This is a genomic window from Bartonella sp. AP4SXKL (genome assembly GCF_042195845.1).
Classification (GTDB): Bacteria; Pseudomonadota; Alphaproteobacteria; order Rhizobiales; family Rhizobiaceae; genus Bartonella.
In genome coordinates, this window is record NZ_JBHIPA010000003.1 from 57,672 (window position 1) to 115,342 (window position 57,671).

38 protein-coding genes, 1 tRNA gene and 1 pseudogene (1 of these 40 only partly in view) are annotated in these 57,671 nt (G+C 37.2%); 21 read left to right on the forward strand and 19 right to left on the reverse strand.

The genetic code is table 11. From position 1 onward, the window contains the following. The 9 genes from purB to ACFIMI_RS02685 all read left to right on the forward strand — a co-directional run. On the forward strand, window positions 1-363 hold the 3' end of the coding sequence (gene purB / locus ACFIMI_RS02645; protein WP_375613148.1) for an adenylosuccinate lyase. It extends 945 nt beyond the left edge of the window; 363 of the gene's 1,308 nt are visible here — the last part of the coding sequence; its start codon lies beyond the left edge, outside the window; it ends in the stop codon at window positions 361-363. 68 nt (window positions 364-431) lie between these two features. Next, window positions 432-980: an RBBP9/YdeN family alpha/beta hydrolase gene (locus tag ACFIMI_RS02650; protein ID WP_375611547.1), complete on the forward strand. Its 549-nt coding sequence runs from the start codon at window positions 432-434 to the stop codon at window positions 978-980. A gap of 173 nt (window positions 981-1,153) precedes the next feature. Then, on the forward strand, window positions 1,154-1,918 hold the full coding sequence (gene purC / locus ACFIMI_RS02655; protein ID WP_375613149.1) for a phosphoribosylaminoimidazolesuccinocarboxamide synthase: 765 nt from the start codon (window positions 1,154-1,156) through the stop codon (window positions 1,916-1,918). 78 nt (window positions 1,919-1,996) lie between these two features. Then, window positions 1,997-2,236 carry a phosphoribosylformylglycinamidine synthase subunit PurS gene (gene purS, locus ACFIMI_RS02660; RefSeq protein WP_375613085.1) on the forward strand — a complete coding sequence of 80 codons (240 nt, stop codon included), beginning with the start codon at window positions 1,997-1,999 and terminating at the stop codon, window positions 2,234-2,236. Window positions 2,237-2,247: 11 nt separating this feature from the next. Further along, on the forward strand, window positions 2,248-2,919 hold the full coding sequence (gene purQ, locus ACFIMI_RS02665; protein WP_375613086.1) for a phosphoribosylformylglycinamidine synthase subunit PurQ: 672 nt from the start codon (window positions 2,248-2,250) through the stop codon (window positions 2,917-2,919). 293 nt (window positions 2,920-3,212) lie between these two features. Further along, window positions 3,213-5,423 (forward strand): phosphoribosylformylglycinamidine synthase subunit PurL, encoded by a 2,211-nt coding sequence (gene purL / locus ACFIMI_RS02670; RefSeq protein WP_375677953.1) that lies wholly within the window; start codon window positions 3,213-3,215, stop codon window positions 5,421-5,423. A gap of 58 nt (window positions 5,424-5,481) precedes the next feature. Beyond that, complete coding sequence (locus ACFIMI_RS02675) at window positions 5,482-5,715, forward strand: BolA/IbaG family iron-sulfur metabolism protein (protein WP_375611543.1); 234 nt, start codon at window positions 5,482-5,484, stop codon at window positions 5,713-5,715. Window positions 5,716-5,813: 98 nt separating this feature from the next. Further along, window positions 5,814-6,146: a Grx4 family monothiol glutaredoxin gene (grxD, locus tag ACFIMI_RS02680; RefSeq protein ID WP_375606638.1), complete on the forward strand. Its 333-nt coding sequence runs from the start codon at window positions 5,814-5,816 to the stop codon at window positions 6,144-6,146. A 71-nt stretch (window positions 6,147-6,217) separates the two neighbouring features. Then, complete coding sequence (locus ACFIMI_RS02685) at window positions 6,218-7,474, forward strand: multidrug effflux MFS transporter (RefSeq protein WP_375611542.1); 1,257 nt, start codon at window positions 6,218-6,220, stop codon at window positions 7,472-7,474. 466 nt (window positions 7,475-7,940) lie between these two features. On the opposite strand, the gene parC is transcribed toward ACFIMI_RS02685, so the two are convergent. Then, entirely contained in the window at window positions 7,941-10,190 is a 2,250-nt protein-coding gene (gene parC, locus ACFIMI_RS02690) for a DNA topoisomerase IV subunit A (protein ID WP_375627792.1), read from the reverse strand. A gap of 778 nt (window positions 10,191-10,968) precedes the next feature. After that, on the reverse strand, window positions 10,969-12,762 hold the full coding sequence (aspS, locus tag ACFIMI_RS02695; RefSeq protein WP_375613090.1) for an aspartate--tRNA ligase: 1,794 nt from the start codon (window positions 12,760-12,762) through the stop codon (window positions 10,969-10,971). A gap of 132 nt (window positions 12,763-12,894) precedes the next feature. Here aspS and rnd point away from each other — a divergent pair, with 132 nt between their 5' ends. Together rnd and ACFIMI_RS02705 are read left to right on the forward strand one after the other, a co-directional pair. Further along, window positions 12,895-14,049 carry a ribonuclease D gene (gene rnd, locus ACFIMI_RS02700; RefSeq protein WP_375611539.1) on the forward strand — a complete coding sequence of 385 codons (1,155 nt, stop codon included), beginning with the start codon at window positions 12,895-12,897 and terminating at the stop codon, window positions 14,047-14,049. 642 nt (window positions 14,050-14,691) lie between these two features. Beyond that, window positions 14,692-14,877 (forward strand): annotated as a pseudogene (locus ACFIMI_RS02705) (helix-turn-helix transcriptional regulator). A gap of 273 nt (window positions 14,878-15,150) precedes the next feature. On the opposite strand, the gene ppx reads toward ACFIMI_RS02705, so the two are convergent. Both ppx and ACFIMI_RS02715 read right to left on the reverse strand, forming a co-directional pair. After that, window positions 15,151-16,668: an exopolyphosphatase gene (ppx, locus tag ACFIMI_RS02710; protein ID WP_375638213.1), complete on the reverse strand. Its 1,518-nt coding sequence runs from the start codon at window positions 16,666-16,668 to the stop codon at window positions 15,151-15,153. A 6-nt stretch (window positions 16,669-16,674) separates the two neighbouring features. Further along, window positions 16,675-18,855 carry an RNA degradosome polyphosphate kinase gene (locus ACFIMI_RS02715; protein ID WP_375692217.1) on the reverse strand — a complete coding sequence of 727 codons (2,181 nt, stop codon included), beginning with the start codon at window positions 18,853-18,855 and terminating at the stop codon, window positions 16,675-16,677. Between the two features lie 325 nt (window positions 18,856-19,180). Between ACFIMI_RS02715 and ACFIMI_RS02720 the strand changes: the two genes are divergently transcribed. Continuing rightward, window positions 19,181-19,429 carry a zinc-finger domain-containing protein gene (locus ACFIMI_RS02720; RefSeq protein ID WP_375611536.1) on the forward strand — a complete coding sequence of 83 codons (249 nt, stop codon included), beginning with the start codon at window positions 19,181-19,183 and terminating at the stop codon, window positions 19,427-19,429. A 52-nt stretch (window positions 19,430-19,481) separates the two neighbouring features. Continuing rightward, on the forward strand, window positions 19,482-20,729 hold the full coding sequence (locus ACFIMI_RS02725; RefSeq protein ID WP_375688896.1) for an FAD-binding protein: 1,248 nt from the start codon (window positions 19,482-19,484) through the stop codon (window positions 20,727-20,729). 191 nt (window positions 20,730-20,920) lie between these two features. Here ACFIMI_RS02725 and dnaE read toward each other — a convergent pair whose 3' ends face one another. Further along, on the reverse strand, window positions 20,921-24,388 hold the full coding sequence (gene dnaE, locus ACFIMI_RS02730) for a DNA polymerase III subunit alpha (protein WP_375611586.1): 3,468 nt from the start codon (window positions 24,386-24,388) through the stop codon (window positions 20,921-20,923). 402 nt (window positions 24,389-24,790) lie between these two features. Here dnaE and recG point away from each other — a divergent pair, with 402 nt between their 5' ends. Beyond that, entirely contained in the window at window positions 24,791-26,899 is a 2,109-nt protein-coding gene (recG, locus tag ACFIMI_RS02735) for an ATP-dependent DNA helicase RecG (RefSeq protein WP_375692218.1), read from the forward strand. A 356-nt stretch (window positions 26,900-27,255) separates the two neighbouring features. On the opposite strand, the gene glmS is transcribed toward recG, so the two are convergent. The 5 genes from glmS to ACFIMI_RS02760 form a co-directional block, all read right to left on the reverse strand. Next, window positions 27,256-29,079, reverse strand: a complete 1,824-nt coding sequence (glmS, locus tag ACFIMI_RS02740; protein ID WP_375611533.1) for a glutamine--fructose-6-phosphate transaminase (isomerizing) — start codon at window positions 29,077-29,079, stop codon at window positions 27,256-27,258. Between the two features lie 173 nt (window positions 29,080-29,252). Further along, window positions 29,253-30,602, reverse strand: coding sequence for a bifunctional UDP-N-acetylglucosamine diphosphorylase/glucosamine-1-phosphate N-acetyltransferase GlmU (gene glmU / locus ACFIMI_RS02745; protein ID WP_375692219.1), 1,350 nt, complete (start codon window positions 30,600-30,602; stop codon window positions 29,253-29,255). A gap of 14 nt (window positions 30,603-30,616) precedes the next feature. After that, window positions 30,617-31,405, reverse strand: a complete 789-nt coding sequence (locus tag ACFIMI_RS02750) for a cytochrome c biogenesis CcdA family protein (RefSeq protein WP_375692233.1) — start codon at window positions 31,403-31,405, stop codon at window positions 30,617-30,619. Window positions 31,406-31,450: 45 nt separating this feature from the next. Then, window positions 31,451-32,440, reverse strand: a complete 990-nt coding sequence (locus ACFIMI_RS02755; protein WP_375627806.1) for a carboxypeptidase regulatory-like domain-containing protein — start codon at window positions 32,438-32,440, stop codon at window positions 31,451-31,453. 39 nt (window positions 32,441-32,479) lie between these two features. Next, window positions 32,480-32,803, reverse strand: a complete 324-nt coding sequence (locus ACFIMI_RS02760) for an iron-sulfur cluster assembly accessory protein (protein ID WP_273791197.1) — start codon at window positions 32,801-32,803, stop codon at window positions 32,480-32,482. Window positions 32,804-32,911: 108 nt separating this feature from the next. Between ACFIMI_RS02760 and ACFIMI_RS02765 the strand changes: the two genes are divergently transcribed. From ACFIMI_RS02765 to ACFIMI_RS02775, 3 genes are all read left to right on the forward strand, one after another. Continuing rightward, entirely contained in the window at window positions 32,912-34,114 is a 1,203-nt protein-coding gene (locus ACFIMI_RS02765) for a deoxyguanosinetriphosphate triphosphohydrolase (RefSeq protein WP_375627797.1), read from the forward strand. 30 nt (window positions 34,115-34,144) lie between these two features. Then, complete coding sequence (gene argS / locus ACFIMI_RS02770; protein WP_375692220.1) at window positions 34,145-35,902, forward strand: arginine--tRNA ligase; 1,758 nt, start codon at window positions 34,145-34,147, stop codon at window positions 35,900-35,902. Window positions 35,903-36,053: 151 nt separating this feature from the next. After that, window positions 36,054-38,570 carry an SPOR domain-containing protein gene (locus ACFIMI_RS02775; protein WP_375627799.1) on the forward strand — a complete coding sequence of 839 codons (2,517 nt, stop codon included), beginning with the start codon at window positions 36,054-36,056 and terminating at the stop codon, window positions 38,568-38,570. A 177-nt stretch (window positions 38,571-38,747) separates the two neighbouring features. Here ACFIMI_RS02775 and ACFIMI_RS02780 read toward each other — a convergent pair whose 3' ends face one another. Beyond that, window positions 38,748-39,023 carry a hypothetical protein gene (locus tag ACFIMI_RS02780; protein WP_375627800.1) on the reverse strand — a complete coding sequence of 92 codons (276 nt, stop codon included), beginning with the start codon at window positions 39,021-39,023 and terminating at the stop codon, window positions 38,748-38,750. Between the two features lie 310 nt (window positions 39,024-39,333). On the opposite strand from ACFIMI_RS02780, the gene ACFIMI_RS02785 reads away from it, so the two are divergent. Beyond that, on the forward strand, window positions 39,334-40,440 hold the full coding sequence (locus tag ACFIMI_RS02785) for a branched-chain amino acid aminotransferase (RefSeq protein WP_375627801.1): 1,107 nt from the start codon (window positions 39,334-39,336) through the stop codon (window positions 40,438-40,440). Between the two features lie 105 nt (window positions 40,441-40,545). Here ACFIMI_RS02785 and glpX read toward each other — a convergent pair whose 3' ends face one another. Together glpX and ACFIMI_RS02795 are read right to left on the reverse strand one after the other, a co-directional pair. Further along, window positions 40,546-41,532, reverse strand: coding sequence for a class II fructose-bisphosphatase (gene glpX / locus ACFIMI_RS02790; protein ID WP_375617770.1), 987 nt, complete (start codon window positions 41,530-41,532; stop codon window positions 40,546-40,548). A 142-nt stretch (window positions 41,533-41,674) separates the two neighbouring features. After that, the gene (locus ACFIMI_RS02795) at window positions 41,675-42,991 is read right to left on the reverse strand and encodes a homoserine dehydrogenase (RefSeq protein ID WP_375645814.1); all 1,317 of its coding nucleotides are present in this window, start codon (window positions 42,989-42,991) and stop codon (window positions 41,675-41,677) included. 1,336 nt (window positions 42,992-44,327) lie between these two features. Here ACFIMI_RS02795 and ACFIMI_RS02800 point away from each other — a divergent pair. From ACFIMI_RS02800 to ACFIMI_RS02810, 3 genes are all read left to right on the forward strand, one after another. Further along, a tRNA-Glu gene (locus ACFIMI_RS02800) sits at window positions 44,328-44,402 on the forward strand. Window positions 44,403-45,193: 791 nt separating this feature from the next. Then, complete coding sequence (locus tag ACFIMI_RS02805; RefSeq protein ID WP_375692221.1) at window positions 45,194-46,408, forward strand: NADP-dependent isocitrate dehydrogenase; 1,215 nt, start codon at window positions 45,194-45,196, stop codon at window positions 46,406-46,408. A 118-nt stretch (window positions 46,409-46,526) separates the two neighbouring features. Continuing rightward, window positions 46,527-47,954: an MFS transporter gene (locus ACFIMI_RS02810; RefSeq protein ID WP_375613104.1), complete on the forward strand. Its 1,428-nt coding sequence runs from the start codon at window positions 46,527-46,529 to the stop codon at window positions 47,952-47,954. Between the two features lie 44 nt (window positions 47,955-47,998). Here the strand turns inward: ACFIMI_RS02810 and ACFIMI_RS02815 are convergent, their stop codons facing one another. From ACFIMI_RS02815 to gyrA, 6 genes are all read right to left on the reverse strand, one after another. After that, on the reverse strand, window positions 47,999-49,198 hold the full coding sequence (locus ACFIMI_RS02815; protein ID WP_375686142.1) for an MFS transporter: 1,200 nt from the start codon (window positions 49,196-49,198) through the stop codon (window positions 47,999-48,001). A 1,286-nt stretch (window positions 49,199-50,484) separates the two neighbouring features. Beyond that, window positions 50,485-51,603, reverse strand: a complete 1,119-nt coding sequence (tgt, locus tag ACFIMI_RS02820; RefSeq protein ID WP_375613106.1) for a tRNA guanosine(34) transglycosylase Tgt — start codon at window positions 51,601-51,603, stop codon at window positions 50,485-50,487. Between the two features lie 1,450 nt (window positions 51,604-53,053). Then, on the reverse strand, window positions 53,054-53,566 hold the full coding sequence (locus ACFIMI_RS02825) for a peptidylprolyl isomerase (RefSeq protein ID WP_375613107.1): 513 nt from the start codon (window positions 53,564-53,566) through the stop codon (window positions 53,054-53,056). Between the two features lie 18 nt (window positions 53,567-53,584). After that, window positions 53,585-54,178 (reverse strand): peptidylprolyl isomerase, encoded by a 594-nt coding sequence (locus tag ACFIMI_RS02830; RefSeq protein WP_375613108.1) that lies wholly within the window; start codon window positions 54,176-54,178, stop codon window positions 53,585-53,587. After that, complete coding sequence (gene coaD / locus ACFIMI_RS02835) at window positions 54,168-54,686, reverse strand: pantetheine-phosphate adenylyltransferase (protein ID WP_375613109.1); 519 nt, start codon at window positions 54,684-54,686, stop codon at window positions 54,168-54,170. Before coaD ends, ACFIMI_RS02830 begins: the two co-directional genes overlap by 11 nt. Before the next feature lie 24 nt (window positions 54,687-54,710). Then, window positions 54,711-57,494: a DNA gyrase subunit A gene (gene gyrA, locus ACFIMI_RS02840; protein ID WP_375689055.1), complete on the reverse strand. Its 2,784-nt coding sequence runs from the start codon at window positions 57,492-57,494 to the stop codon at window positions 54,711-54,713. Window positions 57,495-57,671: the final 177 nt, after the last annotated feature.

The following is a 57,671-nucleotide window of genomic DNA, read 5'->3' on the forward strand; positions in this document are numbered from 1 at the left end:
GCTCCAGATGCGACGATTACACTTGATTTTGCTCTTTCTCGCCTCACATCTGTCATTGAAAATCTCATTGTCTATCCAGAAAATATGCAAAAAAATCTCAATAAATTCCGCGGTCTTGTTCACTCACAACGGGTTCTTTTAGCACTCACACAAGCAGGGATTAGTCGTGAAGATTCTTATCGGATTGTACAACGAAATGCGATGAAAGTTTGGGAACAAGGAAAAGATTTTTTAGAAGAACTCCTCAACGACAAAGATGTTACCAAAGCTTTAAGTGAAGAAGAACTTCGCGAAAAATTTGATCTTTCTTACCACACCAAACATATCAATACGATTTTTAAACGTGTTTTTGAAGAACAATAAAGCGACATAGAAAACCAAAATCCATTCAACCTATGATCAAAAATCTGTTGTAACAAAGAAAACAATTCATGAAAGCAAATCAACTCGATATTCTTATTGTTCCTGGCTACAAAGGATCTGGTCCAGATCATTGGCAAACACGCTGGGAAAAAAAATTGTCGACAGCCAGCCGCATTGAACAACTCCATTGGTCAAAGCCTGTTTGTGAAGAGTGGGTTAACAAAGTTAAAACCGCCATCGCAAAAGCTCAAAGGCCTGTTATGCTTATTGCTCATTCATTAGGAGTTCCCAGTGTTATTCATGCAACTGTACAAAATACAGAAAAAATTTGTGGCGCTTTCTTTGTTGCACCTCCAGATGTCGCCAATGAAAAAATACGTCCCAAACATTTAATGACATTTGGCCCCTATCATCGCCAAAAGCTTCCTTTTCCTTCTATTGTCATAGCCAGTCGCAACGATGAGTTTTGTCAATTTTCAGTAGCAGAAAAAATTGCCAATGATTGGGGATCACTCTTTGTTGATGCTGGGTATTCTGGCCATATTAACGCAGAATCCGGACACGGACCTTGGCCTGAAGGGCTTATGGTCCTCTCTCACTTTCTTGCAAAAATTTGATCCAAAAGAGGTGATCTTCTTTCTCATCGCTTATGTATCTTCACCTTTGGGTAAACGTGTAATGATAAAAATTATAAAAGTATCATAGCAATATCATTGAGAAATTCTATCAATTAGGATAGTATCATTTATCAATGTTATTAAAAACCTCTCAAGATAAATAGAGAATCATGATGAATCGTCGCCACCGTATTTATGAAGGCAAGGCTAAAATTTTATATGAAGGACCTGAACCAGGGACTTACATTCAATTTTTTAAAGATGATGCAACTGCCTTTAATGCAAAAAAACATGAAATTATCGACGGAAAGGGGGTTTTAAACAACCGAATTTCGGAACATATTTTTAGCCATCTTGGACGTTTGGGTATCCCAACACATTTTATCAAACGTATAAACATGCGCGAACAGCTTATTAAAGCGGTGGAAATCATTCCGTTGGAAGTTGTTGTTCGCAATGTTGCTGCCGGCTCTCTTGCTAAGCGTTTAGGACTGGAAGAAGGAACCCCGCTTCCGCAATCCATCATTGAATTCTACTATAAAAATGATTCTCTCGATGATCCTATGGTAACGGAAGAACATATCACAGCTTTTGGGTGGGCTGTCCCACAAGAGATAGAAGATATGATGCAACTTTCAATTCGTATTAATGATTTTCTTTCTGGGCTTTTTGCCGGTGTTAACATCCAATTAATTGATTTTAAAATGGAATTTGGTCGCCTGTGGGAAGATGAAACAATGCGCATTGTTCTTGCTGATGAAATCTCTCCTGATTCTGCACGACTATGGGATATGCACACACAAGAAAAAATGGATAAAGACCGTTTTCGTCGTGATATGGGAGGGCTTATTAATGCCTATCAAGAAGTTGCCAAACGTCTTGGTATTATGAATGAAAACGAACCAACACGACCAAGTGGTCCCGTTCTCGTAAAGTAAAAACAAGGTAAAAAACATCACCTTATACAAACACCCCTCTTCAAAGGAGAGGTTCTTTTAACAAGCAGGAAGCAAAAAATGAAAGCACGCATTACGGTTACTTTAAGAGAAAGCGTTCTTGATCCACAAGGAGAAGCAATTGTCGGTGCTTTAAAAAGTTTGGCTTTCGAAGGCATTCAATCTATTCGTCAAGGAAAGGTTTTTGATATTGTTCTTGATGAACTACCTTCTGAAACTGCAAAGAAAAAACTTGAGCAAATGTGTGAAGAGTTACTCGCAAATACTGTCATTGAAAATTATACAATCGAACTTCTGTAAGTGAAATGCTCATGAAAACTGCCATCATTCAACTTCCTGGATTAAATCGTGATCGAGATATGGTTGCAGCATTACATCATATAACGGGAGTTGAGCCACTAAAAATTTGGCAAACAGAAACAACAATTCCAGATGTAGATGTTATTATTATTCCTGGTGGTTTTTCCTATGGCGACTACTTAAGATGTGGTGCGATTGGAGCGCGAACTCCCGTCTTAAAAGCCATTCGTGAAAAAGCACAAGAAGGTACGACAATTATAGGTATCTGTAATGGATTTCAAATTTTGTTGGAAGCAGGATTATTACCCGGTACTTTAATGCGTAACGCTTCTTTAAAATTTGTTTGTCGTGAAATCAAGCTTGAAGTCGTCAACGCCAAGACAAAATTTTCTCGATATTATTCTAAAGGACAAATTATTCGTTGTCCTGTTGCCCATCATGACGGAAATTATTTTGTTGATAGTGAAACATTGAAACAAATGGAAGACAATGAACAAATTGTTTTTCGCTATGCAGAAAATACAAACCCGAACGGCTCAATGAAAGATATTGCTGGTATTGTTAATAAAGCTGGTAATATTCTTGGTATGATGCCCCATCCTGAAAACTTTATTGAACCCGCCCACGGAGGTACTGACGGTCGTTTACTTTTTCAAAGTGCTTTAGAGTTAGTAAATGGATAATGCTGCAAAAATACTCGCGCTCCATAATTTAAAAAAACAAGGATTTATACCATTTCTCGCATCGTAAATCTATAAACAAAGCTCTTCACAAACAACAATGGATATTATTTTCTAAACACATAATTATTTAAGACCATTTTTAGTCTTAAATCCCACCAAACAAACGGACAAAATCTTCAGCTTACTGTCTATAAATATTTTTATTATTAAACAACATTATTGTTTATAATATAAGCTGCTAGGTTAAAAAAATAAAAATACTAAATTTCGATTAATTTGACGGATAAATACTCATGAAGCCTTGCAATAACATCACTATTACATCAGAACTCATTGCACAACACGGGCTAAAAGAAGATGAATATCAACGTATCCTAACGTTAATTGGTAGAGAACCAACATTTACTGAACTAGGAATTTTTTCTGCAATGTGGAACGAACATTGTTCCTATAAATCATCTAAAAAATGGCTAAAAACTCTTCCGACAGAAGGAAAATGTGTCATCCAAGGACCTGGTGAAAATGCTGGTGTTGCCGATATTGGCGAAGGACAATGTGTTGTTTTCAAAATGGAAAGCCATAACCACCCTTCTTATATTGAACCTTATCAAGGTGCAGCGACAGGTGTTGGTGGTATTTTACGTGATGTCTTTACAATGGGAGCCCGTCCTGTTGCTGCTATGAATGCATTGCGATTTGGTGCTCCTGATCACCCACGAACACGCCATCTTGTTTCTGGTGTTGTTTCTGGAATAGGTGGTTACAGCAATTCTTTTGGTGTTCCAACGGTTGGTGGAGAAGTAAATTTTGATGAGCGTTATAATGGCAATATCCTTGTTAACGCTTTTGTCGCCGGTATTGCAAAGACAGACGCCCTTTTTTATTCTAAAGCACAAGGTATTGGACTCCCTGTTGTTTATCTGGGTGCAAAAACAGGACGTGATGGTGTCGGTGGAGCAACAATGGCTTCTGCTGAATTTGATTCTTCAATCAGTGAAAAACGCCCAACTGTTCAAGTCGGTGATCCTTTTACAGAAAAATGTCTCCTTGAAGCATGTTTAGAGCTCATGGAACTTGGAGCCGTGGTTGCTATTCAAGATATGGGGGCAGCAGGACTCACCTCTTCTGCCGTTGAAATGGGAGCAAAAGGAAATCTGGGGATACAGCTTAATCTTGATACAGTTCCTGTTCGAGAAGAAAACATGACAGCCTATGAAATGATGCTTTCTGAAAGTCAAGAGCGTATGCTCATGGTCCTTAAACCAGAACTAGAAAAGCAAGCAGAAGCAATTTTTCATAAGTGGGGACTACATTTTTCTATCATTGGAAAAACAACCGATGATTTACGTTTTCGTGTATTTCATCAAGGGGAAGAAGTTGTCAATCTTCCCATCAAAGAGCTTGGTGATGAAGCGCCTGTTTATGATCGTCCTTGGAGTGAGCCGGCAAAAAAAACACCCTTGAAAGCAGAAGACGTCAAAAAAGTTGAAAATCTTGGTGATGCGCTTCTGAGCTTATTGAATTCTGCTGATCAAAGTTCTCGGCGATGGGTTTATGAACAATATGATACCCTTATCCAAGGAAATAGCCTTGTTTGTCCAGGAGGTGATGCAGGCGTTATCCGTGTAGGAAACAACAGCAAACGTGCTCTTGCTTTTTCTTCTGATGTAACACCTCGCTATTGTGAAGCAGACCCTTATGAAGGGGGGAAACAAGCTGTCGCAGAATGCTGGCGAAACATTAGTACGACAGGTGCAACACCACTGGCTGCTACAGATAATCTCAATTTTGGTAACCCTGAAAAACCTGAAATTATGGGACAGCTGGTTTTTGCTATTAAAGGTATAGGAGAAGCTTGTAGAATCCTTGATTTTCCTATCGTTTCAGGCAATGTTTCTCTTTACAACGAAACAAATGGGGAAGCCATTCTTCCAACCCCCACAATTGCTGGGGTAGGCCTTCTTAATGATTGGTCTAAAATGGTAACAATAAGTGGTATGCAAAATGGAGATATTCTTGTTTTAGTAGGAAATTGCGGCTCCCATTTAGGACAATCAATCTATGCACGTAACATTTTAAATATTGATGCAGGCCCCCCCCCCCCTGTAGATTTACAACTTGAAAAAAAGCATGGTCAATTTGTTCGAGATGTCATACATCGTGGTTTTATTCACGCCGCCCATGACCTTTCTGACGGAGGATTAGCGATAGCACTTGCTGAAATGGTCATTAAAGCAGGTAAAGGAATCAAAGTAAAATTAAGCAATAAATCACCCCATCATGCAGAACTTTTTGGAGAAGACCAAGGACGTTATCTTTTAGCCGTCAAACCTCACTCTCTTAATAGTCTTAAAGAGCGTGCACAAATCAATACAGTTTCTTTAACAGAGCTAGGTCAAGTCGAGGGTACTTCTCTTAATATAGATGGGATATTAACACTTTCAGTAGACAAACTCACAAAAGCCTATGAAAACTGGTTTCCACAATTTATGGGTGAAGAATAAAAATTGTTTTTTCTCTTAAACAGCCTTTATAAAAAATGAACAACATAGGAGAATAATGATGGCAATGAGTGCCCATGCAATTGAAACGCTTATTCGTGAAGGCATTCCTGATGCTACTGTAAGAATTCGTGATCTTGCTGGAGATGGGGAACATTATGCTGCAGAAGTTATTTCTGAAAGTTTTCGTGGTAAAACCCGTGTTCAACAACATAAAATGGTCTATGATGCCCTTAAAGGCAATATGGGAAATGACCTTCACGCCTTAATGTTGCAAACAAATGTCCCAAAATAATCTAAAATTTCTTCTTGCATTCACACATTTAATACGATTAAAAGCAGTATGAATATAAATTACACACTGATAAAAATCTGAAATATCGAGGGATAAAAATGACCACTGTTCATGATTTTATTGACAACGAAATTAAAACAAACGACGTCATTTTATTCATGAAAGGAACACCTGACGCTCCGCAATGCGGGTTTTCAGGACAAGTTGTTCAAATTCTTGATTATTTAGGATTGAATTATAAAGGGATTAATATCTTAACTTCTAACGAATTGCGTCAAGGGATTAAAGATTACTCAAATTGGCCAACAATTCCACAGCTTTATATCAAAGGTGAATTTATCGGAGGCTGTGATATTGTTAAAGAGATGTTTCAAAACAATGAGTTACAGGAACTTTTGAAAGAAAAAAATATTCCATGTAATCAATCATAGGTATCTTTCATTTTATTCAGACTCTTAAAAAGAGCTGTTTTCAGACGAAATTTTTATTTCAAGGATGCCATATGTCATATTCAGTCGATGAACAAACGCATAGAGATGCGATTAGAAACAAAATTGGCTATAAAGAATTTGTTATTCTTATTGCTTCGCTCATGGCTATTAACGCTATAGCTGTTGATATTATGCTGCCAGCTATGCCCGATATTTTAGACGGCTTAAATGTTCTCAATGAAAATGATCAACATTATATCATTTCGAGTTATCTTATTAGCTATGGTATTGCTCAAATATTTTTCGGTCCAATAAGCGATAGGTATGGACGACGTAAACTTATTCTTCTCGGGCTTGCTTTTTATTCATTTACGGCGATTGGCTGTGCCTTTGTAACTGATTTTTCTCTCTTACTTATTTTACGTATCTTGCAAGGAATTGGAGGGGCTGCTATGCGCGTGCTCACAGTTTCCGTCGTACGTGATCTCTACAGTGGTCGAAAAATGGCAGAAGTTATGTCTATTGTTATGATGGTTTTTCTTGTTGCACCAATGGTTGGTCCCGCAACAGGACAGATCATTTTACTGCTCGGACATTGGCAATATATTTTTATTTTCATGGCAATGATTGGTTTAGGACTGATGATTTGGATTCAACTGCGCTTGCCTGAAACTCTTTATGCGCAACGCTCTCTTTCCTTTTCTTCAGTTAAACACAACTTATGGATTGTAATAACCAATCGCACAACACTTTGCTATACACTTGCAACGTCCATTATTTTAGGCTGTATCTTTACCGCCGTTAATACATCACAACAAACATATGAAGGGATCTATAATCTAGGACTTTGGTTCCCTATTGCTTTCGCAGTTGGTGCTGCATTTCAAGCTCTATCATCATTCTTTAACTCTCAACTCGTTGGACGCCTTGGAATGCGGCGTATTGCTCATACTATGCTTTTGCTCTTTTGTGCCACTTCATGCATTTGGTTTATTGGGTCCATCTTAGCAGGTGGTGTTATCCCTTTTCCTTTTTATATGACGTTATATTGTATATTAATGTTTACCTGCGGTGGTATTATGGCCAATTTCAATACACTCGCTCTTGAACCTGTAGGAGAAATAGCTGGAACAGCTTCTTCTGTATCCGGCTTTCTTCAAACATCTATCGGTGCAGGACTTAGCTTTTTTATTGCCCAACAATTTGATGAAACAACCATCCCAAACTCAGCAGGATTTTTCTTTCTGAGTCTCACTGCCATACTTCTCGTCTTATGGGCTGAACGTGGTCATCTTTTTAGACAATATCATAGTAATCCTAACGAATAAATATTACTACGAAAGATTAATAACATCTCTCTTGAACAATAAGAAAATAAACCTATCAGACAAAATAAAACATCTCCAAATAGAACATTCTTGTGTTAAACATTCACATTGTTTGTTTAAAGGTACAGCTCTCGAAATATCAAATCATTTCACGACAGCACCCATAAATGGTATAATGTAAAAAAACAAACATACTATTGTTGCAACAACTCTTGTCTGTGAAACGGTTTATTAAAAAATATTTTTATTCTTTTCTTCAATAGTTTTTATGAAGACGGGCTGGTCTCTCATCTCATGATAGGCAAACAAACAGTTTTGATTGATTTAACCTGAACAAGATCGAAATAAGAGAAAAACTTACGCTTTAGGTCTTTCGTTCAATATAAAAAATAATAAATTATCTTTATAAATTAATATCTTACATAATCATAAAACCATAGGGAATTTTCCCATTTATAAAATACATTTAATTGATAAATTTTCCTGATTTTGGAAATCCTCTTGGAACCAAACGCCCGACGCCCGCACGCATTCCCATCCATTCAATGAGATCATCAGCTTGACGGTTAAAGATTCGTTCAGCTGTATCTTGCCAACTTAAGCCTTCTGATAAATTAAAAGTCTTGGCATCAACAACACCACCTTCTTTATAACGCTGTAAACGAACACCCTTACCGCGATTCATTTCTGGTATTTGTTCAATAGAAAAAATAAGCATTTTACGGTTTTCACCGACTACAGCAACATGATCACCATTTACCGGAACACAAAGCTTTACCTTATCAGGAGCTTTCACATTCATCACTTGCTTTCCTTTTCGTGTATTGGCGATCACTTCTGCAGAAGAAACAATAAAACCATTACCGTGAGATGAAACCAAGAGAAATTTTTCCTCGGCGTGATGCACAAAAGCTGTGAGAACATCGTGCTCATCATCCATATCAACTAAGAGACGAATAGGTTCACCATGTCCCCGCCCTCCAGGTAAATTATTTGCACCAATAGCAAAAAACTTCCCCCCCGTACTGATCAGCACAATCTTGTCGGTCGTAAATGCTGGAAAGGCTAACTTTAAACTGTCTCCTTCTTTAAAAGAAAGTGCTTTATAATCGTTCAAGTGTCCCTTCAAAGCACGCATCCACCCCTTTTCAGAAATAACAATAGTAATCGGTTCTTTTTCGATCATTGCTTGTTGAATATCATCAAGATCATGTCTTGGTGCCTCTTCAAACGTCGTACGTCTTTTCCCCAAGAGTGTTTCAGGCCCAAAAGTGTTTCGAACTTTTTTGATTTCTTCTGAAATTATTTTCCACTGTTTTATAGGAGAAGCTAACAAATTCTGTAGCTTTTCTTTTTCAGCTTTCAAACTTTCAAATTCTTTACGAATTTCAAATTCCTCAAGCTTACGCAAAGAACGCAAGCGCATATTAAGAATAGCTTCAGCTTGATTTTCTGTTAATTCAAACCGATTAATCAGCTTCTTTTTCGGTTCATCCTCTTCACGAATAATCTGAATGACCTCATCGAGATTTAAATAGGCAATAAGATATCCATGAAGAATTTCCAATCGGCTATCAATTTGATCAAGCCGATAATGAGAGCGACGAATAAGCACTTCTTGACGATGTTCAAGCCATTGCTGCAAACTTTCTCGCAAAGAAAGGACATTGGGTATTTTTCCCAAAGACAAAACATTCAGATTAAGGGGAAATCTTACTTCAAAGTCAGTCAATTTAAAAAGAGACTCCATAAGGAGCTCCGGATCAACCGACCGATTTTTAGGAACCAGCACGATTCTGATATCTTCTGCTGATTCATCTTGGATATCCTCAAGCATTGGCAATCGGCGTGCAAGCAATAACTCTGCTGTTTTTTCAATAAGACGTGACTTTTGAATCTGATAGGGAATTTCAGTTACAACAATCACATAAGAACCACGGCTACCAGATTCCTGATGCCAACGTGAACGCAAGCGAAAGAATCCACGCCCAACACGATAGGATTCCTCAATACTTTTTTTAGGTTCAACTAAAATTCCCCCCGTCGGAAAATCAGGACCAAGAACAAATTGATTTAATTCCTCATCATTTACATCGGGATGCGCAATCAAATGGAGTGCTGCATCACAAAGCTCAGCAACATTATGGGGGGGAATAGATGTTGCCATACCAACAGCAATACCAGAAGAACCATTTGCTAAAAGATTAGGGAAAGCTCCTGGTAAAACAACAGGCTCTTCATCTTCCTCATTATAGGTTAAACGAAAATCAATAGCATTCTCATTAATTCCTTCAAGTAACAATGCAGCCACTTCAGTCATACGTGCTTCCGTATAACGCATGGCAGCAGCATTATCACCATCAATATTACCAAAATTGCCTTGCCCATCAACCAACGGATAACGAACAGCAAAACTTTGAGCCAAGCGCACCAAGGCATCATAAATAGACGCATCCCCATGAGGATGAAATTTTCCCATGACATCACCAACAATCCGCGCACATTTCGCATAAGACTGTCCAGGATTTAGTTTGAGAAGACGCATCGCATGAACAATCCGCCGGTGGACCGGCTTCAATCCATCACGTACATCAGGCAATGCACGGTGTGTAATCGTAGAAAGTGCATAAGCCAAATAACGTTCCTGTAAAGCAGAACGTAATTCTATTGGTTCAATATGTTCTTTATCAAAAGGTAAATTCATTTTATCAGACATAGTATTAAAACAACAATTCCCACAATAATAAGAAATTATTTTATAGGATTTATTTAATGAAATCTTCTATGAGTCGACTTTTTTATTAAAAGTCAATTACATAAAAACAAACGCTGCAATTAGAACATGAACAGAAAATTATATCAATTTGAAAAATTTATACATGTCCTTCCCCCCTTGTCTTAAGTAATTTATTGAAAGCTTTGTCAAATTCGACGATAATTTAACTGCCCACAAAGAGTTATTTCATCTTTTCTGAAATGACAAAAGCACCTTTCAAACATCATCTTTTATTATAAAGATAAATTGTATAACAACCCCATTCAGTTTTTCTACGAAAAACCAAAAAAATGTTCAAAACTTATGAAATTTAAACTTTTCAGAGTAAGTCCATAGAATGGAAAACCACATTATTCTCATAAAAACGAAGAGACACAATTCTCTGCTACAACGTTGTAAAAACTTCAATAAAAAATAAATAATATATTGACATATAAAGATAATTAATTTTTTTCAACTAAAATGAGGCTCCCGAATATTATAGAATTCTTTTATTTCTAATTTATTCATGATCAAGCAATTATAATTATTTCCTCACCTATCACAAGGGGAAAAGCCACTATAGAAACAAGGAATAAAAATGCCTCGTAAAGAATCAACACAATAGCGTTTTGCCTATCTAAATTTCACAAATAGTACACGCACACACCGTTGACTCTTGAAAGGCATCAAAACTTCACTCTACGTAGAAAAAGACGAAAACAATCCATTATCAACTTTATGAGCTATTTTTGTGAGTAGGAGCCATGCGGATTCCTAAATCACGTAATTGTGTAGGAGAAACATCAGACGGAGCGCTCATTAAAAGATCAAGCGCCTGTTGGTTCATAGGGAATAAAGCAACTTCACGCAAATTTTTAACACCTTGTAACAGCATAATAATGCGGTCAATTCCCGCAGCCATGCCACCATGTGGCGGAGCCCCATAATGGAATGCACGATAAAGACCACCGAAACGATCTTTCACAACTTCCTTAGAAAGTCCTACAAGTTCAAAAACTTTAAGCATCATTTCTGGTAAGTGATTACGAATTCCACCTGATGCAATTTCATAACCATTGCAAACAAGATCATATTGAAAAGCTTTAATAGTAAGAGGATCTTGGCAGGCAAGGGCATTTTCTCCCCCTTGGGGCATGGAAAAAGGATTATGTCCAAAATCAATCTTTTTTTCATCTTCATTCCATTCAAAAAATGGAAAATCAACAATCCACGCCAAAGAGAAACTATCTCTATCAAGAAGATCTAATTCTTCCCCTACCCTTGTGCGTGCTGCTCCGGCAAAAGATGAAAACTTTTTTGGATCGCCAGCTACAAAAAAACAGGCATCCCCACTTTCAAGACCAAGCTGTATACGGATTGCTTCAGTCCTCTGTTCACCAATATTTTTGGCGATAGGCCCTGCTCCTTCAAATTTTCCTTCTTCTTCACGCCAGAAAATATAGCCGAGCCCTGGTTGCCCCTCGCCTTGTGCCCATACATTCATACGATCACAAAAAGCACGACTTCCACCCGTTTTAGCTGGAATAGCCCACACTTGTGCATTCTCATCATTCGCTAAAATTTGAGCAAAGACTTTGAAACCAGAATTATAAAAATGCTGAGAAACATCTTCCATAATGATCGGATTACGCAGATCAGGCTTATCAGAACCATATTTTCGCATTGCTTCATCATAGGAAATGCGAGGAAAGCTTTGTGTCACAGTCTTTCCATCTGCAAATTCTTCAAAAATAGAACGCATAATAGGTTCCATAGTTGCTAAAACATCTTCTTGCTCAACAAAACTCATTTCAACATCTAATTGATAAAATTCACCAGGAAGACGGTCGGCCCTTGGATCTTCATCTCTAAAACATGGAGCAATCTGAAAATAACGATCAAAACCTGACATCATCAACAACTGTTTATATTGCTGTGGCGCTTGCGGTAACGCATAAAATTTTCCCTGATGAACACGACTTGGAACCAAAAAATCACGTGCGCCTTCCGGCGATGAAGCTGTCAAAAGTGGCGTCGTAAATTCCGTAAAACCATTATTTTGCATAGCTCGTCTCATAGCCGCAATAATTTCAGTCCGACGCATGATATTTTTGTGCATAGTCTCCCGACGCAAATCAAGAAAACGATATTTTAATCGAATATCTTCTGGATAATCAGGCTCACCAAAAACCGGTAAAGGAAGCTCATCAGATTTTGAAAGAATTTCTACCTCTTGTGCAAAAATTTCAATCTCACCTGTTGGAAGCGTTGCATTAATAACCTCATCAGAACGAGCACATACCTCCCCATCCACACGAATAACCCATTCAGAACGCACTTTTTCAATAACTTTAAAAGCTGGTGAAGCAGGGTCAGCAACAATTTGTGTGATTCCAAAATGATCACGTAAATCCACAAAAAGAATCCCTCCATGATCACGAACACGATGAACCCACCCCGAAAGACGAACTTGTGTTCCTACATCACATCTACGGAGAGCCGCACAATGATGACTGCGATAACGATGCATGTTTTTTGCCTTTGATTATAATATTCACATGCGCTACAAACGCTTTTTAATAACCATTTGTCAAGATATGAGAATAAAAACTCAAAAATAAAGTCAACAAAGGACAAATTTAATTTATCGAATTATAATAAAATGATGAATCTTATTACACAAACAACAGATCTTGAAATTGCACTTAACGCTCTACGTACCTCTGATTTTGTAACAGTCGATACTGAGTTTATCCGCGAAACAACTTTTTGGCCTCAACTGTGTTTAATACAGCTCGCCTCACCAGATGTTACAGTTTTGATTGATCCCATAGCACCAGATATTGATTTACAACCATTTTTTGACCTTATGGTCGATAAAAAAGTTGTAAAAGTTTTTCATGCTGCGCGCCAAGATATTGAAACAATTTATCACCTTGGAGGTGTTATTCCTTCCCCTCTCTTTGATACGCAAATAGCAGGATCCATTTGTGGATTTGGTGATTCTATCTCCTATGATCAAATTGTACAACGCTGTACAGGGCATCATCTTGATAAATCCTCCCGCTTTACAGACTGGAGTTACCGCCCTTTGTCTGAAAAACAACTGCTCTATGCACTTTCCGATGTAACTTACTTAAGAGATGTTTACTTGTTATTGAAAAAAAGGTTAGAGAAAAATCAACGAGCTCACTGGATGGATGATGAAATAACAATCCTTTTAAATCCTAAAACCTATGATATGCCAGAAGATGAAGCATGGAAAAAAGTGAAAGGAAAAATTAAAAAGCCACGTGAACTTGCTGTATTACAAAAGATAGCAGCTTGGCGGGAACGTGAAGCACGAAAATACAATATGCCACGTCGTCATATCATAAAAGATGAATGTCTTATAGAAATAGCAACCCAACAACCAAAAGATGAATCTGCATTAAAACGGTTGCGCAGTCTTAATAAGAACTGGGATAAACTCTCAATTGCTCAATCATTAATCAAAGCTGTCCACGAAGGATTAGAGGTGGATCTTTCTACTTTACCCCCCATTCCTAAACATAATCCACTCAATGATACGACAGCCGCTGTTATCGATCTGCTCAAAGTGTTATTAAAAATTGTTGCAAATGAAAACAGCATTGCCCCTAAAATTATTGCAACATCTAATGATTTAGAAAAAATTGCCAATGGAGGAATAAAGAAAAATATTCCCGCTATGAATGGCTGGCGCTATGAAATATTTGGTAAAAAAGCCGAACAACTGCTAAAGGGCCAGATAGGGTTTTACTTTAACGATGGAAAAATAAGCACAAAACAGCTTTAATTTACATTTTCATTTTGAAAAATCCATTACGCTACTCATTATCTACATCAATTGGTATGCCCTATAGGCCAACGCAAACAGGATAAATAAAGCCTACTTCTGACAAAGTTAAAAAATTAAATAGTAAACTCTTATTAAAATGATAGCTAAATCTTTATCAGGTCAATTAAATAGAAATCCCATTAAAAATAATCTAAAAAAACAGACAGTTCCTTATTTAAAAGTTTTGAAAAAAAAGTTCTGATAATAAAAGCGCATTCATTACAAAAATAGCAGCCTAGAAATAGGAACAAACAAAGATATAATGCCTCACGTCACCATATCGTATTAAAAACTACCAAGATTGCAATCTAACAATCAAAAACGAGCCAGCATAACAACTAAAATACCTAACAAAAGCAATATATTGATTTCTAACGATAATCTAGCGTTATTTATATTGAATTAGACCTCCGAATATCGTAAGATTCTCTCATTCCATCTCAATAAGACTCATAAAGTTTCACATAAGAAATTATATGATAAAGCGCTGTTTTTTATAAATTAAACACCTTTCAAAGGATTCGAAAATCATGGTTAATAAATAGTTGTGATTTATTTCTATTTTTTATAGTGAAAGGATTTTATAATGACTGAAATGATATTCTTTTGACAGACCGTGAAAGTGCAAAACTGTTTCATATGAGTATTTCAACATTCCAGCGTCATGTAACCAATGGATCTCTCCCAAAATCTTTAAAACTTGTTTTTTATCGCGTTGGTTACAATCGTAATCTTATCAAGATAATCGAGCAAGCTAAACAGAAACGTTATAACGACGCAGCATAAAAAGAAAACCTTTTCACGTAAAAATGGACAAAACTTTTCATTTTCACATGAAGCTTATGAAGTGAAAAATCCATCCTGTGATGCAAGTAACAGAATAAAAAATTATGTTTTCTTTTATGAATGCTCAGGCATTACAAATGCTTTGCGTGGTGTCTAGCATGGGCGTTATGGAACAAGTCCTATTGTCCAGCTCATGATGATAGGCTACCTAGTTTATCCCTCGTCAATGGCCCTATTATTAAGACATAAAACACGAATAAATTAGGAAAAAAATCAAAAAATTTCAAAAGCGAGAGGTTGTTTTATTATTTTTGATAACTTCTGTAATCGTCCAAGAGGACGTTCTCCTAATAACCCAGCGTAATTCTTTGGGATCTGCAGGATAATATGATCTGCTTTTTTATGCCACAATAAATGAGGTAAAATTCCTGCAACAGAAGCACTAAAAAGATGAGCAATACGCATAGTTTCGCCAAGAATACGTGCTTTTTCAATTATATTTTGAGTTGCTAATTGAAAAATGGGAAGAGATTCTTTATCAACCAATAAACTCGTATTGCGAAAAAAAACAGCAAGTGCCGCATAAAGGCGCCCTTCATGAGAAATTCCTGGATAAGATCCTAAAGCTATTTGATTTGCTGCTTCATTGCCTCGATAATCTGGATGTATACGCCAACCAATATCCGCAAGAAGACAAGCGGCTTGACGATAACGGCATTCATTTTCGGTTTCTGAAATTCCAAAAACTTCAAAAGCATTCGTCGTAAAATCAATGAGTTCTTCTGCTTGTTTTGGTGAACGTGCCCGTAAAATAGCCATTTCTGTGCATGCTGCAATGAGAGGATCTGAAAGCCGAATCGCCTGCGGCAAACGTGAATAAAGAAAACCTTCACGAACGCCAGCACCAGAAAAGATTATCTTTTCAAACTCCATACACTGAATGAGTTCAATAAGAACTATTGCCCCATAAGATAAAAGTTTTCGACGATTCTGAGAAACCGCTGCAATCCCTCTCATATTATCAATATTGCCACGTGCTACAAGACGTAAAAAGTTCTCCATTTCAACGGCATCAACTTCATAGCCATGCATAACAGGGAGCCGATAGTGTTTCATTGCCATATGGAGTTTTGCCAAATTACGCCATGTCCCCCCTACTGCATAAAAATAACGTGCTATACCTTTACGAGTACGAACAACAGACGATTTATAAAATTGCTCATGTACAATTTTTGTAGCTACAGCACTATCATTATTTGACATATACTGTAGCCTTAAACCACCCAATGGGAGCGTTATCCCTTCACCAACATCAGAATGATCAATATCAATCAGCTCAAGACTTCCACCACCAAGATCCCCAGAAATACCTTTTGGTTGATAAAAAGTAGACACAACTCCATATGCTGAATACATAGCTTCTTCACTTCCTGAAAGAAGATATATTTTATTTTGCAAAATATCTTCAGCATGCTGAATAAATGCTACGCCATTCTGTGCATCTCGTGCTGCTGCTGTTGCTAAAGTATAGACCTCATCTGCCCCAATCTGTCGACAAAGCGTACGAAACCGTTTCAGTGTTTGCAACGCCATTTTCATCGATTTTTCTTCTAAAAATCCTGTTTTCGCCACACCATGACCGAGACCACAAAGAATCTTTTCATTAAATAAAACTGTTGGTGATCGAACAAGCCCCTCATAAATAACCAACCGAACAGAATTTGAGCCAATGTCAATAACAGCAACAGGCTTACGCCCTTTTAACCGACCTTGAGCATCTCTATATGTCATTGGATTTTAGTCTTTATGTATTTCGGCTTGTTGCCGATGCAACGCAACCAAGCGCGAAACAGAAGACTCAAAAGACTCATTTTCCCCCGCAAAACTTGTATTGGCCATAAAATACTCCTGCGCATTAAATAGACTTTCACCTATCTGCGGTGTAATACGTTTTGATGTTCCATCCTTAAGTATATCAAAGCTTTGTTGATTATCAATGATATTAGCTAACATAATCTGTAAAAGAATTTTTTGACGCACTATTTTATTAAAAACCGGAACCAATATTTCAATACGATAGTCCAAATTACGAGGCATCATATCAGCAGAGCCTAAGTAAACGAGTGCATTTTCATTAGGCAAATCTTGACCATTCCCAAAACAAAAAATGCGACTATGTTCAAGAAAACGCCCGACAATTGATTTTACACGAATATTATCCGAAATTCCTAGAATACCAGGACGTAAACAACATATCCCCCGCACAACCAAATCAATTTGCACCCCTGCTTGACTGGCACGATATAAAGCATCAATAATTTCAGGATCAACCAATGCATTAACTTTCATCCAAATAGCAGCAAACCTTCCCTGTTGTGCATGAACAATTTCTCCCTCAATATGCTCTAAGATACGACCACGCAGTGTTAAGGGTGAAAAAGCAATCTTCATTGTTTCATTTGGACGCTCATATTGCGCAATATAATTGAATAATAACGCAACATCATGAGCGATATCATCATCCGTGGAAAAAAAAGAAAGATCGGTATAAGTTTTAGCATTAATGGGATGATAATTTCCTGTTCCAAGATGAACATAAGAGCGAAGACGTTTTCCCTCACGTCTCACAACTAATGACATCTTAGCATGCGTTTTTAATGCAATAAAACCAAAAATAACTTGAACCCCAGCACATTCAAGATCCCGGGCCCAACGAATATTTGCTTCCTCATCAAAACGTGCTTTAAGTTCTACCAAAGCAGTCACAGACTTTCCCTGTTCAGCTGCTTCAATCAAAGCGCCAACAATTGGACTATCATTTGATGTACGATAAAGTGTTTGTTTTATTTCTACAACATCAGGATCGCAAGCAGCTTGACGTAAAAATTGGACAACAACATCAAATGTCTCATAGGGGTGATGAATCACAATATCATTTTCACGAATAGCCGCAAAACAATCCCCTTTATGTTTACGAATACATTCTGGAACACGAGAAATATAAGGAATAAATTTAAGATCATCGCGGGGAATAGAAACAATTTCTGATACCGTATTAAGCGCTAAAAATCCGTCAAGGACATTAATACAATTATCAGGAACAGCGAGACTATTCGCTATAAATTGGCGTAAACTCTCTGGCATTTTTGCGTCAAACTCAACTCGAATAACCTGCCCACGGCGCCGCCTTTTAAGAGCAGTTTCAAAAAAATGAACAAGATCCTCAGCTTCTTCTTCTACTTCAATATCGCTATCTCGGATTATTCTAAATGTACCAATTCCTTTAACCTCATAGTTAGGAAATACATGTTTAATAAAAAGGCAAATAACATCTTCAGATGCGATAAAACGAAAATGATTACCTTCTTGAGGAAGAAGAACGAAACGCCTTAAAAGCATTGAAATAGACAACAACACTGTGTGTGAATTCTGATCAGTTTCTCCAGACAATTGAAGCCCAATAGAAAGCCCTAAATTAGGAATAAATGGAAAAGGATGAGTAGAATCAACAGGTAAAGGTTTTAAAACAGGAAAAATTGTCTCAAGAAAATATTTTTCAAGCCATGATTTTTCAATTTCTGAAAGATCATCAGAACAAATAATTTCAATATCATTCTTTTTTAATTCATCACGTAAAACATTCAATTCTCGTAGTTGGTGAGCCTGCAGCTTTGAAATCTCAGCTAATACAATATCAAGTTGTTCCTGTGGAGTGTGCCCATCTGCACTGCACGCTGTAACGCGAGCACGAATTTGAGCTGCTAGTCCTGCAACACGAACCATAAAAAACTCATCAAGATTTGCAGCTGAAATAGAAAAAAATTGTAGACGTTCTAATAAAGGATGTTTCGAATTAGCCGCTTCCATCAAAACACGATTATTAAATTGTAGCCATGAAAACTCTCGATTAATAAATCGTACCGGATTTTTCATTGTTATATTCGATATAGAAATTTTATCTACCACCCTCTGTTCCATATATCCTAAATAATTTTCTTTTATATTTTCTAAAATCCTTGACGAAATATCTCACATAACATTTGATAATATGTTATCATCATAATAATATATCAATGCCTAACTTCCCTCATCATTTTTCCATTTAATATTTAAAAGTACTTGGAATTATTGCTATGCGCAAAGCACTAAAAGTAAGACAACTATTCTAATATAGCATAAAAGAAGAGAAATTTGTCTTAAAAAGCATCTTGCATTATTATACGCTTTATTACAAACTCACGCCTATAAAATAGAAGAGCCCAATCATAGCTGATGAGAAAATTTATTCTGGAGTTTGTATGCCATGGCTGATCACAATATTCCTCATTTCCAAAATGACCTTGGATATAAAACAATCGAAATTGGTGTGAAAGAATTTATGTGTGTAGGCGCTACACACCCATTCGATCATCCTCATATCTTTATCGATATGGGAGCAGCAGATGAGAAAATTTGCCCTTACTGCTCAACCCTTTATCGTTATGTTCCCTCGCTATCATACGATCAAACAAACCCAACAGGATGCTTATATCATCCAGAAAAGCTATTATAATTGCGTTTTTTGGCTTTCTTAATAACCCCTCTTTTAATTCTGCTTGTTTAATATGAAATCATTTGTGGAACAATCACCCATCATCGTTGGAGGAGGAATTGCTGGTTTAAGCACTGCTTTAGCACTCGCTCATAAAGGAATTGCAAGCACCATTATCGAAAAGTGTAAGCAACTTGAAACGATAGGCGCTGGTATTCAACTGACACCAAATGCAACATCTATTCTTGCTCGCTGGAAACTTCTTAACAAACTCACTAAAGTCGCGACAATCCCATATTTTCTTGAGTTAAAAGATGGATTATCTTTAAAAATACATCTACGGGCTCATCTTATTAATCTAACAGAAAAATATTGGAAAGCCCCTTATATGACGATTCACCGCGCGGCTTTACAAAAAATTTTATATAATGCAGTGATTGAAAATCCTTTGATCAAATACAAAGCAGGCGAAACGATTGTATCTTCTACCCAATCGGCAACCAACATTAAAATCACGACAATAAAAACAGATACGGCAACAGAACAGCTTTATTCAACGCCCCTCTTGATCGGATGTGATGGCATTTGGTCAACATTACGGCAACAATCTCCTTTTCATGAAAAAGCAAATTTTAGTGGCTTTATTGCTTGGCGTGCAACAACAACATCTGATAATCTTCCTCAAAACTTTCGTTCTTCATTGCAAAATATGAAGACAATTACGGCTTGGATGGGACCAAAAAATCATCTTGTTGTCTACCCCATTCAATCGTCAGAAAAAATTTTTAATTTTGTCGCCATTACGCATGGAGAAAGTTCAAAAGAAGGATGGGCCCATAAAGGAGATAAAGAAAAACTCAAATCTCTTTTTAAAGATTGGAATTCAAAAATCTTACAAATCTTCGATCATATTGATGAATGGAGTTATTGGCCACTTTTTCAAATGAAACAAAATCGTTTTATCGGTTTAGAGAGACAAGTATTTGTTGGCGATTGCGCACATGCTGCCTTACCTTTTGCAGCACAAGGTGCCGCTATGGCAATCGAAGATGCCGCCACATTAGCAAAAGCACTTTCATTGAAAGATTTTTCATTAACGAAAGCACTTTCGCTTTACGAAACAACACGCACCCCGCGTATTGCAGCAGTAAAAAAACGCGGAGATTTCAATAGATTAGCCTATCACGCAACCGGTCCCATAGCAATTGCACGCAATCTCATGATGAAAATTCGTACACCAGAGAGCATTATGTCAGATCTCAATTGGCTTTACATGTATGATGCGATGAATTCTATAAAAAATAATGATAAAAACTTATAAAATTCTTCCGGCACTTTGAATATTACGAAAGAACGAGATTTTTTTAATTTTATGACACTAAAAAATATCATAATTTACTCTAATAAAAGCAATATTTTTCGAAACCTACAATCCGATTTTAAAAGCTCCATTTTTAGCTCTCCTAAAAACAAAAACACCACTCAAAATCAGCTCCCATCTTTAATCTTTCTTTAACTCAATTCTACATCAACAACACCCTGAATTAATTTCATAGCATTTGCGACATGTGAATTTACCTTATATCGCTTAGGAAGTGCAATTTCGACTTCTCGCAATCCATCCTCTTGAATTAAAATAAGCCCAACCTCTCCATTCCCCCCAAGATTTAAATTTTGTTCAATTTGTGGAAGCATATCAACTGTTTTTATAAAGAGACGCATCATTTTATGCTGTTGTAATGATTCATTTTCCAAAGACTGAATTGTTTCAATTCGCAAACTAACTCCTTCAGAACGATTTTCTGCGCTCACCGTAATAATAAAAGATTTTCCGGGTTCTAGCATCTCTTCATAATCCGAGAGTGCCTCAGAAAAGAGAACTGCTTCATATTGTCCACTTGTATCAGAAAAATGAATAATTCCCATTTTTTTACCAGATTTTGTTTTGCGCACGTTTTTTGCCACAACAGTTCCAGCAAGCCGTGCAGCCGTTGCTCCCCCTTTAACGGCATTGGCAAAATTACCCCAAGTCTGAATGCGTTTTTTGTTCAGAATAGCTTGATACTCCTCCAAAGGATGCGCAGAAAAGTAAAAACCTATAGCTTGAAATTCTCGATAAAGTTTCTCAGCCGGCAACCAAGGGGTTGTTTGCGATAAAATCAATGGTTCTTTTAATCCGCCTGCCATTCCAAATATATCAACCTGCCCGCTAGAATTGTCATCGAGAATACGAAGTGCACGCGCATGAAGGGTTCCAAGATTGGCTAATAAAACCTCACGTGCAATGTTAAAACAATCAAAAGCACCAGCACAAACTAAACTTTCCATCGCACGCTTATTAACAATACGAGGATCAACACGCGCACAAAAATCTTCCAAATCCTTAAAAATCTTACTCCCACGACAAGAAACAATATGATCTACAACAGTTTCTCCCACACCTTTAATGGCAGCAAGAGAATAATAAATACAATTATCACCAACCTCAAAAACACGATGAGATGTTTGTATAGAAGGTGCAATAACTTCAATACCCAACCTTAATGCTTCACGCCGAAAATCATTGAGCTTATCTGTATTCGTCATATCATATGTCATTGAAGCAGCTAAAAACTCAACGGGATAGTTTGCTTTCATATAAGCCGTTTGGTAAGAAACAATTGCATAAGCAGCAGCGTGCGATTTATTAAAACCATAATCGGCAAATTTTGCTAAAAGATCAAAGATAATATCAGCTTGATCTTTATCCACGCCACCTGCAACAGCTCCATTGACAAAACGCGTACGCTGTTTTTGCATTTCAGCATGAATTTTTTTCCCCATAGCACGACGTAGTAAATCAGCTTCTCCAAGCGAATAGCCAGCAAGAACCTGAGCAATCTGCATCACCTGTTCTTGATAGACAATAACACCTTGTGTTTCTTTGATCAGATGATCTATCTTAGGATGAATAGAAGCAATTTCCTCTTCCCCATGTTTGCGTGCATTATAGGTTGGAATATTCTCCATTGGACCTGGACGATAAAGTGCAACCAGCGCAATAATATCTTCAATACGGTCTGGCTTCATTCCAATCAACGCCTTGCGCATACCAGAACTTTCCACCTGAAACACGCCAACCGTTTCACCACGTGCCATCATAGCGTAGGTTGCTTCATCATTCAGAGGAATATTTGATAAATCTATTTTAATCCCCTTTCTGGCAACAAAATCGACTGCCATTTTCAAAACAGTAAGCGTTTTTAATCCAAGAAAATCAAATTTTACCAGCCCCGCTTGTTCAACATATTTCATGTTAAATTGTGTAACAGGCATATCAGAACGAGGATCACGATACATCGGGACAAGCTCCCAAAGTGGACGATCTCCGATAACAATCCCAGCAGCATGAGTTGAAGCATGACGATAAAGTCCCTCCAACTGAAGCGCTATATCTAATGCGCGTCCAACAACGGGATCTTTTTTCTTTTCTTCTTCAAATTTAGGTTCATCCTTAATAGCATCTGCTAATTCTACCTGACTTCCTGGGGTGGCAGGAATTAATTTTGTAAGATAATCCACCTGACGATAAGGAACTTCTAAAACACGCCCCACATCACGCAAAACTGCACGTGCCTGTAACTTACCAAAAGTAATAATTTGAGCAACTTGATCACGTCCATATTTTTTTTGAACATATTGAATAACTTCTTCGCGCCGCTCTTGACAAAAGTCGATATCAAAATCTGGCATCGAAACACGATCTGGATTCAGAAAACGTTCAAAGAGAAGAGAAAACCGCAAGGGATCCACATCAGTAATCGTCAATGCATAAGCAACAAGTGAACCAGCACCAGAACCCCGGCCTGGTCCAACGGGAATGTCATGAACCTTTGCCCATTTTATGAAATCTGAAACGATAAGAAAATATCCAGAAAATTGCATACGCGTAATAACTGAAATTTCATAATCAAGCCGCTGTTCATAATCTGCAATCGTATACCCTTCAGCCAACCCTATTGTTTCAAGCCGAATCTTCAAACCATCTTTAGCCTGATTTAATAACTCACTATCTTCTATTTCTAAAGTAGTTTCTGAATTAACAGATTGTTCTATAAAACGAGGCAATATCGGTTTTCGAAGAGGCGAGGCAATATGACAACGCAATGCAATTTCAACACTATTTTCCAAAGCTTCTGGAAGATCAGAAAACAGTGTAACCATTTCATCTTGTGACTTCAAATAATGATCTGGTGTCACACGTTTGCGATCTGGATTAGAGACAATTTGTCCTTCTGAAACAGCCATCAGCGCATCATGCGCTTCATACCCTTCTCTTTGCAGAAAAAAAGCTTCATTCGTTGCTACAAGAGGAATTTCATGCGCATAAGCCAATTCAATAAGATCAGCTTCTACTCTCCGGTCATAAGAGCCATGCCGTTGTAACTCCACATAAAGACGATCAGCAAAAGATTTTTTCAAATAAATTAAGCGCTCAACAGCATGTTCTTTTTTCTCTTCTGCCAAAGAAAGATTAATAGGTCCTCCCTTTCCACCCGTTAAAGCGATTATGCCTTCACTGTGTTCTGACAACCAATCAGCTTTAATATGAGGAGGATCAGTATCACACTTATCAAGATAAGCACGGCTCACAAGACGAACCAAATGAGCATAACCGGTTTCGCTAGCAGCCAAAAGAACAATAGAGCAAAAATCAGAAGGATTACGCCATTTAGCCAAACGTGAATGATCATTTTCATCACAAAAATCAACAGTAAGCTGACAACCAATAATAGGTTGGACCCCATGAGAAAGACAATGCTGTGAAAATTCCAAAGCACCAAATAAATTATTGGTATCGGTAATAGCAACCGCTGGTGCATGATCTAAAATCGTCTGTTGAATAATTTGGGGGATTTTTAAAGCCCCTTCGAGCAAGGAATAAGCTGAATGCACTCTCAAATGAATAAAGCGAGGAAGAGAATTTTTGTTCTCTTGCATTTGCATTTTATTTTTTACCACTCTCACAATTTCCCACTACAAAATAAATGCTAAACAGCACCCCTTATAAAAGAAAAAACTTCTGTTCATCATCAAACTTTAAAGCTATAAATTCATCATCCTACATAGGAGAAATATCCCAATTTTATTAATATTTATAAGAGAGTTCTATCAAGAAAATGCTTCTATTCACAGCAAATAAACACCTAAAATAAAAAGAAAAACAATATACCTCATCTAAGTACTTTAATTTTTGACCATTTAATTGTATTTTTCTTTAAATATTAATTTCTCTTCCTAAAGTTCAATGTGTAAATAAAGCAACCTTGTCTTTATGACTTTATCCCCAAAAAGCTCTTCTAAAGGTCTAGAAAAAACAAAAAGGGCAGGTTAAATTTGCTCATGCCTCCAAGTCTTCTTACCCCACTTTTTAATTCTATCCGAACTCTTTCTGGTATTACACCTAAAGTCTATGGTTTATTGACCAAACTCTTAGATGTTAATCCCACACAACGCGAAGCAACCCTTATTGACCTTCTTCAATTAATGCCCCATTCCGTTATAGACCGCAGAATGCGTCCCAACATTGCTTCTGCAAAAGAAGGAGATACTGTTACGCTCGAAATTATCATCGATCAACATCAACCACCACCCCGTGGTCACAACCGAATTCCCTATCGTGTTATTGCCCATGATCACACAGGAAAAATAAATTTAGTCTTTTTTCATGCTCAACCTCTTTGGCTAAAAAAACAACTCCCCGAAGGAAAAAAAGTCATTATATCAGGAAAAGTTGAATGGTTTAATGGACAGCTTTCAATGGCGCATCCAGACTATATTGCCCCAAGCGAACAATCAAATCAGATACCTCTGATCGAACCTGTCTATCCCTCTACTGCAGGACTAACTGTAAAGACACTAAGACGCGCCATACAAAACACTCTTGATTTTATTCCTCTCCTCCCAGAATGGATAGATGAAAATGTAAAAAAGCAGCAAAATTTTCCTTCTTTTTCTGTTGCTTTACGCCGTATCCATGCGCCCATTAACCCCAATGATCTATCCTTAGAAAGTACAGCACGCAAACGTCTTGCCTATGATGAATTGCTCGCTTGTCAATTGGCACTAGGACTCGTGCGTTTGAAAACTAAATCTCTTGTTGGCACTTCTCGACCATCAACAGGAATTTATACTAAAAAATTGCTTAATATCCTCCCCTTTCAACTCACAACCGGACAAAAAAAAGCAGTAGAAGATATCGCAAATGATCTTGCTTCACCAGAACCGATGCTAAGACTACTTCAAGGTGATGTAGGCGCAGGAAAAACTGTTGTTGCATTGATGGCAATGGCACAAATTGCTGAAAATTCAGGACAATCAGCTTTAATGGCACCAACTGAAGTGCTTGCTAGGCAACATTTTGCCACCATCGCTCCTCTTGCCGAAAAGGTCGGATTACAAACAACGCTTTTAACAGGACGAGAAAAAGGGAAATTGCGGACAAATATCGTGAATGATATTCTGTCAGGTCAAGTTTCTATTGTCATCGGAACCCATGCTCTCATACAAAACAGTGTTACTTATAATAATCTCGCTTTAACCATTATCGATGAACAACACCGTTTTGGTGTCCATCAACGTATCGCTCTCACAGAAAAAGGCAATAAAGCTGATCTGCTGGTTATGACCGCCACGCCCATTCCGCGCACACTTGTCTTAACAGCTTTTGGTGATATGGATGTCTCTAAAATTACCGAAAAACCAATGGGACGACAACCCATTACAACAGCAACGCTTTCTTTGAAACGTCTTCATGAACTTATAGAGAGAATCGCAATTGCATTAGAAAAAGGAGAAAAGCTCTATTGGATTTGTCCTTTAGTAGAGGAATCGACAGCTCTTGATCTCACTTCAATTGAAAACCGCTTTGCATTTCTCCATGAGCGCTTTGGAGCACACGTTGGTATGATCCATGGAAAAATGTCTACAGCAGAAAAAGAAGCCGCTATGGCATCTTTTAAATGTGGAAATACACGTATTTTAGTTGCAACCACAGTCATTGAAGTGGGAGTAGATATTCCAGATGCTTCGATCATTATCATCGAACACGCGGAACATTTTGGCCTTTCACAATTGCACCAATTACGTGGACGTGTAGGACGAGGCGATAAAAAGTCTTCCTGCATTTTGCTCTATAAAGATCCACTGACTAAAACAGCAGCAACACGCCTTAATATTATCCGCAATACAGAAGATGGTTTTGAAATTGCTGAAGAAGATTGGCGCCTACGAGGCGAAGGAGAGCTTTTAGGTACAAAACAATCTGGAGTCCCTGAATTTCATATAGCAAACCTTGCAATTCATAGCGATCTTTTGTCAATGGCAAGAAAAGATGCTCGTTTATTTTTACAACGCGATCCTCATCTTTCTTCTGAGCAAGGACAAGCTTTACGGTTGCTCCTTTATCTTTTCGGACACAACGATGCTGCACGCCTCTTACGAGCAGGATAACAAAAACCCTCTAATAAAAAACTTAAATACCTCTCTGTTCAAATATGATTTTCTCTTAGAATTACCCATAAATGATCTACGCAGTCTCTTACCATCTTTATGCTTCATGAACGAATAACAAATCAACTGCATTAAAACAGTAGAAGCAATATTGCGTCTTTTTTTACCATTATATTCACATAACTGATCTATTTTTTGATAGGTAAGAAAATATTTTTCGTTTTATCGTAAAGGATTTAGGAATAAAAAACCTTTCTTCAGTATTCTCGTTCAACAGAGAAAAATGAAAAAATAAGTTTCATTATAAATCAATTTCTTACACTTGATTATTCTCCAAAAGATTCAGAAATATACTTTTATTCAACCGTGACTGATTTTGCTAAATTACGGGGTTGATCAACATCTGTTCCTAATAAAACAGCCGTATGATAAGCGATTAACTGAACAGGGAGTGCATAAATAATAGGAGAAATAAATTCTGGAACATCTGGCAAAGTGATCGTTGATAAAGTCTTAAGACAAGCTACTTCTGCTCCCTTTTTATCGGTTATTAAAATAATACGACCATTACGCGCTACCACTTCTTGCATATTAGAAAAAGTTTTTTCAAACCACCGATCATAAGGTGCAACAACAATAACGGGTATTGTCTCATCCACCAGAGCAATTGGTCCATGCTTTAATTCACCTGCCGCATAACCTTCAGCATGAATATAAGAAAGCTCTTTCAGTTTAAGAGCTCCCTCCAAAGCAATCGGATAAGAAGTTCCACGTCCCAGATAAAGAACACTTTTTGCATTCACCAAATCACGACAAATACATTCAATTTTTCTCTCTAATTTTAAGACCTCATTTAAAATACGTGGAACTTCTGCCAACTGTTGAACCAGTTGCTTTTCTATTTGAGCCGAGAGATAGCCACGTTGTTTAGCCGCACTAAGAGCGAGTGAAGCAAGCGTTGCCAATTGACAGGTAAAAGCTTTTGTTGAAGCAACACCTATTTCCGGTCCGGCAAGTGTTGGGAGAATAAAATCAGCCTCCCTTGCCATTGTTGATTGCTCTACATTCACAATTGTTGCTGTTTTTACACCCCGCTCACGACAATAACGCAAAGAAGCCAATGTATCAGCTGTCTCACCAGATTGAGAAACAAACAGCGATAACACATCAGACGTTATAGGAGGTTCACGATAACGAAACTCGGAAGCAACATCATTATCAACACTTAAAGCGGCAAATTTCTCAAACCAATAGCGCGCAACTAAGGTTGAATAATATGCCGTTCCACAACTCGCAAAAAGAAGCCGATGAATATTTTTCCAATCAATCAAATTCTCAAGCGGTCGAACCGCATAATTTCCAAGATCAAGATAATGCGCCAAATTATGAGAAATCACTTCAGGTTGTTCAAACATTTCCTTGTGCATAAAATGACGATGATTACCCTTAGAAATCAATAAAGCCCCTTCGAGTAATGTCGTCACAGGACGTTTTACCGGTTGGTTGTTAGCATCATAAATTGTAACACCTTCCCGTGTGAGAACAGCCCAATCCCCATCTTCCATATAGCTAATATAATCAACGAATGGTGCCAAAGCAATCGCATCTGACCCCACAAAAAATTCATCTTTTCCATAACCAATTGCCAGAGGTGGACCAGAACAAGCCGCAATCATAAGGTTATCTTCACCTTCGAAAATAAGAGCAATAGCAAAAGCCCCCTGCAGCCTTTTCCAACTGGTACGTATGGCTTCTTGCGGAGAAAGACCATCTTTTAATGCACGCGTTATTAAATGTGCAATAACTTCCGTATCCGTCTCTGTTTCAAAGATACAACCATCCTCTATGAGTTCCTTTTGCAGTTCTACAAAATTTTCAATAATACCATTATGAACAATCGCAAGCTTTTCAGTCACATGGGGATGCGCATTGCGTTCAACAGCAATTCCATGCGTAGCCCAACGGGTATGACCAATCCCTAAACTTCCCTCCAGAGGTGTTTTTTTTAATTTTTCTTCTAAATGAACAAGCTTCCCCTCAGCACGTACACGATAAAGATGCCCATTATGGACCGTTGCCACCCCAGATGAATCATACCCTCTATATTCAAGACGTTTTAACCCCTCAACCAAAGAGGACGTAACACACCTCTTTCCAAGAACTCCAATAATTCCACACATTAAAAAGCTCCAACCCACATCTTAAGATTCAAATTTTACAAAACAATCCAACAGCCTTTATTTAAAACTATAAATAATAAAAATAATTCAAACATGGAATACGGCAATCTTTAAGAATAAATCTTCCATCCATCGTTAGATTAACACGAAACAAAAGAATAAGCTGAAAATAATCATTTTTTCTGTTTGTTTTCTAACAAACGCTCTCGAAATTTTGTCGCATAGCCCTCTTTTATAACCTGTCGTGCACGCCCAAAAGCCATACTGTTCATAGGAATATTTTCAGTAATAACACTTCCTGAAGCAACATAAGAGCCATCCCCTATTACCAATGGGGAAACAAGTGCCGTATTAGACCCAACAAAAGCATGATCACCAATCATGGTTTTATATTTGTTAAATCCATCATAATTGCAAGTAATCGTACCGGCTCCAATATTGGTATGTGCACCAATTTCGGCATCACCAATATAACTTAAATGATTGATTTTAGAAGATTCTCCTACCTTAGCTTGTTTGACTTCACAAAAATTTCCAATCTTTACGGACTTTGCCAACTCTGTTCCAGGACGCAAACGTGCATAGGGACCAATCTGTGCATCTCTACCAACCACAGCACCTTCGAGATAACTAAATGCATGAATAACCGCACCAGATTGTACTTTTACGTTTAACCCAAAATAAACATTTGGTTCTATCACCACCCCTGGTGCAATTTCTGTATCATAAGAAAAATAGAGTGTTTCTGGCTTTAAGAGTGTAACACCCGATAACATTAAATCGCGCGCTTTACGTTTTTGCCAGAAAGAATCAGCCTCAGAAAGCTCAAAACCGTTGTTAATTCCTACAATATCTTCAAAAGGAACTTCAACAACACGCACATCTAATCCTTCGCGTGTTGCAAGAGAAGCAATATCTGTTAAGTAATATTCTTTTTTCACATTATTATTACCAACTTTCTCTAAAAGAGAAAGTGCATGTTTTCCACGCATAGCGAGTATTCCACCGTTACAAAAAGAAATCTTTTTTTCTTCATCGCTAGCGTCTTTTTCTTCTACAATTGCAATCAATTGACCATTTTTCTCGAGAAGACGCCCATAACCTGTTGGATGTTTGGTATGAAAACCTGCAAAAACAACATCTGCTCCATCAGCAAGCTGTGCACGCATTTGGTGCAATGAATCTTGCTGAATGAGAGGAGTATCCCCAAAAACAATGAGCACATCATCCACCTCCTTTTGCAAAGCTAAACGAGCAGACAAAACAGCATGGGCAGTTCCTAAACGCTCTTTTTGTTCAAAAATCATTACATCTTTTACAAATGACTGAACAACGTGCATAACCTCCTTAGCACCATATCCCACAACAACCGCTAATTGTGAAGAGCCTGCCAATTCTATTTGTTTTAGAACATGGCATATAAGAGGCAATCCAGCAATTTTATGAAGTACCTTAGGCAGAGACGATTTCATGCGCGTCCCCTCACCTGCGGCAAGAACAATAGAAAGACAACTTCTAACCATAAAAACACATAAGACTAACGAGAAAATCCAAAAAAATTCATAATACTGTGCCAACGAATATCTTCAATATAACTCAACGAAGGATAATGTTCTAAAAGCCAAAATGAAAGATCCTGCATAGAACCTGTTAAAAACAAAATCCCTGTAAGAATAAGAAAAACACCAATGATTTTTTCAACTTTTCCTAAATGAATACGAAAAGCTCCTAAAAATCGCATAAAACTGCTCGAAAATAAAGCTGCTAACATAAAAGGAATAGCAAGACCTAATGCATAAACCGCTAAGAGAACAGCTCCCTCTCCCACAGTTTCTTTTGTTCCAGCAAGCGTTATAATAGGACCTAAAATAGGGCCAATACACGGTGTCCAACCAAAGGCAAAAGCTAAACCGATAATATACGCGCCTAAAGGACCAGCAGGTGTTTTTTTGGTCTGAAAACGCGCCTCACGAAATAAAAAAGCGATCTTGAAAATCCCCAAAAAATTTAAACCAAAAATAATAATGACAATTCCAGCAGCAAGAGCAAACCAATCATGATAATAACCGATGAATTTCCCAATTGTACTAGCACTGGCACCTAAAGCAACAAAAACAGTCGTAAACCCAAGAACAAAAGCAATAACAGAAGATAATAAAGCCCACCGGATAAAGACTTTCTCATCAGGCTTTTCTGAACGAAAATCATCAATACCAACCCCTGCCATATAGCACAAATAAGGAGGAACTAACGGCAAAACGCATGGTGACAAAAAAGAGAGTGCCCCAGCAAAAAACACACCAACTGTTGAAATTTCAATCAAAATTCATACCCCGTCTTTCATCATAGTTTACCCCCCCATGAACAACAATCAATCCACATCTTCATCAACTCGCTGCATATTTTCTTCATTCGCTATCACACTTATATCTTCATCATGACCAGAAACGACTGAAAAAACTTTTTGATAGATTTTATCTTTATTTTTAGCAATTGCAATATACTCTCCCTCCGCTAACACGAGTGAAACATACGCACCTACTGTTTCATAAACGATATCACCAGAATCATTGGCAAGAGACCAACTTGTATCTGCAAGCGCTTCTCCTCTTTCTTGTCGCACCAGCTTTAAGACAATCTGAGCGGCCTGATGTTCAAGAGTAACTTCTGTTATTTTACCCGCATCCACTTGAATATCCGAACGAGCCGTCGCATTAATAGAACCATAATGGGAAGCAACATGGTAGCGGCCAGCTTTTAAACGCACAACTGATTGGGGTTTAACATTTGATATAATTACTCCCGTATCATCATTTTCTTTTTCATCCTCATAAATGGTAAAACGGAGTTCCTTTTCATTCATTACGCCATTGAGCAGTGTTGCATTTAAAATGACACCACCAGCCTCAAGATTAAAGTTTTTTACAAGACTCTGCCCATTTTCTAAACGAATATGGCGCACAGCACTCATATGACCAAATGAGACATGAACAAGATAATTTCCTGGTTCGAGATCAAAACGTGCACTTCCCCCCTTATAGGTTGCCACTAATGGTAACTTATTATCAATCCCTAGAATAGGAGCATAAACCCGCCAGACAAGCCCTTTTTCAATATCCGGATGACTATTTGTTAATCGAGCATTCAAAATGAGTTGTGTTTGAGATGCTAAGTTTTCGTTCTCCTGCTCTTGAGTCTTTACAATAAAACTCCTTGATTGTCTCTGCTGCTGATCTTGCCCTTCTCCTGCTTCAGAAAAAGCACAGTGGCTCCAAGTCAATAAAGAAAGCGCCACGCACAACCATACACATCGGTGCACTATTTTTATAAGAATACCCATTTTTGCATTGTTGACCAACATGATCTTTTTTTCAAGAAACAATATCACACAGCCATCATTTTAAATTGAGAAACTTACACCACAACCACATGATGAAACAGCATTGGGATTGTGGATTTGAAAAGACTGCCCCATAAGATCATCAACAAAATCAATCTCAGCTCCTTCCATAAAAGGAAGTGATAGTAAATCAATAAACACAACTGCCCCGTCTTTTTTGAGAACGAGGTCATCTTCACACATTTCAGAAACCAAGTCATATTTATAAGAAAAACCAGAACACCCACCACCTTCAACAGAAATACGTAATGCTATTTTATCGGGTTCACGCAAAAGTATCTGTGCAATTTTTTTGGCAGCAACATCTGAAATTTTCACATTCATTTTATATATCCTTGCATTAAACCATCAAGAAAGAGTATCCTACACTCAAAGAGCAGTTTATTTCTCATAAACCACTCTCAATTTTAAGATGATAATAGACAGCTTGCAATGGATATAGGCAATATCAACTTCAATTACCAATCTCGAGCAGTATACAGTGCTCATCCACAAACAAGCCGTGGTCGATTATACCATGAAACGATGAGCACCACACGCTCACCTTTTCAACGAGATAGAGATCGTATTATCCATTCTAATGCATTTCGACGTCTTAAACATAAAACGCAAGTGTTTATTGCTGATGAAAGCGATCATTACCGTACTCGCCTAACCCATTCCATAGAGGTTTCTCAAATTGCAAGAACATTAGCCCGTGCCCTGTGTCTTGATGAAGACCTTGCCGAAGCCATTGCCCTTGTTCACGACTTTGGACACACACCCTTTGGCCATGCAGGAGAAGATGCTCTTAATGAAGCCATGGTACATTATGGCGGCTTTGATCATAATGCACAAGCATTACGCATTGTAACAAAACTAGAACAGCGCTATGCAAATTTTGATGGACTTAACCTTACATGGGAAACCCTCGAAGGACTTGTAAAGCATAATGGTCCCCTTTTAGGTCCTCACGCAAAGAATAAGGAGGTTCCTATCGATATTTTACAATACAATGCAAAGCAAGACCTTGCACTCGATTGTTTTGCAGGGCTAGAAGCGCAATGTGCTGCTATTGCAGATGATATCGCATACAATGCGCATGATATTGATGATGGTCTACGTTCGCAATTTTTAACACTCGATCAATTTGAACATGTTCCACTAACAGCAGCAATATTAAAAGATATAACAGATGAGCATCCCCACCTCGACCAAGCGCGTCGCGGTTACACACTTGTACGAAGACAAATAACAACCATGGTTGAAGATGTTATCAAACAATCACAAGAAAATTTAGCACGCATCAAACCAACAAGCATAAACGATATTCACCAAGCAAAACAAACCATTGTCACCTTTTCACCGACAATGACCGTTTATGAAAAAGAACTAAAAAACTTTTTATTTAAAAATCTTTACTACCATGAACAAGTTCTTAGTCGTCGCAATGCAGCAAAATGCATTGTACAAAAATTATTCAATTGTTATTATGAAAATCCAAATACAATGCCTGAAAGTTGGCAGAGCAAAACAGTGCACTTAAAAAATCAAGAGTTAGCACGTTTGATTGCTGACTTTCTTTCAGGCATGACGGATCACTACGCTCTACGTGAATATCAGCGTTTATTTGACCATACAGATAATTTCGTTTAATGGCTTTTGGCATCATCATGGAAGCTAAATATGAATATCTTTAAAAACTTCGAAAAAAAAATTAAGAGATCAATTGAATTATCTGATATAAAAGGAAAAAATGGAGAAGATCTAGATTTATCAAAAATCACTGTTGATCCTCCGCGTGATTCCTCCCACGGTCATTTATCAACCAATGCTGCTATGGTGCTTGCAAAATCTATTGGAATCAATCCACGTGCACTTGCAGATAAAATCATAGAACTTCTTAAAAATGATTCCTCTATCGAAAATATAGATGTTGCCGGTTCTGGTTTTATAAACATAAAGCTTACAAAATTATTTTGGCAAGATGCTATAAAATCTATGCTTGAATTAGGCACTTCTTATGGTCGTATTCCAATGGGACAAGGAAAATGCGTCAATGTTGAATATGTCTCAGCAAATCCCACTGGACCAATGCATGTAGGACACTGCCGCGGAGCAGTTGTTGGGGATGTTCTCTCCAATTTGCTACAATTTACGGGCTATAACATTACAAAAGAGTATTATATCAATGATGCGGGTCAACAAATCGAAGTCCTCGCCCATTCGGTACTATTGCGCTATCGTGAAGCTCTTGGGCAAGAAATTAATGAAATTCCAGAAGGACTCTATCCTGGAGAATACTTGATACCATTGGGTCAATCGCTTGCTCAAGAGTTTGGTGACCAACTCCTCACGATGGATAAAGATGAAGCCTTATCTCTTGTGAAAGAACGTGCAATTCATGCAATGATGTCCATGATTCGCGAAGATTTGGCTGCTCTTAATATTTATCATGATATCTTTTTCTCTGAGCGAATGCTTTATGCAGATAATGCACGCGCCATTCGTAACACCATCAACGACCTCACTTTAAATGGTTATATCTACAAAGGAAAACTCCCCCCTCCCAAAGGACAAAATACAGAAGACTGGGAACCAAGCGAACAAACTTTGTTCCGTTCAACAAATGTCGGTGATGACCAAGACCGTGTTTTAGTCAAATCTGACGGTTCTTACACTTATTTTGCTGCTGATGTTGCTTATTTTCGGGATAAATTTAATCGTCATTTTGATGAAATGATTTATATTCTAGGCGCAGACCATGCGGGCTATGTAAAGCGGCTAGAGGCAATGGCAAAAGCAATTTCTGGGGATAAAGCTAAATTAAGTGTCTTCTTGTGTCAATTGGTAAAACTTTTTCGCAACGGTCATCCTGTACGCATGTCAAAAAGAGCAGGATCTTTTGTCACTCTACGGGATGTTGTCGAAGAGGTTGGGCGTGATCCTGTGCGTTTTATGATGCTATACCGTAAGTGTGAAGCACCTCTTGATTTTGATTTTGCAAAAGTAACAGAACAATCAAAAGATAACCCCATCTTTTACGTACAATATGCAAGTGCACGTTGTCACTCAGTCTTTCGTCAAGCACAAGAAGCGCTTCATATTAAAAGCTTTTCAAATAATACATTGATTGCCCATCTTCATCGATTAACAGATGACCATGAAATATTGTTAATACGCAAACTTTCTGAATATCCACGTATCATTGAACAGGCCGTAATTCATAAAGAACCGCATCGATTAGCGTTTTACCTTTATGACCTTGCCTCCAGCTTTCACACCCATTGGAATAAAGGGAGTGAAAATCTCAATTTACGCTTTATTCAACCTGATGATAAAGAGTTATCCTTTGCAAGATTAGGATTGATACAAGCTGTTATCAATATTTTATCATCAGGGCTTACCATCATAGGAGTCGAAGCACCCATAGAAATGCGTTGAAAAAGTTCTATAAATACATACAATAGGTACTCTATTGATAAACTTTTTCATGTATCCTTGCATGAGAGGGGGAAAATTTATAATTTTAATATAACAAATCAAAATCAACCATTGATTGCACGTAAGTGCAAACCATCATGTGAGAAAAGCTATGAGCGATAACGATCGCAAAAATCTACACGAAACAAAACACGATCATGAACACCATGATCCTTTAGAAAGGCTTACGCGCATTTTTAATCCGCACAAACAAAGCGGAAACCAAAATGAGCAATCGTCTTTAAAAACAGAACGATCAACATCTCACCCCGAAACATCATCCCATGATGATGATTTTGATTTCTCCTTTCTAGAAGAGGAACTTGAAAAAAATTTAGCACATGACTTACCGTTTGATGATCAAAAAAAACAATGGGACTTGCATGCAACCAGCAACGCAACAGCCTCAGATATTGCACAATCTTCTTCTTTCAACCATTCAAAACAAAATAATTTATCTGAAGAGAAATATTCTTCACCTAGCAGTCATGATGAAGAACAAATTTTAGATGAGCTTTCTCCATTACCAATCCCAAAGAATCAATCACATCAACAGAAAAAAACAGCAACCAATGCTGATCCTTTTCTTGAAAAAAGTAATCTTATGTCACAATCAGAATCAGAAAATTTCTTTTTTGATAAATCTGAAAGGCACGAAAATAAGAGAGAGACGCCAGAAGATGTTGAACAAACCAATCGTTTTTCACAAATAAATTCACAACAACCTGAGACTACGAATATACAAAAAACTTATGAGGACAATCAAAACCTCTATGACACTCCTATAAACCATCCCTATAAAATTTCAGCTGATCAAGAAAATTGGATTAAAAAAGATTATCCTGATGTCTCCTCTTCTACAGAGGAAAATGAGTTTTTCTCATCTTCTAATCTTGTGTCAGAAAGACAAAACACTGCAAGAAATCAAACAACAAGTACCTTCTCCTCACCTTTAGATTCTCCACCAGTTGATAGACAATCTTATTTAAAGGGAGCTTCACAAGAAGATCATACAACCAATTATCCCCATTTTTTTGCAGCCCCCCCCTCACAACAAGAAACTTATGGCGAAAAAGTTCCGATATATGATGAGGCTCGAGCCCAATACATCAATAACGCCGAAGGTGCCTCTAACCCAAATAGAGAAATTTCATATAATGAAAATAATTTAGATGAGTTTCTTTCCTCATCCCCCTCTTTAAATACAAAACAAACGGATGGCTTTTTTGCCCATAACTATACGCACAGAGATACTCCCCCTCCCAATGTTGATACTTATAAATTTTCAGAGGAAATCGTAGAAAAAACTGGTCCTATTATGGTTCCAGAAGTCCCGTATGAAGCGCCAGAATATGATGTGCCAACTAATGGTGGTTTAGAAGAAGAATTTGCTGATGTACTCAATGTAGGGAATGTCCCAACGGATAATTTTTCTCAAAAAAAACAGAAAAACGAGGTTTTTAGTGAAGTTTTTCATCAGTCTATGCAAAATTCAAAAGAAGGTGTTTATATAAACTCTAAAGAACAAAATTCCGACTATTTTTCTTCTGCCAATATGGAATATAATTTTCCCTCTTTTAGCGAGAATTCATCATACACAAACTCAGATGAGGTTCCCACACCTCCATCAGCTCCTCCTCCCTTAAAAAGTTTTATTTTTGGTAAAACTTTCATTAAAGGTTTTTTTATACTTATTTTAATAGGACTTGGGTTTGCTGGTTATTCTCATTTTTTTATGCCATCACAAAAAAATGAAGAAACGGTCATTATCCACGCTGATAATACGCCTTTTAAATTCAAACCAGAAACAACTGAAACGAAAAATGATGTTGCACATAATTTAGATATTTATAAACAAACAACTGAACAAAATGAGAAACAAGAAAATACACAACAATTTCTTATTGATAACTCTGAACAACCTGAAAATTTAAAAGAATTAAACCCTGAAGAATCTTCAAGCGTTTCCTCATCGTCTTTAAATGAATCTGATGTTGAAGATGCAGTCACAGAAGCCATAAATCATACTATTCCAATGCGAGAAGTACAAACTGTTATTGTCAATCAAGATGGTACAGTTACACTAGCCCCCGCGCATCAAACAAACAGCAAAACTGCTGCTCAATCTGAAGAAAGCATTGATCAAACTTCTAATGAACTTCAAGATTCGTCCCTTGTTTCGTCGCATGATTCTGATATAAACGACCAAGAAAGAGATCATGATCTCAAAAATAATATTGATAAAATAATCGCAGAAAATAATTCTAGCTCAAATATTGAAGAAAAATTTATCCCTATCCCTTCCCATGCAGAAAGAAATACACAAGTTGAAACACCAGCCGCGTCTCGCCCCATATCACCAAACAGAGTCGCAGCACAAAATTCAGAAAGTTATTACGTACAACTTGCATCTCAACCAACGTATGAGCTCGCTAGAAATTCTTTAAAAAATATGAAATCTAAATTTGGATTCCTTATCGGTGCCCGTTCTTTAAATATTCAATCCGCTTTTATACCAGGAAAAGGTACTTATTACCGTGTTCGGATTCAAGCGCAAGACCGTAATGAAGCCATAATCCTTTGTGAATCCATTAAAAGTTCTGGTGGAAGCTGCTTCATCACACGCTAAACCAATAATGCAACGGTTTTAACAACCGTTGCATTATTTATTTCCATACCATTTAATTACTTATCAAAAACTTCAGAAATTAAAATCATTCCTCTCTTTTTTATGTCTTTGTGCTGACTTTATTCCTTAATCTACGTCGATTTTCGCCCTATCTAAAAGATTATATTTACGAAAAAATTACTCCGTACCCTTATAGGTATAAGGTACAGGAGGAAGCGAATTTAAATCTTTTTTGGGCGTTGTTACACTTTGGCTTGTTTCTGGGGTATTATAACGCGAACTATGTTCAGGAGATTTTGCAAAAAAAGATCCTAAAAAACCAAAAATAAACCAGATAATAACCATCGCAAGAAGAATAGCAAAAATACCCTTAGCGATTGAAACAGGTTGTTCATGACCTCTTCTTTCTGCGGCCATACGTTCTTCATATGTGTGATAATTTTTATCAATCATAGTGGATTCCTTTTCTCAATTCCCTTACCTTTAAATTTCTAGAAAATATGCATATATGCAATTATTCAGATACTTATTGTGAGAAAACGATAATTATAAACAAAAGTTCCAGTTTACTTCATAAAGTTGAGAAAAAGAAGCGAGGATAGAATTAAAATATCTACCCTACTCTAGCCTTTGAATTCTATAATAAACCCCTTTGTATTCTATAATAAAACATTGACACAAAGGTTTTGTTAATAATAGAGTTATAATCAAAATATTTCATTATTTTTATTAATAAAAATGAAACATACTCAAAAGGTTTTTTATGAAATCTCCCATATCATCGCTTCCCTTTAAAATAGAAAAACACCCATCTCCTCTGTCAGAAGAAAAATATGAAGAAATTTTAAAAAGTCCCGGTTTTGGTCAATTTTTTACAGACCACATGTGTACTATTCAATGGACTGAAGACAAAGGCTGGCACAATGCCGTCATTTCTCAATACAAAGCTTTAGAAATTAACCCTGCAAGTACCGTTTTACATTACGGACAGGAAATTTTTGAGGGTTTAAAAGCATATCGTGCAAAAGATGGACGCATCTTGCTCTTCCGTCCTGATGCCAATGCACAACGCTTTATAGAATCAGCACAACGTTTAGCTATGCCAGAATTGCCAAAAGATATTTTTCTGGATGCCGTTCATCAATTAGTAAAGATTGATCAAAAATGGGTTTCTGATCAGCCCAACGCTAGCCTCTATATCCGTCCATTTATGTTTGGCAATGAAAACTTTTTGGGAGTCCGCCCTTCTCAAGAATATCTTTTTTGTGTCATAGCCTCTCCAGTTGAATCCTATTTCAAAGGAGAAGAAAAATCTGTCAGCGTCTGGATTGAAACAGATTATAGTCGTGCCGGTCCAAGAGGAACAGGGGCTGCCAAATGTGGTGGAAACTATGCAGCAAGCTTACTGGCACAAAAAACTGCAACTGAAAATAATTGTAGCCAAGTACTCTTCCTTGATATGATTGAACATAAATGGATTGAAGAACTTGGTGGTATGAATGTCTGCTTTATTATGGACAATAATACACTTGTAACCCCCCCACTTAATGGAACTATCCTTCCAGGGATAACCCGTGATTCAATCTTAAGGTTAGCTCAACAAATGGGATTAAAAATAGAAGAGCGTCCTTATTCTTTTACAGCGCTTCAAGAAGATGCAAAGAGTGGACACCTTAAAGAAGCCTTTGCTTGTGGTACAGCTGCCGTTATCACATCAATTGGTCGTTTTAGATATAAAGGGGGAGAATTTATTATTGGAAATGAAACAGTTGGAGAAGTTACAAAGCAGCTTCGTACACAATTGGTTGGCATTCAAAAAGGGAACATAGAAGATAAAAATGGCTGGGTACATTCTGTCCAGATCTCATAATATTTAAGGTATTCTCATATCTATAAACGCTTCCATGAAAGTAGATTCATGGAAGCGTTTTTCCTAGAAAAACTCCCTCTATTTTTAGTGACAAAAAAGAAAGCATTAATCAAATTTCGAATGATTTCTATGCTTTGCTTTAATATTACGGACTGTACCCGTATGGGAGCGCATTACGAGAGTTTCCGTTTGAATGTAACGAGATGTAAATTTAACACCAGAAAGCATATTGCCATCTGTCACCCCTGTTGCTGAAAACAAAACATCACCCTTTGCCATTTCTTCCATTGTATAAACCTTATTGGGATCACTAATCCCCATTTTAGCTGCACGAGCAATTTTCTCTTCTGTATCAAGCAGCAAACGACCTTGCATCTGTCCTCCAATGCAGCGCAAAGCAGCAGAAGCTAAGACACCTTCAGGTGCTCCACCAATCCCCATATAGATATCAATACCTGTTTCTTCTGGATCAGTTGTATCAATAACAGCAGCCACATCTCCATCCCCAATCAAGCGAATCGACGCCCCTGTCGCTCGTACTTCATTAACCAATTTTTCATGACGAGGTCTATCCATAATACAAACAACAATCTGATTAACAGTCACTCCTTTAGCCTTCGCAAGAGCATGTATATTATCGGTAGGACAAGCATCTATATCGACTACTCCCTTTGGATAACCAGGACCAATAGCAATTTTGTTCATATAAACATCAGGGGCATAAAGGAGATTACCCTTTTCAGCAATTGCAACTACTGCCAAAGAATTGGCAATATTTTTAGCACAAAGTGTTGTACCCTCTAGTGGATCAAGTGCAATATCGATCGCCAATCCACTTTGAAGACCTACTTTTTCTCCAATATAAAGCATAGGCGCTTCATCCCGCTCACCTTCACCAATCACCACTGTACCATCAATAGGCAATCGATTAAGTTCCTGCCGCATTGCATCTACAGCAGCTTGATCCGCTGCCTTTTCATCGCCACGTCCGCGCCAGCGTGCAGCAGCAACAGCAGCACGTTCAGTAACACGTACCAATTCAAGCGTCAAAATACGATCAAGTCCATTTAAAATCTTCTGAGTTGTGGGCATATGAAAAAATCCTACCGAATGAATACCAGAAAAAATATGAGTCCTTATTAAATACTAAGAATAAAGTTTTTTGGCAAAGATGAAAATTTTCCACAAGAGATAAAAGAACTCAAGCGTGCTTTTTTTATTATCAAGAAAGTTATCAATTCTTTGCCATAGGTTCAATACGAATAAATTGAGATTTTGCAACAAGATGTCCATCTTTTTCAATTTCTGCAAGTGCCTGTCGTACATTCACCTCTGTTGTTTCGTGCGTAATTAAAATAATTGTTTTTTCAATTTGATCTTCTACAAAAGATCTTTGAACAATCGACTCCAATGAGATGTGATTATCAGCCATATGCCTTGCGACCTCGGCAAAAACGCCAGTACGATCATGAACATTTAAACGAATAAAATAACCACCTGCATGATGCGAAATACGTGCTTTTTTATGAGGAGCAAGTTCTAATGCTGGACGTCTTAAAACAGGTGCATACTGAAAACCAGAACGTGCTTTTGCTATATCAGCCAAATCACCAATAACGGCTGATGCTGTTGCCTTTCCTCCGGCGCCAGGACCAGAAAACAGTAATTCACCTAATAAATCACTTTGAATAGAAAGAGCATTGGTTACACCATTTATCTGTGCAATCATTGAGGATGTTGGTACCATTGTTGGATGAACGCGTTGCTCTATTCCAGAATCCGTTTTTAATGCAACCCCTAAAAGCTTAATCCGATACCCCAATTCATCAGCTGCTCGAATATCAATTTGCGAAATATTATGAATTCCTTCAACATAAACATCATCTAACGAAACAGCAGTTCCAAATGCCAAGCTTGTCAACAAAGCTAATTTATGAGCAGTATCATTTCCCTCAATATCAAAACTTGGATCTGCTTCAGCATACCCAAGTCTCTGTGCATCTGCTAAACAATCTTTAAATGAAAGACCTTCCGTAAACATACGTGTTAATATATAATTACAGGTTCCATTGAGAATACCATAAATTCGCGATATGCGATTACTAACAAGTGATTCTCTCATCGCTTTGATAACAGGAATCCCCCCTGCAACAGCTGCTTCAAAATGAAGAAAAACACCTTTTTTTTCTGCAATTATAGCCAGCTCTACTCCATGTCGAGCAAGAAGAGCTTTATTGGCTGTTACAACATGATGTCCCGCCTCAAGCGCTCTCTTAACAGCGGTATACACCACATCCAATTCACCACCAATTAACTCTACAAAAACATCAATCTCATCAGAAGCAGCCAACTCCACAGGTGAATCAAACCATTTTATACCACTAAGATCAATTCCACGATTGCGACCTTTATCACGCGCACTAACAGCAACAACTTTGATGAATCGCCCACATTGACAAGCTAAACTATTCGCTTTTTCAAATAGAGTTCGAACAACTGAAGTACCAACTGTACCAAGTCCCGCAACGCCAACTTTTAAAGCTTCTGCCATATTCTAACCACTGATCCCTATCTTCATTGAAGAATCGTTTAAATGATGTGCCAATCAACACAAAGAATATCTATATCCATAAGAACAAAAGAAATATCCCGCTCTATTCACTTTATTTTCTCCAATAGAATTATCCCCGCTTATTCAATCAACATTCCTAAAAATATAATATTTATTGTCTTCAAAGATTTCAGAATCTTATAAAATATTTAATTCAGAATGAAAATCTGTAAAACTGATAAATGCAAGTTGCCATAAAGAAAAGTTCTAAAAAATAATCAATAACAAGTTAAAGAATATTGAAGACTTAGTAAGAAAGAATAAAAATATCTCTTCTAAATCGACAAATATGGAACAAAAAACATTCTTTCATATGATAAATTAAGAGAATGGATAAAATAAAGTAGTTCAGTCAATAATAACACATTCCTTCCTACCATTCCATAGCTTAAACTATAAATCTTTAATGCAAAAATCTTAACGCATTCATATATCAAAATAGAACCTTACATTAAAGTAAAACACAAGACTTAATATGCACACACCATAATTCTAAAATATTATAAATATGGAAAATAAATTTGCAAAATTCGAATATTTTATCTCAACTTATTGCCACCTCTTTAAAAAACTAGCGAATTGAAATGACAAAAATCTCAATCTGCCCTTTACCCAAACTAATTCATTTCCAAATAAATAACCTTCCCAATATGTGAGGGAACAAATGAAGGGGTTTTAATTTTAAATTTCTTACAAACCTGTAAAAGTAAAGATAAGAAAAGTATTTTTAATATATTCTGTAAAATTTGCTTAATATTCTTATTATAAAGAATCTTTTTATATTTTGTTAAACTGAAAGGAATTTGTGGCTTGCTCCTCAAAAAAACTTTTGTATAATTGGTATTATTTGTTAATTTTGTAATAAATATTATCTTTCTACTTCATAAATTATACAGTTTTTGCTTTATGATAAGCTCAAATGAGAAGTTTTTCTGTATAAAGGCTCTTTCAAGCAAGTTAAATAATATTCTCATGTGGTGAGCAAAGATAACAAGCGATAAAATATGCAAAAAATAAATACATTAAAAATGCTGTTTTTGATCATTTTTGCCTACTCCTCAAACTGAAAATATCATTCCCTGAGATGATACCCACATCAAAATTTTCTATCAATCATGATAACTTTATATTTTTTCTACAAAAAATCTTAGAAAATAAAATGATCTAAACAGGAAGCGCTCAAAAATTATTCAATAAAACACACTTTTTTCAAAAAAAATGACACAGAGGGCTTGCGAAGTAAAAAGATCCTCTCTATAAGCCTCATCATTGGTTTGCGCCCATCGTCTAGCGGTTAGGACATCGCCCTTTCACGGCGGAAACAGGGGTTCGATTCCCCTTGGGCGTACCATGTTTCTTTTTTCTATGTGTAATATATTCATTTTATTTGTGTTTTTAAAAATGAGGGATGCATAAATAAAAATGAGGGAATAAGATTTTAAAAGGAATCTCTTCGTAAAAAGGATACAAGAATCATTAGGTGATTAATTTCTTTGTTGCATTTCGAGGATAGTGCTTTACTGCGCATAGTTAATAACAATAAGAATCGATAAAACATAAGAATTAGAAGATTCTAGCTCGCGATACGGTAATTTTATAAGTCATATTCTTGCGTATGCTGTTAATTTTTAAATTAAAACCAGCCGCATCATTTATACGTTTTTTTCAACCTTCAAAATTGAAGTTTATCTCAAACGCATTTTATATGAAGCATTTCTAATTACAGTGCCTTTGTTATCACATTAAACTTTTTATAAACAAACAGACCATAAGCTTAGAATTGAAATAGCAATATAAAAATAGTTTCTTATTCACCTAACACAACAAATCAAGAAACTATAATTCAGAATACGATCAACTTATTAAATGGAATCTCTGATAATAAAAACGCATAATCCCTATCCCCCGGTGATCTAACTACCTTATCTATTAAACAGATTCTTCATCAATCATCGAATAATTATAGATTTGCAAACACATCACTTCTTTTCAAAAATTAAACCCTCCAACAAAATTTTACACTCTATTGATAATATATTCTAAAAGCTCATATTTGAATGCTTTTTTCCCTTGTTTTTACTTTTCATTATAAACTTGAAAGTGTTATACAAGTAGTATCGCTTAAAAGAAAAAGGATTTCTAATGGTAAAGATCAAAGTAGAAAACCCCGTTGTTGAACTTGATGGGGATGAGATGACCCGCATCATCTGGAAATATATCAAAGATAAATTAATCCATCCCTACCTCGACATTGATCTAAAATATTATGATCTTTCCGTCGTAAATCGTGATGCAACCAATGATCAGGTAACTATCGATTCTGCCAATGCTATCAAAAAATATGGGGTTGGTATAAAATGCGCAACCATCACACCTGATGAGGCACGCGTTAAAGAATTTAACCTAAAAAAAATGTGGAAATCACCTAATGGCACAATCCGCAATATTTTAGGAGGAGTCATTTTTCGCGAACCCATTATCTGTAAAAATGTCCCTCGCCTTGTTCCTAACTGGACAAAGCCAATTATTATCGGACGTCACGCTTTTGGTGATCAATACAAGGCAACAGATTTTAAATTTCCAGGAAAAGGGAAATTAAGTATTAAATTTGTCGGTGATGATAATCAAGTTATTGAACATAATGTTTTTGATGCTCCAAGCGCAGGGGTTGCCATGGCTATGTATAACCTTGATGAGTCAATTCGTGATTTTGCCCGCGCATCCTTTAATTATGGACTACAACGGAATGTTCCAGTTTATCTTTCAACAAAAAATACCATTCTAAAAACTTACGATGGTCGTTTTAAAGATATCTTTCAAGAAATATTCGATACGGAATTTAAAACTGAATTTGAAAACCGTAAATTATATTACGAACACCGTCTTATTGATGATATGGTTGCTTCTGCATTAAAGTGGTCAGGTGGATACGTATGGGCATGTAAAAACTATGATGGCGATGTCCAATCTGATATTGTTGCCCAAGGCTTTGGTTCTCTGGGTCTCATGACTTCTGTTCTCATGACACCTGACGGCAAAATTGTTGAAGCAGAGGCAGCACACGGCACCGTAACACGCCATTATCGTCAGCATCAAAAGAATGAAGAAACATCAACGAACTCTATTGCATCTATTTTTGCATGGACGCGTGGACTAGCGCACCGTGCTAAACTAGATAACAATGAGAAGTTAAAAAACTTTTCCACGACATTGGAAGAAGTTTGTATTAAAACCGTCGAAGAAGGTTTTATGACCAAAGATCTCGCACTTTTGATTGGGCCTAAACAAAAGTGGCTTTCTACAACAGGTTTCCTCGATAAAATTGATGAGAATCTCAAAAAAGCAATGGGCAATTAAGTTATTACTTAAATTAAAATTCAAAGCTCTAAACAGAGCTTTGAATTTCTCTTGGCAAATTCAAAGAAGTACCTTATAAGTAAAAAGAGGATAGATTTTTATTAAATAGCAAACAACAGTGAAAAAACAGGGCTGGTCTGCGCTTTTATTGGGTAAAAATGGTCTTTGCTTTTTAACGTTTACAGGTGGAGTTGTGTTACACGCCACCAACGTTTATATTGTTATTACTATTTTACCCTCTCTTATGAATCATATTGGCAGTGAAATATATTATTCTTGGGTGGCTACTGTCTTTATTACAGCTTCACTCGTGGGTACTTCACTTGCAACAAAAATATTAGGGAAATTAGGTCCTCGCAATGCGTATGTTATTTCTGGACTTATCTTCACCCTAGGCACTTTTATGTGCAGCATTTCTTCATCTATGCCATTGTTTTTAATAGGACGCTTTATTCAAGGATTTGGAAGTGGTTCTTTGTTATCCCTATCCTATTCCATGGTACGGATTGTTTTCAGCCCATCTTTATGGTCACATGCATTAAGTATTATCTCTGGAATGTGGGGAATATCAACCTTGTTAGGACCAGCAATCGGGGGGCTTTCTGTATATTATGGCCTATGGCGAGCATCCTTTTTGATCATTGGCGTATTAGCTATATTTTTCTCACTCATCGCCTTTAAATTTTTACCAAAAAAGAATGAAAACGATGTTCCAACACCCCCTCTTCCTCTTCTCCAGCTTTTCACACTCAGCTTATTGATTTTTATTATTTCTGTTGGAGGGGCTATGGAGTCTACAATAGCAAAAATTTGCGGATTAGTTATCGGACTTAGTCTTCTTTTTGTTCTAGCAAAAATCGAATCATCTACCCCTCATCCTATGTTGCCCCGCAAATCCTTTTCTTTCTCTTCTGAAATCTTTTCTGTTTACGCATTGATACTCGTTATGACAACAGTCGTATACAGTATAGAACTTTATTTTCCACTTTTTCTTCAAGAGCTTCATGGGCAAGCTCCACTTATTGCTGGTTATATAGCAGCACTTATGAGCCTAGGGTGGACATGTGGAGCCATCTCAAGTGCTGGTCTCTCCACAAAAAAAATTCGCAACATCATTGTATACTCGCCCCTATTAAAACTGTTAGGCATAATGATTCTTTTATGGCTCATCCCAACAGAAGTTTCCGCGCTTGAATATATTTTTATTATTTGCTTAGCACTGTTTTCTATTGGAATCAGTGCGGGCATAGCATGGCCACATTTGCTCACAAGGATCTTACAATGTGCAAATGATGAAGATGCTCTCCGTGCCAGTGAATCCCTTACCTCTGTACAACTATTTTCAGCGGCCTTAAGTGCAACTCTAGCAGGAGTCATCACCAATCTTGCAGGCCTCTTTAATCCTGGAGGAACAATAGGAATGATCTTAGCAGCAAAAACTCTTCTTATAGTGCTCATGGGTCTTTTATTTTGTCTTGCTATTCCATTAGCACTGCGCATTTCTTACTTCATATTGAAAAACCCAACAGGACATTCCAATAACTAAAAATAAATATAAAAATTCCTTCTTCATTTAAAAAATGAAAAATATTAAGCATGCTTCTCCATATACCATGAGACGCAAAAAACCATTAATCCACACAAAGTTAGAACACTTCCTAAAACAGCTGTATATTCATAATTATAGCCCAATTTTAAAACTAATGCTCCAGATTCTGCACCAAGAGCGTTGGCAATATTAAAAGCAGACTGCATTAATGCTCCTGCCAAAATCTGTCCCTGTAGTGCAACATCCATAATTTTTGTTTGTATAGAAGGCATAGCAGCAAAAGAAGTTCCAACAAAAAAGCATCCTATTGCCGCTGTTAACGGAGCATAGGATAAAAAGAAAAAAAGAAAAAAAACAAATACGCTCCAAAGCATAGAGAAAAATATCATCGGTGAAATGCCAATTTTAACAGCTAATTTAGGCCCCAAGAGATTTCCTATCACCATTCCCAATCCAACTAACGGCATAATAAATGGTACCCACTCAAGTGAAACACCAGAAATATGCATTAATGTTGGCTTGATATAAGTGAAAACAGAAAATAATCCTGACGCTCCCACCGAAACCATCAACAAAAGAAGCCACACCTGCTTTTGCTTTAATACACCCATTTCTTGCAAAGGATTCGTTTTTGGAAAACTTGAATCACAAGGAAAAAAATTCCAAATAAGCAAACAACATAATAAAGCGATCATCCCCACAAGGACAAAAGCAATCTGCCAACCAATAAGTTGACCAATCCAAGTAGCACTGGGTGCTCCCAAAACGGTTGCAATTGTTAAGCCAAGCATAACATATCCAACAGCTTTAGAACGTTCTTTCATTTCTACCATTGAAGAGGCAACCATAGCCGCAAGTCCAAAATAGATTCCATGGGGAAGTCCACTGAGAAAGCGTAATACTACTAATATGCTAAAATCAGAAAAAAAGGCACTAGCAATATTTGCTAAGGCATAAAAAAGCATTAATCCCATCAAAACAGTTTTGCGTGATACCTGAGCTGTTGCCACAGCTAAAAGAGGTGCTCCAATCACAACTCCTAATGCATAAGCAGAAATATATTGACCAGCGGTAGGAATATCAACATAGGAACTTCGTGCCATCTCTGGCAGTAGCCCCATTGCGACAAACTCTGCAGTACCAATAGCAAAACTCCCCACGGCAAGAGCTAAAATTATTAAACGCCGTATTCTCGAATCAATTCCCAACGCAAGAACCTTTTGTTGATAAAAATCCTTCATACTATCACTTCTGGATAGAAGTTTTAACTGTAAATATCTGTAATACACACAAATAAAAATTCAAAACATTGTTATACGCATGCCCAATAGTCCCAAATAAAGTTTTAGAAATATTTTGATATATAAAGCATTTTATGGAGTTTTAAGTAAGATTCTTTAATGAAAAACCTTTGAAAACCTCAAGGTCACAGACGTATTCACCTATTTTTATCAGATCTGCCAGATAATAAACTTTGTCTCCTCTTTTCAGCCATTGTAATTTTACAGTGAAAACTTTATTTTGCAACGATATACTATATCCTATAAATAATTCTAAAATTTGCCGAAGAATGCATTTCAAACAAGTGAATAATATCTCATCATTATCTTGATACAAAGATAAAACTTCTCCCCCAAAATTATTGTTGCTTTATTTTGCTACCTGAATACAGATCCCCCAAATCGATAAGCTATAATTTCAACTTTAGGCCATTCTTATAAATTATTATAGAGTCTTTTAAAAATTCTCATGATAATAGTGCTTGGTTTCTAGATTTATTAAATACCCTCTTTTAGACATCTTTACCCCTCCCTCATCTAACAGAGGAATCGCATCAAATATCTAACTCACTATCTGTAAATTAAAATATTCACGTAAATATATTATGATTATTTTCAGATAAATTCTATAAACAAAGCAAAAAACAAATATAATAAATTTTGTATAAGTATGTTTATTGCTATTTTATAAATATGACAATTACCGTGATTAATATTTAATTTATTATGACATAATATCTATAGTTTTATTATATAAATAATATTACATAAATCTATTTTAAAAAATATTTATATATAAAAACTTAAAAAATAAAATTATAATATTTTAAATGTTGTAATTTTATTTTAGTTTTATTTTAATTTTCTAAAAATTTATCTGTTCGATTGTATATAATCCATTCTTTACCTTTAGTAATAAAAAACACAAAGTAGCTCATAAAAATACAATTTTCATACTTCTTTAAGAGTTCGCTAACGCCTCATTAACATTGTTGCTGTAAACAGTCATCAGAAACAGAAAAACTGTTTTTCTCCGGATCAGGTAGCGCGTACCGGAGTAACAGTTTCTGTTTTTATATAGTAATTAGAAAAAGAATATGTGCCCTTATAAAACCGCACTGTTATATCTTAAGATAGTGGAATTTTATAATTTTGGAAGATGTTTCTAATTTCATATTTTTAGCTAAATTTGTAAGTGCGAGAATAAATTCAATAAAAAAATGAGGAGCTATATTACGATTAATATTTTAGCGCCCTTGTGCCCATAGAGCACGCGTTTCAGCGCAAAAATCGGCATAACAGCCTTCCTCAATGGCATCACGAATTCCCTGCATAAGTTGTTGATAATAAAAAAGATTATTCCAAGTCAACAACATCCCCCCAAGAGATTCACCAGATTTAATCAAATGATGCAAATAAGCACAACTATAATCATGTGCTGCTGGACAAAGTGACTGTGGATCAAGAGGAAGTGGATCTTCTGCATAACGCGCATTACGCAAATTAATTCTACCAAAGCGGGTAAAAGCTAAACCATGACGTCCTGCACGCGTCGGCATAACACAATCAAACATATCAACACCACGAGCAACACTTTGTAAAATATCATCGGGTGTCCCTACTCCCATAAGATAGCGTGGTTTATCCTCTGGTAAAATCGGACAAGTAGTATCCAATACTGCTGTCATAACACTCTGCGGCTCACCAACAGCAAGCCCTCCAATAGCGTAACCTTTTAAATCTATTTCTTTTAATGCTTGAGCAGAACGTTCACGCAGTTTCATATTATCACCACCTTGAACAATCCCAAACAATGCTTTATCTGGCTGATCTCCAAAAGCTGTTTTACAACGCAGCGCCCACCGCAATGAAAGTTCCATAGCTTCTTCCATTTCTTTTTCAGTTGCGGGTAATGCAATACATTGATCCAACTGCATCTGGATATCCGCACCAAGAAGTTCTTGAATTTCGATAGAACGCTCTGGACTCATTTCATAGTAGGCTCCATTAATGTAAGAACGAAAAATCACACCTTGTTCAGTAATTTTACGGATTCCCGCCAATGACATAACCTGAAAGCCACCAGAATCGGTTAAAATAGGTCCGCTCCAGCGTGAAAATTCATGTAATCCTCCTAAACGCGCAACACGTTCAGCTCCTGGACGTAACATTAAATGATAAGTATTCCCCAAAATGATATCTGCACCAAGATCACGAATTTGATCCATATACATAGCCTTAACGGTTCCTGCCGTCCCAACAGGCATAAATGCGGGTGTACGAACACATCCTCGCCCCGTTATAATTTCGCCTCGACGTGCATACCCATCTTGAGCAATTTTTCTATAATGAAATGTCTTTATCATAACTCTCGTCTTTTTGATTCCATCAATGCATATCTCTATAGAAAGAAAAAAGATATCCCCTTACGAGCATTGTCAAAAGCTTTATGAATTAATTTTTGATTCGCTTAATATTGTAACCAGCATCAAAAATTAAACGAGATAAAAGAACATTTCTTGTTAAGAAATCACCATAATAAAAGTGATAATCTAACTCTAGAAAAATAGTAAAATCCTTATAATATCATACCTCAAAATACCTACGCTTATCCTTAACAGAACTGCAAAATTATTATCACAAGAATTTCATCTTCACATACTTCCATAAGCAGTAACTTTGTACCCATAGAAGAAAATTTTGAACGCATTGTACAGCTTACATATTCTTTAACTTTTACAGATAAAAATTTTTCATCTACTGGGCACAGCGATCCTCACGCTTAATAAAAGCGCAAATGAGCATAATCACTTATCCACTCACAATTGAGATAGCTCTTGGCACTTAAGATAATTCACAAAAGAAATTAACGTGTAAATAAAAATACTTTAAAAAACTAAAAATGCTTTTTGTAAAGATTCTCAAATACCAAAAGCTCTATCGTACCATTAGAGACTGAAAAAGCCGTATGATGGTACCCGCTTGCTCCTTCATAAGCTTTAAAGAAGGTGGTGCATAATAGATTTTATACTATTTATAGCTTTAAAACTATACATGCCATGAATGTCATCGTGGAAGTGAACGTTGATATGTACTAAGAAATGCTTCTTAAAAAACACGTAAATACGCAACACAAGTGTATTCCGTTTGGAGTATTCCTCTATTAAAAAACGAGAAAAATAAAAGCGTAAGTCCATACATAATCTTCATTATTTAAAAGATATTGCATTAGATACTTTTAAAAAAGTAAAGTTGAATTAAGAAGGAGATGGCAAGACTAGCCATTTGTTTCACTTCTGCGCCTTTATTATATTCTTCTAAGATTAAACTGTCTTCTTATTTTAAAGATTACGCCAATATATATAAATGCTGGTTTTCCACCTTGCTAGGAAAACTGGATGAGCTAGTAAAGCTCTTATCCATCTTAATATGTGTTTCAAACATGCTTCTGCATTAGGATGGGATGTTGATTTACGAGCAGAAACAAAAGCACACGCTCTCTTAGGAAAGTAACATCATAAAACCATTAAGACCGACAATGGATTGAAGAGAAATGCCGAATTTTTTATAAAACACTTTGCCAAACAACAACCATAATACAACAGACTTTGCGTTTTCTTATTCTGACAGGTGTTTGTACAAATCCGTTGCGTTATATTCTTCAGGAAGATCCGATTAAAGAAAATATATGGACAATGCTTAGCTCGAAATTATAAAAGGTAAGCGTGATACTACAAAAGAGTTTCGTGTGCCTTTATTGATCAGACAAGAGTATTTTTTCTTAGAAACTTACAATTGAAATCAGTATAGTTTATACTATTCTACATCCGCAGCAATAATGGCTTTGGTAATTGAATCTGGATCTGCAACAGGTTCACCACGTTTAATTTTATCAACATTTTCCATACCTTCAACAACCTGCCCCCATATGGAATATTGACGATCAAGCCACGGAGCATCTGCAAAACAAATAAAAAACTGAGAGTTAGCAGAATTTGGATTCTGACTCCGTGCCATAGAAACTGTACCACGCTTATGAGAAAGATTTGAAAACTCTGCTGTTAAATTTGGTTTTTCTGCCCCCCCCATACCAGCACGTGATAAATTGAATTTTTCACTATCCTTCTTTCCAAATTGCACATCCCCTGTTTGCGCCATAAAACCATCAATAACGCGATGGAAAATAACATTATCATAAGCACCTTCCCGTACCAGTTCTTTAATACGTGTAACATGACAAGGTGCCAAATCAGCAAAAAGCTCAATAACAACTCTGCCCTTTGTTGTTTCAAGAATTAAAGTATTCTCTGGATTTTTATTCTCAGCCATATGGAAAGCTCCCTTGATTCATTTCTCAACTTGTAAAGTAGCAGCATTAATAACATCAGGATTTTTTACAGATCCATTATTACTTGTCGTACCTTTTTTTATTTTATCAACAACATCCATCCCCTTTATAACCTCTCCAACAACCGTATACTGACCGTTTAAAAAATCAGCATCATCAAAACAAATGAAGAATTGAGAATTCGCGGAATCCGGATCTTGTGATCGTGCCATCCCAACTGTGCCACGCTTAAACGGCTGTTTTGAAAACTCCGCCGGTATATTGGGATAATTTGAACTACCCATACCAACGCGTTTCAGATCAAAATCTCTACTGCCTTTTTTTCCAAATTCTACATCACCAGTTTGCGCCATGAAATTAGGAATAACGCGATGAAACACAACATTATTATAGGCCCCCTCCTCTGTTAATCTTTTGATTTGCGCAACATGCTTTGGCGCCAAATCAGGACGCAGACGAATAATGACATCACCATCTTTGAGAGATAAAACAAGAAGGCTTGCATCACTTGCTGGGCTAGGATTACCAGCGACTGCAGACAATGAAAAAAAACAAAACACACATATCAAAACAGCAAAAATTCTACGAGACACACTTATTCTCCTTTAAAGACTGGAATTTCGAGCGCAAAGCTTGTGCAACATTGGGCGGTACAAATGGTGTCACATCACCTCCCATAGAGGCAATTTGGCGTACCAATGTAGACGTTATCGCGCGCCCAGAAACACTTGCCGGCAAAAAAACAGTTTGCAATTCAGGAGCCATAACACCATTCATTCCTGCCATTTGCATTTCATAATCAAGATCAGTACCATCACGCAATCCACGAATGAGAAATGAAGCACCAACTTCACGCGCCTTCTCAATGAGAAGGTTGCTAAATGAAAGAACCTGCAATCGATTAGAATCTGCACCAAATAAGTCTTTCCCGACCTGCGTAATGAAATCAACACGCTCTTCGAAGCTAAAGAGTGTTTTTTTGTCAGCCTGTATCCCTATAGCGACGACCACCTTATCAGCTAACACAAAACACCCTTTCAAAACATCAAGATGACCATTTGTAAGAGGATCAAAAGAACCCGCGTAAAGAGCAATTTTCATGACTTTACTCCTTCCTCTTAAAAATTATTTTTCTTCGCTCATATCAACTGTATCAGAATGCTTCTCACCTTCATCATCTAATGAACTCGTATCATCTTCAGGTTCAGAAATACGTTCAACCGATACGACTCTTTCACCTTTGGCTGTATTAAAAATTGTGACTCCCTTAGTTGAGCGCCCAGCCGTACGAATTCCCTCAACAGGGACACGAATAAGCTGCCCCCCATCTGATACCAACATAATTTGATCTTGCGCCTTCACCGGAAAAGCCGCTACTAATTTACCAATTTCAGCTGTTTTAGATGGATCTGTTGCGCGAATCCCTTTTCCGCCACGTCCCGAAATCCGGAACTCATAGGAAGAAGAGCGTTTACCATAACCAAACTCACTCACCGTCAAAAGCATTTGTTCACGTGCATGAAGTTCTGCATAACGTTCATCTGTTAACTCTGTTTCAGCCCCCCCATCCTCATCATCCAGAATGACAATATCTTCAACATCAGCATCTGCACCAGAAGCACGCCGTTCATTCATTACACGTTTAATATAAGCAGAACGCTCAATGGACGTCGCCTCGACATGCTCTAAAATTGTCATCGAAATGACTTTATCGCCTTTAGCTAAATTGATACCACGAACTCCCACAGAATTACGCCCAGCAAAGACCCGAACATCAACAACTGGAAAACGGATACATTGTCCATTGGCTGTTGTTAGAACAACATCATCATGTTCTGTACAGGTTTCAACAGAAAGAATTTCATCTTCTTCATCAAGTTTCATCGCAATTTTACCATTACGATTAACCTGAACGAAATCTGATAATTTATTACGACGCACAGTTCCACGTGTTGTCGCAAACATAATATCTAATGCACTCCAGCTCGCTTCATCTTCAGGCAAAGGCATAATCGTTGTAATACGCTCACCTTGTTGTAAAGGAAGCATATTGATCAAAGCCCGCCCACGCGATTGGGGTGTCCCCAGCGGCAGCCGCCAAACTTTTTCCTTATAAACAATCCCACGTGATGAAAAGAAAAGAACCGGAGTATGCGTATTGGCAACAAACAACCGCGTTACAAAATCCTCATCCTTCGTGGACATACCAGAACGCCCCTTACCACCACGTCGCTGTGCACGATAGGTATTAAGAGGCACACGCTTAATATAGCCACTATGGCTTACCGTTACCACCATATCCTCTGGTGCGATCAGATCTTCACTCTCCATCTCAGCGCTACCAAAACCAAATACGGTACGTCGCGGCGTTGCAAATTCCTCACGAAGAGCACTCAACTCATCCTTAACAATAGACATAATGCGTACGCGTGATGCCAAGATCTCAAGATAGTCAGCGATATCCACGCCAATTTTATTCAATTCATCAGCGATTTCATCACGCCCAAGGGCTGTCAATCGTTGCAAACGCAATTCTAAAATAGCACGTGCCTGTTCTTCAGAGAGATTATAAGTACCATCCTCGTGGATAATATGACGAGGATCATCAATAAGTTTAATCAAAGGCGCGACATCCATCGCTGGCCAGCGTCGTTCCATTAATTGTGTACGTGCTGTCTGTGGATCAGGAGCTTTGCGAATAAGCGCTATAATTTCATCAATATTGGCAACTGCAAGGGCAAGACCAACCAAAACATGGGCCCGCTCACGCGCTTTACGCAAAAGATATTTTGTTCGCCGACTGACAACTTCTTCCCGAAAAGAAACAAATGCACGAAGCATATCAAGCAACGTCATCTGTTCGGGTTTTCCCCCATTCAACGCAACCATATTACAACCAAAGGAAGTTTGCAGCGGCGTATAACGATATAATTGGTTTAAAACAACTTCCGCAACAACATCTTTTTTCAACTCAATAACAACGCGATATCCATCACGATCCGATTCGTCACGCAAATCAGAGATTCCCTCAATGCGTTTATCGCGCACCAATTCGGCCATCTTCTCAATCATTGTGGCCTTATTAACTTGATAAGGGATCTCACTCACAATAATTGCCTGCCGACCACTACGAATTTCTTCAATATCAACTTTAGCACGCATAATAATTGAACCCCGCCCTGTTTCATAAGCTGAACGGACACCAGAGTGGCCAAGGATAATACCCCCTGTAGGAAAATCCGGACCAGGAATAATTTCAATTATTTTATCGAGTGTGATATCGGGATTATCAATCAAAGCGATACAACCATCAACGACTTCACCAAGATTATGGGGAGGAATATTGGTTGCCATTCCCACAGCAATCCCCCCTGACCCATTAACCAAAAGATTGGGAAAACGCGCTGGCAAGACAACCGGTTCACGCTCACGCCCATCGTAATTATCCTGAAAATCAACAGTATCTTTATCAATATCAGCTAAAAGTTCTTCTGAAACTTTTTCTAAACGACACTCAGTATAGCGCATAGCCGCGGGTGGATCACCATCAACGGAACCAAAATTTCCCTGACCATCAATTAATGGATTTCTTAAAGAAAAGTCCTGCGCCATACGCACTAATGCATCGTAAATTGAAGCATCACCATGGGGATGAAATTTCCCCATAACCTCACCAACAACACCAGCAGATTTACGATACGACTTATTGAAAGAAAGCCCCATCTCATTCATAGCATGAAGGATACGTCGATGAACAGGCTTAAGACCATCACGGACATCAGGGAGTGCACGTGAAACAATCACGCTCATCGCATAATCGAGATAGGAGCGTTGCATTTCATCAATAATACTGATTGGTTCAATACCGGTTAGCACATCACGTTCTGGGTGTGGAGTAAGATCGGTCACAATTTCAAAACTTTCAAAAAAGAATCATTTCACTTTATTTATAGCGAAAAATACACAAAAATGCTAATTTCTCTCCCATGACAAAAAAGAAATTTAACAATATTTTTCAAAATGTTATTAATTATATTTTAAATTACCAATAATAATTAACAATTTTCACTTCGCTAAACTTCAAAA

Bases quoted from the DNA above. Each gene is read 5' to 3' on its own strand.
- ACFIMI_RS02685 (WP_375611542.1), top strand. From the start codon at position 6,218: ATGTCATATTCAGTCGATGAACAAACGCATAGAGATGCGATTAGAAAC.
- rnd (WP_375611539.1), top strand. From the start codon at position 12,895: ATGATGAATCTTATTACACAAACAACAGATCTTGAAATTGCACTTAAC.
- ACFIMI_RS02760 (WP_273791197.1), bottom strand. From the start codon at position 32,803: ATGAATGTGAAAATTTCAGATGTTGCTGCCAAAAAAATTGCACAGATA.
- ACFIMI_RS02825 (WP_375613107.1), bottom strand. From the start codon at position 53,566: ATGGCTGAGAATAAAAATCCAGAGAATACTTTAATTCTTGAAACAACA.
- argS (WP_375692220.1), top strand. From the start codon at position 34,145: ATGAATATCTTTAAAAACTTCGAAAAAAAAATTAAGAGATCAATTGAA.
- grxD (WP_375606638.1), top strand. From the start codon at position 5,814: ATGACCACTGTTCATGATTTTATTGACAACGAAATTAAAACAAACGAC.
- glpX (WP_375617770.1), bottom strand. From the start codon at position 41,532: ATGCCCACAACTCAGAAGATTTTAAATGGACTTGATCGTATTTTGACG.
- dnaE (WP_375611586.1), bottom strand. From the start codon at position 24,388: ATGCAAGAGAACAAAAATTCTCTTCCTCGCTTTATTCATTTGAGAGTG.
- purC (WP_375613149.1), top strand. From the start codon at position 1,154: ATGAATCGTCGCCACCGTATTTATGAAGGCAAGGCTAAAATTTTATAT.
- ACFIMI_RS02795 (WP_375645814.1), bottom strand. From the start codon at position 42,991: ATGGCAGAAGCTTTAAAAGTTGGCGTTGCGGGACTTGGTACAGTTGGT.
- ACFIMI_RS02815 (WP_375686142.1), bottom strand. From the start codon at position 49,198: ATGAAGGATTTTTATCAACAAAAGGTTCTTGCGTTGGGAATTGATTCG.
- aspS (WP_375613090.1), bottom strand. From the start codon at position 12,762: ATGCATCGTTATCGCAGTCATCATTGTGCGGCTCTCCGTAGATGTGAT.
- ppx (WP_375638213.1), bottom strand. From the start codon at position 16,668: ATGACATATAGAGATGCTCAAGGTCGGTTAAAAGGGCGTAAGCCTGTT.
- glmU (WP_375692219.1), bottom strand. From the start codon at position 30,602: ATGGTTAGAAGTTGTCTTTCTATTGTTCTTGCCGCAGGTGAGGGGACG.
- ACFIMI_RS02675 (WP_375611543.1), top strand. From the start codon at position 5,482: ATGGCAATGAGTGCCCATGCAATTGAAACGCTTATTCGTGAAGGCATT.
- tgt (WP_375613106.1), bottom strand. From the start codon at position 51,603: ATGATAAAGACATTTCATTATAGAAAAATTGCTCAAGATGGGTATGCA.
- ACFIMI_RS02775 (WP_375627799.1), top strand. From the start codon at position 36,054: ATGAGCGATAACGATCGCAAAAATCTACACGAAACAAAACACGATCAT.
- purQ (WP_375613086.1), top strand. From the start codon at position 2,248: ATGAAAACTGCCATCATTCAACTTCCTGGATTAAATCGTGATCGAGAT.
- recG (WP_375692218.1), top strand. From the start codon at position 24,791: ATGCCTCCAAGTCTTCTTACCCCACTTTTTAATTCTATCCGAACTCTT.
- ACFIMI_RS02805 (WP_375692221.1), top strand. From the start codon at position 45,194: ATGGTAAAGATCAAAGTAGAAAACCCCGTTGTTGAACTTGATGGGGAT.
- parC (WP_375627792.1), bottom strand. From the start codon at position 10,190: ATGTCTGATAAAATGAATTTACCTTTTGATAAAGAACATATTGAACCA.
- ACFIMI_RS02720 (WP_375611536.1), top strand. From the start codon at position 19,181: ATGGCTGATCACAATATTCCTCATTTCCAAAATGACCTTGGATATAAA.
- ACFIMI_RS02780 (WP_375627800.1), bottom strand. From the start codon at position 39,023: ATGATTGATAAAAATTATCACACATATGAAGAACGTATGGCCGCAGAA.
- coaD (WP_375613109.1), bottom strand. From the start codon at position 54,686: ATGAAAATTGCTCTTTACGCGGGTTCTTTTGATCCTCTTACAAATGGT.
- ACFIMI_RS02715 (WP_375692217.1), bottom strand. From the start codon at position 18,855: ATGGAACAGAGGGTGGTAGATAAAATTTCTATATCGAATATAACAATG.
- purL (WP_375677953.1), top strand. From the start codon at position 3,213: ATGAAGCCTTGCAATAACATCACTATTACATCAGAACTCATTGCACAA.
- ACFIMI_RS02650 (WP_375611547.1), top strand. From the start codon at position 432: ATGAAAGCAAATCAACTCGATATTCTTATTGTTCCTGGCTACAAAGGA.
- ACFIMI_RS02755 (WP_375627806.1), bottom strand. From the start codon at position 32,440: ATGTTGGTCAACAATGCAAAAATGGGTATTCTTATAAAAATAGTGCAC.
- ACFIMI_RS02725 (WP_375688896.1), top strand. From the start codon at position 19,482: ATGAAATCATTTGTGGAACAATCACCCATCATCGTTGGAGGAGGAATT.
- ACFIMI_RS02785 (WP_375627801.1), top strand. From the start codon at position 39,334: ATGAAATCTCCCATATCATCGCTTCCCTTTAAAATAGAAAAACACCCA.
- glmS (WP_375611533.1), bottom strand. From the start codon at position 29,079: ATGTGTGGAATTATTGGAGTTCTTGGAAAGAGGTGTGTTACGTCCTCT.
- ACFIMI_RS02765 (WP_375627797.1), top strand. From the start codon at position 32,912: ATGGATATAGGCAATATCAACTTCAATTACCAATCTCGAGCAGTATAC.
- purS (WP_375613085.1), top strand. From the start codon at position 1,997: ATGAAAGCACGCATTACGGTTACTTTAAGAGAAAGCGTTCTTGATCCA.